The following is a 44,886-nucleotide window of genomic DNA, read 5'->3' on the forward strand; positions in this document are numbered from 1 at the left end:
GCCCAGACGAGCTTCGGCTCGACCATGGCGGCGCCCTGGAGCGTGGCGAGCAGGATCGGGAACACCGCGTCGGCGACCACGAGGGCGATCTTCGAGGCGTCGGCGAAGCCCAGCGTCAGGATGAAGGCCGGGTAGAGCGCGACCTTCGGCACCGGGGCGAGCACCCGCACGAGCGGGCGCACCACCGCCAGCACCCCGGGGCTCGCGGCGGCCAGGATCCCGATCCCGACCCCGAGCACCAGGGCGGCGAGGAAGCCGACGGCGAGCCGGGACAGCGTCGCGCCCGCGTGGCCCAGGAACTCGGGGTTGGCGAATTGCGCGAGGCAGCGCGCGAGCACCGTGCCGGGCGCCGGCAGCAGCGCCGGCGGGGCGAGGCCGAGGCTCACGACCGCCTGCCAGATCCCGACCAGCCCGAGGATCGGCAGGAGCCCGAGGGCGCCCTCGCGCAGCCGCGCGCTCACGCGGATGCGCTCACGCGGATCGCTCACGCGGATGCCGGGGCGAGGGCGGGGGGCGGGCCCGCCCAGCCGACGAGGCGGGCGCGGGCGCCCTCGAACAGCACGTCGAGCCCGACCCCGAGGGCACCGATCACCAGGATGATGGCGTAGACGGTCTCGTACTGCGCGAGGTCGAGCGCGTTGAACAGCACCGCGCCGATGCCGGATTGCCGGGCGATCATCTCGCTCGTCGCCATGGTGATGAGCGCCAGCACGATGCCGGTGCGGCAGCCGACCAGGATCTCCGGCAGGGCGGCCGGCAGCACGACGCGGGCGGCCCGGGCCGGGCCCGACAGGCCCATGGCGGCGGCCGACCACAGCATCTTCTCCTCGACCGCCCGGGCGCCCTGGTAGGCGTGGTAGAGCACCGGCAGGCTCACGCCGAGCACGATCACCAGGGTCTTGGCGAGGTCCCCGACCCCGAGCCACAGCATGATGAGCGGCATCAGGGCCGCCTTCGGGACGGGGTAGACCATCATGGTCAGGGGATTGAGGAGCGCCGCGACGGTGCGGCTGCGCCCCATGGCGAGGCCCGCCGGCAGGGCGAGGGCGAGGGCGAGGCAGAACCCCGTCGCCATGCGCCGGAGCGAGGCCAGGAGGTTGCGGGCGAAGTCCGGGTCGGCGACGAGGTCGGGCAGGGCCGCGAGGGTGGCCGGGACCGAGGGCAGGCCGTCGAGGGCGAGGAACCGGCTCGCCACCTCCCAGGCGGCGAGCAGGCCCGCGAGCGCGAGGAGCGGCGGCAGGCCCGCCGGCAGGCGCCTCACGGGCGCCCTCCCGGGCGCGGGCCGTCGCCGTCCTCCAGCATGCCCTCGAGGGCGATGACGTGACGCTGGTAGCGCGGGTTCAGGAGCAGCTCCGCCCGGTGGCGCGGGCGCGGCAGGTCGATGTCGACCACCGCCCGGATGCGGCCGGGCGAGCGGGTCATCACCACGACCCGGTCGGAGAGGAACACCGCCTCGTCGACGCCGTGGGTGACGAACAGCACCGTCTTGCGGTCGCGCTCCCAGAGCGCCAGGAGGTCGTTCTGGAGCCGCGTCCGGGTGTGGGCATCGAGGGCCCCGAAGGGCTCGTCCATCAGCAGGATGGCGGGGTCGTACGCGAGGGTGCGGGCGAGGGCCACCCGCTGCTTCATGCCGCCGGAGAGCTCCTTGGGGTAGAACGCCTCGAACCCCGAGAGGCCGACCTGCGCGACGAGGGCGCGGGCCCGCGCCTCGGCCTCCCGGCGCGGCACGCCCTGCGCGCGCAGGCCGTACGCGACGTTGCCGAGGACGGTCTTCCACGGGAAGAGGGCGAATTCCTGGAACACCGGGCCCCGGTCCGGCCCGGGGCCGGTCACGGGCGCCCCGCCGACCCGCACGGCGCCGGCGGAGGGGGCGACGAAGCCGCCGACGATGTAGAGCAGGGTGGACTTGCCGCAGCCGGACGGCCCCAGGATCGAGACGAACTCCCCCTCCGCCACATCGAGGGCGATCTCCGAGAGGGCGGCGTGGAGCGTGCCGTCGCGGCGGCGGAACGCCTTCGAGAGCCCCTCGATCGCGATCTGGGGCGCCGCCGCCGGGGCGCCGGCGGCCCGGGGGACGGCGAGGGCGCTCACTCGATCGGCGCCGTCACGGCGGGGTCGTGGAACTCCTCGGCGTCGAGCCGGCGCGGCAGGAGGCCGGTCTCCGCGTAGGTGTCGTACATGCGCTGGATCGCCGCGAAGTCCGGCCGGGCGCCGGGATCGCGCGCGAAGTCGTTGTCCTTGAGGAGGTAGGTGTCGAGGACCGCCACCGGGGCCTTCATCACCTCGGAGACCACCTTCAGGGTCTCGGGCCGGTCGGCGAGCGCCATCCTCATGCCGGCGGTGAGGGCCCGCACGTAGGTCCGCACGAGGTTCGGGTTGCGGGCGACGAAGTCCTTCCGACACGCCTCCAGGATGTGGACGATGTCGGGCTGCTGCTCGGACAGCGCGAACAGCCGGCGGATGTCGCCGCGGGCCTCGGCCCGGGCCGCGAAGGGCTGGTTCATCACCGCCGCGTCGACCCGGCCGGAGCGGATCGCGTCCTCGGAGAGCGGGAAGGCGATCTCGACGAGCTTGATGTCCCGGGACGCGTCGAGGCCGCTGCGGCGCAGGAGCAGCGCCATCGGGCCGTAGATGCCCGACCCCAGGGTGTTGATGCCGACCGTCTTGCCCTTGAGGTCGGCGGGGGTCCGGATCGGCGAATCCTTCCGCACCGCCCAGTAGACCGAGAAGCTCCCGGGCTTCTCCGAGACGTGCTGGGCCACGATGTCGGCCTTCAGCCCGCCCTCGACGGCGCCCTGCGCCAGGGCCAGGGGCGACTGGGTGGCGCAGTCGAGGGCGCCGGCGGCCAGCGCCTGGGTCATCGGCGCCGTGCCCTGGAACTGCACCCACTCGATCGTGTAGCGCGTGCCGAGGCCCGGGAAGGCGGCCGGCCGGCGCATCATCCAGTACTTCGCCTCCTCGGCCGGGATGGTCCAGCCGACCCGCAGGGTCGTGGCCTCCTCGGCCCGGGCCGTCGAGAGGCCGGGCACAGGCACCGCTCCGGTGATCAGCACCATTCCGGTGAGGGCCGCCAGGATCGGTCTCACGCGCGCATCCCCCTCGTCTCGACCGGGGCCCCGGCCCCGGGGCCGGACGCTAGCACAAGGGCGCCGCCCCGGGGCCGGACGCCAGCACAAGGGCCCCGCCCCGGGGCCGGACGCTAGCACAGGCGCGCGGGCGGCCAAGCAGGTATTTTATGCATGAAATGTCTGCCGCGTGGGCGGGGACCGCCTCACACCATCACGGGCAGCGCCCGCTGGGCGCCGACCCCGAACACGCGCTTGTAGCGCTCCACCTCCTCCTCCGGCCCGAGCGCCTTCGTGGGGTTGTCGGAGAGCTTCACGGTCGGCCGGCCGTTGGCCGAGATCACCTTGCAGACGATGGAGATCGGGTCGAGGCGGCCGTCCGGCACGAGGCCCCGGAAGTCGTTGGTGAGCAGCGTACCCCAGCCGTAGCCGATGCGCAGGCGGCCGTGGAAGTGGCCGTGAACCCGCTCGATCACGTCGACGTCGAGGCCGTCGGAGAAGATCGCGAGCTTCTCGCGCGGGTTGCAGCCGTTGGCGGTCCACCACGCGATCGCCTCCTCGCCCCCGGCGATCGGCTCCTTCGAGTCGATGCGGATGCCGGTCCAGCCGGCCATCCAGGCGGGTCCCCGCTTCAGGAACCCGGTGGTGCCGTAGGTGTCGGGCAGGATCACCAGGAGGTTGCCGGCGTAGTCCTGCTGCCAGTCGGCGAGCACCGCGTAGGGGGCGGCGGCGAGCTCCGCCTCGGTGTCGGCGAGCGCCGCGTAGACCATGGGCAGCTCGTGCGCGTTGGTGCCCACCGCCTCGATGTCGTGGCGCAGGGCGATGAGGCAGTTCGAGGTGCCGAGGAAGCCGGCGCCCATGCCCTCGATCATCGCCTCGACGCACCAGTCCTGCCACAGGAAGCCGTGCCGGCGCCGGGTGCCGAAATCCGCGATGGAGAGCCCCGGCAGCCTCTTCAGGCGCTCGATCTTCTCCCAGACCCGCGTCATGGCGCGGGCGTAGAGCACCTGCAGCTCGAACTTGCCCATGCCCTTGAGGACGCCGCGGGAGCGCAGCTCGTTGAGGATCGCGAGCGCCGGCACCTCCCACATCGTGGTCTCGATCCAGGGACCGTGGAAGGTGAGGACGTACTGCCCGTCCTGCTTCTCCAGGAGGTAGTCGGGGAAGCGGAAGTTCTCGAGCCAGTCCATGAAGTCCGGCGAGAACATCTGCCGCTGGCCGTAGAAGGTGTTGCCGCGCAGCCAGGTCGACTCGCCGCGCGTGAGCGAGAGCGAGCGGCAATGGTCGAGCTGCTCGCGCAGCTCGCCCGGGTCGATCAGCTCGGCGAGGCGGACGCGCCGCGTGCGGTTCTGGATCCCGAAGGTGACCGAGACGTCCCGGTGGCGGCGAAAGATCGTCTGCGCCATCAGGAGCTTGTAGAAGTCCGTGTCGAGCACGGAGCGGATGATCGGGTCGATCTTCCAGGTGTGGTTGTAGACCCTGGTCGCGAGATCGAGCATCGCCCCTGCCTGACGCGCCGCCGCCCGTCCCGGGCGGCTCACCGGGGCGAGACCCGCACGGTTCCCGGCCCGAAGTCAAGCACGCGGTCGGGGGAGCGGAGGAGCGCCCGGACGGCCGGGCGACGGCGCGCCGGCCGGGGCCGGCCGGGCCCCCCGCGTCCCCGGCCGGGCCGCGAGCGCGGCGCGCCCGCCCGGCGCCGCCCGCCTACCGGGCCCCGAGGTCGACGGCCTTCTTCTCGGTCTTCGGCGACTCGCCCGTCACGGCGGCCTTCACGTAGCCGTAGAGGTGCAGCATGGTCGAGTTCGGGCTGTCCCAGTACTCGCCCTTCTCCGGGTGCACCCGGATCAGCGCCACCTGCGGGTCGTCCTTGCCGCCCGGGAACCAGGTCTTGAGGCTCTCGCTCCACTTGGCGTCGATCTGCGCCTTGTCGCGCACGATCTCGGCGCGGCCGGAGACCGAGACGTAGTTCTGGCTCGACGGATCGGAGTAGGCGAGGTTGACCTGGTTGTCGCGGCTGATCTCGCTCGTCACCGGCGCGTCGGTCTTGACGAAGAACCAGAGGTCGCCGCTCTCGTCCGCCTCCTGGTTCCACATCGGGCGGCTGCGGAGCTGGCCGTCGGAATCGGCCGTGGTCATCATGGCGATCTTCACGTCCTTGATCATCGCGAAGAGCTTCTGCGCGCCCTCGTGGTCGCGGTGGCTGCCCTGGTGCATCGTCGTCGATCTCCCTTGCGGTCCCCCGGACCCTCTCGGTCCTGCGGAAGGCCGGGCGGGCGCCGGGATCGCCCTTCGCGCCGCGGAAAGCTCCGCTCCGCCCGAAACTGCACGACAACGGACGATGCCCGCATTGGTTTCGAGGTCCGGGTTTCGAGGCTCGACGGCTCGCCGGGGCGGCGCCGGCGGCCTATGTGCTGCTGGCGGCGGACCCCGAGCCGCCCCGGGCGGCCCGGGGGCCGCGCCCTGGACGAGGATCCCGGCATGAAGATCAGCGCGCGCAACCAGCTCGACGGCCGGGTCGTGGAGGTCGTGAAGGGCGCCACGACGGCCCATGTCCGCGTCGAGCTCGCGGGCGGGCAGGTCGTGACCGCGTCCATCACGAACGAGGCGGCGGACGAGCTCCAGCTCGCCCCCGGCCGGGCCGTGAAGGCCGTGATCAAGTCGAGCGACGTGATGATCGCGACGGAGTGATCGTCCGGTGCGACCCGACCGGCGCGCCCTGCTCCTCGGCCTCGCGGCCTCCCTCGGCGGGCGCGCCGCCGGCGCCGCGGAGGCGCTGAGCGACGATGCCGGGCGCGCCCTCGGGCCCCTGCCCGGCCGGGTCGCCCGGGTCTTCCCGGCCGGCCCCCCGGCCGCGATCCTGCTCTACACCCTGGCCCCCGACCTGCTGCTCGGCTGGCCGCGGGCGATCCGCCCGGCGGAGCGGCCCTACCTGCTGCCCGGCGCGGCCGACCTCCCGGAGGTCGGGCGCCTGACCGGGCGCGGCAACACCGCCAACCTCGAGGCGGTGCTGGCGCTCAAGCCCGACCTGATCCTCGACGTCGGCGGCACGGGCGAGACCTACCGGTCCCTCGCCGACCGGGTGCAGGCCCAGACCGGCATCCCGTACGCCCTCCTCGACGGGCGCCTCGCGGCGGCGCCCGCGGCCTACCGCAGCCTCGGGCGCATCCTCGGCCGCCCCGACGCCGGCGCGGCCCTCGCGGCCTTCAGCGAGGCGACCCTGGCGACCATCCGCGAGCGCGTGGCGGCGCCCCCGGCGGGCGGGCGCCCCCGGGTCTACCTCGCCCGCGGCCCGCGCGGCCTCGAGACCGCCCGGGAGGGCGCGATCAACGTCGAGACCCTGGCGCTCCTCGGCGCCGTCGACGTGGCGGGGCCGGGCGGGAGCCTGGCGCAGGTCTCGCCCGAGGACGTGGTCGCCTGGGCGCCGGAGGTGATCGTCGCCCTCGATCCGGCCTTCGTGCGGGCGGCCCGGGCGGACCCGCTCTGGCAGGCGGTGCCGGCCGTGCGCGACGGGCGCCTGCACCTGAGCCCCGCCCTGCCCTTCGGCTGGGTCGACGCCCCGCCCTCGGTCAACCGGCTCGCGGGCCTGTGGTGGCTCGGCAAGATCCTGTACCCGGCGCGCTTCCCCGAGGACGTGCGGGCGCTCGCCCGGGACCTGTACGCCCGCCTCTACCACGTGACCCCGGACGAGGCCGGCCTCGACCGCGTGCTCGCGGGGGGCCCGTGAGCGAGGCCGCCGCCGCGGCACCGGCCCGGGCGCGCCGCGGCGGAGCCCTCGGGCCCTGGCTCGCCCTCGCGGCCCTCGGCCTCGCGGTCGCGGTGGCGTTCGGGGTCGGGCGCTACCCGGTCTCGCTCGCGGACGTGGTGCGGGTGCTCGCGGCGCGCCTCACCGCCTCCACGGCGGACGTGGCGCCCGCCGTGGAGGCGGTGGTGCTGCAGGTCCGGGGCCCCCGCATCGCCGCCGCGATCCTGATCGGGGCCGCCCTCTCGGTCGCCGGCACCGCCTTCCAGGGCCTGTTCCGCAACCCCCTGGTCTCGCCCGACATCCTGGGCGCCTCGTCGGGCGCGGCCCTCGGCGCCGTCCTGGGAATCTGGCTCGCCCTCGGGGTGCTGGCCATCGAGGCTCTCGCCTTCGCGGGCGGGCTCGCGGCGGTGGCCTGCGTCTACGCGCTGGGCGCCGCCCTCGCCGGGCGCGACCCGGTGCTGGTGCTGGTGCTCGCCGGCGTGGTGATCGGCTCCCTCCTGGGGGCCGGGGTCGGCCTGATCAAGTACCTGGCCGACCCCTACAACCAGCTCCCCGCCATGACGTTCTGGCTCCTCGGCAGCCTCTCGGCGACGCATCCGGCCGACCTCCTGCCCCTGCTCGGGCCGGTGCTCGCCGGGACCGTCCTGCTCCTCCTGCTGCGCTGGCGCCTCGACGCCCTGTCGCTGCCGGACGAGGAGGCCCGCTCGCTCGGCCTCGCCACGGGCCGGCTCCGCATCGCCGTCGTCGCCGCCGCGACCCTCGTCACCGCGGCGAGCGTGGCGGCGGCCGGCATCGTCGGCTGGGTCGGGCTGGTGGTGCCCCACCTCGCCCGCTTCCTCGTCGGGCCGGGCTTCGGCCGGCTGATCCCGACGGCCGCGCTCCTCGGGGCCGGCACGCTCCTCGTCATCGACACCCTGGCCCGCACCATCGCCCCCGTGGAGGTGCCGCTCGGCATCCTCACCGCCGTCTTCGGCACGCCGGTCTTCCTCTGGCTCCTCGCCCGGGCCGAGCGGGACTGGCAATGACCCTGCTCTCGGCCCGCGGCCTCGCCTTCGGGTATCCGGGCCGGGAGATCGGCCGCGGGGTCGACCTCGACCTCGCGGCCGGCGAGGCCCTGGCCCTGCTCGGACCGAACGGCGGCGGCAAGACCACGCTCCTCAAGACCCTGCTCGGCCTGCTGCCGGCCCGCGCCGGGACGATCCGGGTCGAGGGCCGGCCCCTCGCGGCGCTCTCCGCCCGGGCCCGGGCCCGGGCCATGGCCTACGTGCCCCAGGCCGCCGCCAGCGCCTTCGCGTTCAGCGCCCGGGCCGTGGTGCTGATGGGGCGCACCAGCCGGGCGGGCCTGTTCGCGCCGCCCGGGCGCGCCGACCACGCGGCCGCCGAGGCGGCCCTCGCCCGGATGGGCATCGGGCACCTCGCCGAGCGGCCGGTGACCCGCCTGTCGGGCGGCGAGCGGCAGCTCGTGCTGGTGGCCCGCGCCCTCGCGCAGGAGCCCCGGGTCGTGGTGCTCGACGAGCCGACCGCGAGCCTCGACTTCGGGAACCAGGGCCGGGTGATGCGGGAGATCCTGCGCCTGCGCGCCGACGGGCTCGGCCTCCTGTTCACCACCCACGACCCGAACCAGGCCGCCCGCTACGCCGACCGGGCCCTGCTGCTGCGCGGGGGCACACCCCTGGCCGAGGGGCCGGTGGCCCGCACCCTCGACGCCGCCGCCCTCAGCCGCCTCTACGGCGTGCCGGTCGAGGAGGTGCGCGATCCCGCGAGCGGGGCCCGGGCCTTCCTGCCGGGGTGAGCGCTCCCGCCCCGGCCCGGCCCGCGGCGCGCCCGGGGCGCGCCGTGTGCCTCAGCGCGGATCGGGCGCGAGGGACGAGGCGGTCTTTGCCGCCCGCACGAGCTGGACGAACTCGCCGCGATAGCCGAACGGGTCCTCGCCGCGCGCCGCCGCGGCGATCCGCGCCACGTCGTCGAGGCCGAAGCGCCCGGTGTGGACGCCCCCGCGCAGGATCTCCCCGAAGGCCGCGACCGCGGTCGCGAACCGGGCCTCCTGCGGCGCGTCGGCGAAGCGGGGCACCTCGCGGGAGGCGTCGATCACGGTGTCCATCAGCGTGCTGGCCTCGGCATCCGGCCGCTTGTACCGGAGGGCGACGTGGGCGTAGTCGCGCGAGGTCTCGGCCGGCCCGGCGGATGCGGCCGGCCCGGCGGAGGCCGGCGGCGCCGCGCCGTAGCGCAGGTCGGGGAGCATCCGGGGTCCTCCCGCCGGCACCACCTCGTAGAGCGCCGTCACGGTCTGGCCCGAACCGACCTCGCCCGCGTCGACCTTGTCGTTGACGAAGTCGTCGGGCCGCAGGGCCCGGGTCTCGTAGCCGATCAGCCGGTACTCGGCGACCGTCGCGGGGTTGAACTCGACCTGGATCTTCACGTCCTTGGCGATCGGGATCAGGGTCGAGGTCGCCTCCTCGACCAGCACCTTGCGGGCCTCGCCCAGGGTGTCGATGTAGGCCGCCGCCCCGTTGCCGTTCTGCGCCAGCGCCTGCATCAGCGCGTCGTTGTAGTTGCCCATCCCGAAGCCGAGCACCGACAGGAACACGCCCTTCTCGCGCTCGCGGGCGACGAAGCCCTGGAGCGCGTCGCGGCCCGTGACGCCGAGGTTGAAGTCCCCGTCGGTGGCGAGCACCACGCGGTTGACGGCGTCCCGGTCGAAGCCCTGCTGGGCGAGCGCGTAGGCCTGCCGCAGGCCCTCGCCGCCGGCGGTGCCGCCCCCGGCCGCGAGCCCCTCGATGGCCCCGAGGATCTTCCCGCGCTCGCTGCCCGGCGTCGGCTCGAGCACGGTGCCGGCCCGGCCCGCGTAGGCCACGATGGCGACGCGGTCGCGGGCGTCGAGCTGCGTGAGCAGCATCGCCAGGGACTGCTTGACGAGGGGCAGACGGTTCGGGGCGTCCATGGAGCCCGACGTGTCGACCAGGAAGACGAGGTTCGCCTTCGGCCGCGTCGCGGGCGCGAGGGCGAAGCCCCTGATGCCGATCTGGACGATCTTGCGCCCCTCCGCCCAGGGGCTCGGGAACACCGCGGCGGTGACCCGGAACGGCTCGGCCGCGCTCGCCGGCCCCGGGTAGGCGTACGGGAAGTAGTTGATCAGCTCCTCGGTGCGCACCGCGCCCCGGGGCGGCAGCACGTTGCGGTTGAGGGCGGCGCGCACGACCGCGTAGGAGGCGGTGTCGGCGTCGATCGAGAAGGTCGAGACCGGGGCCTCCCGCACGGCCCGGAAGCCCTGCGGCGCGGCCTCCGGGAAGCGGTCGCGGCCCGTGGGCTCGGGCCGGGCGGGCTCGGCCAGGAGCAGGGGCCGCATGGGCAGGGGCTCGGGCCCCCGCGCCCGCCGGGACGGCGCCACCTCGGCGGCGGAGCGGGCGGCGCTGGGCGCCCGCGCGCCCGAGGACGGCACCGGGACGGGGAGCGGCGCGGGCGCGACGGCGGACGCCCCCTCCGGCGCGGCCGGGGCCGCAGGCTCTGGCGAGGGCGGGGCCTCGGCCGTCGGGCCCGGGGGCGCGCGCTTCGGCGCGGGCTCCGGCGCGGGTGACGTCGGCTCCGGCGTGGGCAGGGTCGGGGCCGGGCGGGCGGCCTCCCGCTCCTGGGTGATCCTCCAGGCGACGGGGGCGACGACGACCGCGAGGGCGGCCGCCGCGAGGGCGAGGCGGGTGCGAGCCATGCTGGGCGTTCTCCGGGACGCGTCGCGGGGAGCGACGCTGCCTGTCCTGGGACGCGGGGCGGGCGCGAAACCTTGGGCGCCGGCCTGCGCGGCGTCGAACCGGGCGAGGGCGGCCGCGAGCGCGCGGGCGCGGGCCTCCTCGGACGGCTCCGGGCCGGCGGGCAGGGGCGGGTGCGGGTCAGGCGCCATGGCGCTCCTCCGGATCGGTCGCGAGGCGGCGGCGCGCCTCGTGCAGGCGCCACGACACCGTGGTCTCGGCCACGCCGAGGGCCTGGCCGGCCTCCGCGTGGGTCAGGCCCTCCCCGACGACGAGCACGACCGTCTCGCGCAGGGCCGGGTCGAGGCGCGCGAGCGCGCTCGCGAGCCAGGTGCGGCGGAACAGGTCGCGCCCGTCCGGCGCCGGCCCGAGCCGGGCCAGAACGGCGAGGCCCTCCTTCAGCCGGGCCAGGGTGGTGCGCCGGCGGTGCAGGTCGCGGCAGGCGTTGAGCACGATGCCGACGAGCCAGGTCGAGACCCTGGCCTCGCCCTTGAAGCTGCCGATCCGCCCGACGAGGGCGCAGCAGACCTCCTGCACCACGTCCTCGGCGTCGTGGCGCGAGCCGGTCATGCGCCAGGCGACGCGGTGCATCCGGTCGTAGTGCCGGCGCAGGAGTGCCTCGAAGGCCGCGCGCTCGCCTGACGCGGCGCGCCGCGCGAGGTCGCCGTCGGGGTCGGGGTCGGTCGCGCGCGCGACCGCACGCGCGGCCGCGGCGGCGGGCGCGGGACCGGCCGGCGGGGGCGGGATCGACCCGGGCGGGTCGCGTGGCGAGGCGCGTGGCGGCATTCCTGTCCCGCATCCGGATCGTCACGGAGCGGCCGTCCGGCCGCCCCTGACCTGAGACGCCGGCGGCGTCGCGATCCTTGGTGGAGGAATCTGGCGGAATCCGCGCCGCCCGCCTGTGCGGAATGATCCGCCGGGCGCGGGGCCGGCGCGCAATCCGGCGCCGCGGGGCCGGCGCGACGCCGCGGGCCGGCGCAACCCTGTGCCGCGTTCCCGGCGGCGGGCGCGGCCCGCCCTGGCGTTTCCCCCGGCGCCGGCTACATGTGGGACAGGCCGGCGGCGCCCGGCTGCGAGGAGTGTAGGGACGTGGCGATCACCCGGGACGACGTGCTGAGGGCGCTGGCGGGCGTCACGGTCGGTGCCGAGGGCACGGCCCTGCCGGCCTCCGGGCGCCTGTCGGAGATCGTGGTCGACCCCTCGGGCCGGGTGATGTTCTCGATCGGCATCGATCCGGCCGAGGCCGCGGCGTTCGAGGCCGTGCGGCAGGCGGCCGAGATCGCGGTCCTGAAGCTGCCCGGCGTCAAGGCCGCCCTCGCCAGCCTCACGGCGGAGCGCGGGCCCGGGCCCGCCCCGGTCCGCCCCCCCGGGCCGGCGGCCGGGGCCCGCCCGGCCGGCCCGCCCGGGGGCGCCCCCCGGCCCGGCCCTGCCCTGCCGGGCGTGCGCCACATCGTGGCGGTGGCGTCCGGCAAGGGCGGCGTCGGCAAGTCGACCACGGCCTGCAACCTCGCCCTCGCCCTGCGCGCGCAGGGCCTGAAGGTCGGCCTCCTCGACGCGGACATCTACGGTCCCTCGGTGCCCAAGCTGTTCGGCCTCGACCAGAAGCCCGAGACCGTCAGCACGCCGCAGGGCCAGCGCATCGTGCCCCTGAACGGCTACGGCCTCGCGGTGATGTCGATCGGCTTCCTGATCGCCGCCGACACCGCCATGATCTGGCGCGGCCCGATGGTGCAGTCGGCCCTGACCCAGCTCCTGCGCGAGGTGGTGTGGGGCGAGCTCGACGTGCTGGTCGTCGACATGCCCCCCGGCACCGGCGACGCGCAGCTCACCCTGGCCCAGGCGACGCCCCTCGCCGGGGCGGTCATCGTCTCGACGCCCCAGGACCTCGCCCTGATCGACGCGCGGCGCGCCGTCACGATGTTCCGGCGGGTCGAGGTGCCGATCCTCGGCGTGGTCGAGAACATGGCGACCTTCGTGTGCCCGCATTGCGGCGGCGCCTCGCACATCTTCGGCCACGGCGGCGCCCGGGCCGAGGCGCAGGCCCTCGGGGTGCCGTTCCTCGGCGAGGTGCCCCTCACCATGGCGATCCGCGAATCCTCCGACGCCGGGCGCCCGGTGGTGGCGACCGACCCGGACGGCCCGCAGGCCGCCGCCTACCGGGCCATCGCGGCCGGGCTCTGGGCGAACCTGACCGGCGCGCCGGCGGGCCGGCAGCCGCCCCGGATCGTGATCGAGTGAGCGCGCCGCCGACCCTCGGGGTGATCCTGGCCGGCGGGCTCTCGCGGCGGATGGGCGGGGGCGACAAGCCGCTCCTGCGCCTGGGCGGCCGCACGCTGCTGGAGCGGGTGGTGGACCGGCTGGGCCCGCAATGCAGCGCCGGCCTGATCCTCAACGCCAACGGCGATCCCGGGCGCTTCAGGGCCTTCACGGGCTTCGTGGTGCCGGACCCGGTGGCGGGCGCGCCGGGGCCCCTCGCGGGGGTGCTGGCGGCCCTCGACTTCTGCGCCGCGCACCACCCGGACGTGCCCTACGTGGCGAGCGCGGCCGGCGACACGCCGTTCCTGCCCGAGGATTTCGTCGCGCGCCTCCACGCGGCGCGCCTGCGCGACGGCGTCGACCTCGCGGTGGCGGCCTCCGGGGGGCAGCTGCACTTCGTCAACGGCCTCTGGTCGGTCGCCCTGCGACACGATTTGCGCGAGGCCCTGGTGGAGCGGGGCCTGCGCCGGGTCGGCATGTGGATCGCCCGCCACCAGGCCGCGGAGGCGGCGTGGGAGACGGTGCCGGTCGACCCGTTCCTGAACCTCAACACGCCCGACGAGTTCTTCGCCGCCGAGCGGCTCGTGGCGGAGGGCGGGCCGGGCCGGCCCATGGCGTGAGCGCCAGGGCCGGGCCCCGCGGGCCGTGCTTCGGCCCGCGGGGGAGATTCAGGCCAAGTTGCAGTTCAGGCCAGATGGCGGCGGCTCGGGCCGCGTGGCGGCGGTTCGGGCCGCGCGGCGGCGGTTCAGGCCGCGGCCACCCGCATGGACACGATGGTGTCGGGATCGCGCACGGGCTCGCCGCGCTTGATCGTGTCGATCACATCCATGCCCTCGGTGACCTTGCCCCAGACGGTGTACTGCTTGTCGAGGAAGCGGGCGTCGCCGAAGCAGATGAAGAACTGCGAGTTCGCCGAGTGCGGGAAGTTGGTGCGGGCCATCGAGCAGGTGCCGCGCACGTGCGGCTCGGCGTTGAACTCGGCCTTCAGGTCCGGCAGGTCGGAGCCGCCGGTGCCGGTGCCGGTCGGGTCGCCGGTCTGGGCCATGAAGCCGTCGATCACGCGGTGGAACGGCACGCCGTCGTAGAAGCCGCGCTCGGAGAGGGTCTTGATGCGCTCGACGTGGCCGGGCGCGAGGTCGGGCCTGAGCGCGATGACCACGCGGCCCTTGCTCGTCTCCATCACGAGGGTGTTGCTGTCGCTCATGGTCGGACTCCTTGGGTCTGTCCGGTGAAGAGGAATCGCAGGGCGATGGGCCGCCCCGCAAGGGCGCCGCCGAGGCCCCCCGTCAGCCGCGCCGGCGTGCAGCGGGCGACGGCGTCGAGGGTCGCGGCGACGAGGCCGGCGCGCTGCCCGGCCGGCACCCGCACGAAGGTGATGCGCGGCGTGCCCTCGAGGCTCCCGTCCCGGCGCAGGCCGAAGCGGGCCGTGATCGCGGCGCCGCGGGCGAGCCCCGCCGGCGGGCGCCAGCAGGCAGCGAGGGCGGGATAGAGCGCCGCCAGGGTGTCGGCCGGCCCGGCCGGCACGTCCCGCACCGGCACCCGCACGGTCGCCCTCAGGGTCGTCGGCAGCGAGAGCACCGAGGGGTTGTCGAAGACGTCGAACTGCGCGGCGGCCGGCGACGCCGCGAGGGCGGCAGGAAGGGCGGCCGCGAGGACCGCCCCGCGGGCGGCCGTGAGGACCGCCGCCCCGCGGGCGGCGGCGCGGGGCCTACTGGCCATCCTGGGCGAGCGTCATCCTGACGACCTTGTCGGGGGCCTGGACCTGGCCGTTCTGGGCGCTCGACCCCTTCTTGATCTTGTCGACCACGTCCATGCCGGAGGTCACCTCGCCCACCACCGTGTACTGGTTGTTGAGGAACGAGGCGTCGCCGAAGCAGATGAAGAACTGCGAGTTCGCCGAGTTCGGGTCCGACGAGCGGGCCATGCCGACGGTGCCGCGCCGGAACGGCGCCTTGGAGAACTCCGCCGGGATGTTCGGCAGGTCGGACTTTCCGGTGCCGGTGCCGGTCGGGTCGCCGGTCTGGGCCATGAAGCCGTCGATCACCCGGTGGAAGACCACCCCGTTGTAGAAGCCGCGCTTCGTCAGCGCCTTGATCTGCTGGACGTGCTTGGGGGCGAGGTCGGGGCGAAGCTGGATGGTGACCCGGCCGTCCTTGGTGTCGAGGTAGACGGTGTTCTGGTCGGGCGCGGCGCCCGCCGGGGCGGCGAAGCCGAACGCCGCGACGGACAGCGCCAGGGCTGCGAGCCAACGGATCATGGATGTCTCCCGAACGAGGACGTGAGGATACGAGGCCGCGTCAGGCGGACGCGGCGGCGAAGCGGGCCGCGAGGCGGTCGGCCACCGCCTCGGGCACGAAGGGCCGCACGTCGCCGCCCATGGCGGCGATCTGCCGGACCAGGGTGGCGGTGATCGGGCGCACGCCCGTGGAGGCCGGCAGGAAGACCGTCTGCACCTCGGGCGCCATGGCGCCGTTCATGCCGGCGAGCTGCATCTCGTAGTCGAGGTCGGTGCCGTCGCGCAGGCCCCGGATGAACAGGCTGGCGCCGTGGCGGCGGGCGGCCGAGACCGCGAGGTCGGCGAAGGTCGCGACCTCGAGGGCGGTGCCGGCCGCGGCCGCGAGCGGGCCGCAGGTGGCGAGGATCAGCTCGGCCCGCTCCTCGGCGGAGAAGAGCGGCGTCTTGCCCGGGTGGACCCCGATGGCGACGACGAGCCGGCCGACGAGGCGACAGGCCTGGCGCACCACGTCGAGGTGGCCGTTGGTCACCGGGTCGAAGGACCCGGCATAGAGCGCGGTGCGGTTCATCGCGGCCCCCCGTAGAGCATTTCGGGCCGGAACGGAACCGGGGCGTCAGCGCGGCACGGCGCCGACCAGGGGCCCGAGGGGGCGGCTGAGGTCCTGGCGGCCGAGGGCCGGCGCGTAGAGGCTCGACACGCTGCCGTCGAGGAACAGGGCGTTCGGGCACGCGAGGCCGTCGCGGAACAGCCGCGCGAAGGCCCCGAAGCTCACCGGCGCCTCAGAGATCGCGAACACCGCCACGTGGCCGTCCGGCCGCACGCCGACGCCGTTGCGGATCTTCTGCGAGGGGCCGTCCTCGGAGATCTTGGGGTGGATGCGGCCGCCGATCACCAGCATCGGGCCCGACTGGGTCGCGAAGTCGGGCCGCGGATGGACCTTGAGGTAGCGGCCCGTGTCCATGACCCCGGCCCGCTCGCCCGCGACGTAGAACACGCCGTTCGGCTTCAGGTGGAAGTTGCCCGGCCCGTTGGCGGTGTTGGCGGATTTCAGCTCGCGGCCGTCCTCGACGTAGAGCCCCACCGGCGCCAGGCCGGCATCGTACATGCCGGCGTTCATCGCGAAGGTCAGGCCGGTGCCCTGCTGGCTCGCGAGGCGCGACAGCGAGCCGTAGGGCAGGCCGTCGGGGCCGCGCCAGAACAGCTTGATCCGGGCGCGCCGCAGGTCGACCGTGCAGGCGACGTAGCGCTCCCCCTCGTGGACGACCGGCCGGCACGGGCCGTTGGCCGCCGGCGCCGCCGCTCCGGCACGACCCCCGGCGAGCAGGAGGGCCGCGCCCAGGACGCCGCCGCGCAGGAACGCCCGGCGCAGGAACGCCCGGCGCAGGAGGCCGCGGCGCAAGAGACCCGCCTGCAAGAGACCCGCCTGCAAGAGACCCCCGCGCAGGAGGCTCCCCCGCAGGAAGCTCCCCCGCAGGAGAGCCGCACCCGGGCCCCGTCCCATCCCCATCATGGTCGATCCCCCGTCCGCCGCCGCCTCGTACTGGTCCGGGGACGCGGTATAATCCGATCGTGACGTTTTGCAGCACGAACCGAACGGAAGGTTCGGGCGTTCTCGTCGCCTGGGGGATCTCTAGTCTCTGCCAGGGAGATCGAACATGAAACGGGTGGTGTTCGCGTCCGCGGCGCTCGCCGGGGCGCTGATGGTGCTGCCGGCGACGGCCGAGGCGCGGGGCGGGTTCGGCGGCGGTGGGTTCCGGGGCGGCGGCTTCGGCGGCTTCCACGGCGGCGGCTTCCGCGGCGGCTTCGGCGGCGGCGGCTTTGGCGGCGGCTTCCGTGGCGGCGCACTCGGCTACCGGGGCGGCTTCGGCGGCTTCCGCTCGGCCGGCTTCGGCGGCTGGCGCGGCGGCTACGGCGGCTGGCGCGGGGGATACGGCTACGGCCGCGGTTTCGGCTACGGCGCGGCCGGGCTGGGGCTCGGCCTCGGGCTCGGCCTCGCGGCGGCCTCGACCTACCCCTATTACGGCGGCTACGGCGGCTATTACGGCGGCTACGCCCCGGTCGGCTACTACGGCGGCGGCTACGGTTACGGCGGCGGCTACGGCTACGGCGACGGCGGCTGCTACGAGGTCCCGCGGGTGCGCTGGACGCCCTACGGCTACCGCCGCGTCCTCGTGACCCGCTGCTACTGAGGATTGGGCCGCGAGGCCAGGCAAGGGGCCGCCGGCGACGGCGGCCCTTTTTTCGTGCCCGGGCCCTCGCGGCCGGCGCGCCGCGGGCGGGGTGGCGTCAGGGCCGGCGGCGCCCGGCCTCCTCCCGCCGCATCGGCATCGCGTCGATGGTGGAGAGGAGCCGCCCGGCGGTGAGCGGCTCGGCGGAGACGAGCTTCGCGCCCCCGTCCTTGCCCACCAGCACGGCCCGGAAGCCCGCGGGCGGCAGGCCGAGCCGGCGGCGCAGGGCGGCGGCCTCCGCCCCCGCCCCGACCGCCTCCAGCACCACGAGGTCGCGCTCCCGGGCCTCGGCCCGCGCGGCCGCGAGGATGCGGCGCTGCGCGGCGAGGTGCGGGTCGTCGGGCGCCGCCGCCACCACCAGCACCCGCGCGCTCCAGCGGTAGCGGTCGAGGCGCGATTCCGCGCCGGCCGGCAGCGCCGGCCCGGCGGCGGCGAGCAGGGCGGCGGCCATCAGCGTCGGCAGGGGCATGGCTGCGTGTCTCCGTGGGCGCGGGGTGTCGGGGCGCGGGGTATCGGGGCCCGGGGTGTCGTGCCTGGGGCGCGGGCCGCCTCGTCCGGCTCCGGGACGGCAGGCATCTGGGGCGGGCCGCGGCGAGATCCACCGCGGCGTTGACGGATGCAGCGTCGCGGCCCAAGTCGGTGGGGCCGGAGCCGGTCGCGGGCTCCGCCCGGCCGGCGCGCGTCCAGGCGGGCATGAAGCCCGTCAGGCGGGCACGGGCCCGTCCCGGCCGGCACCGCCCGCCACCGTCTCACAGGGAGATCCCCGCATGTCCGACGTGAACCGCCGCATCGTCCTGGCGTCCCGCCCGCATGGGGAGCCCACGCCGGGACATTTCCGGGTCGAGCGCGGGGCGGTGCCGGTGCCGCGCGACGGCGAGGTGCTGCTGCGCAACCGCTACCTCTCCCTCGATCCCTACATGCGCGGGCGCATGAGCGCGGCGAAGTCCTACGCCAAGCCCGTCGAGATCAACGACGTCATGGTCGGCGCCACGGTCGCCGAGGTGGCGGCGTCCCGCAACCCGGACTTCGCCGTCGGCGACACGGTCCTGGCCTACGGCGGCTGGCAGGACTTCTCGGTCTCGAACGGCCAGGGCCTGCGCAGGCTCGATCCCGCCGCCGCGCCCGTCACGACGTCGCTCGGCGTGCTCGGCATGCCCGGCATGACGGCGTATACGGGCCTCCTGACCATCGGGGCGCCCAAGCCCGGCGAGACCGTGGTGGTGGCCGCCGCCACGGGGCCGGTGGGCTCCCTCGTCGGCCAGATCGCGAAGCTCAAGGGCGCCCGCGCGGTCGGCATCGCGGGCGGGGCCGACAAGTGCCGCTTCCTCACCGAGGAGCTCGGCTTCGACGCGGCGGTCGACCACCGGAGCGCCGACCTGCCGGCGGCGCTCGCCGCCGCCTGCCCGGACGGCATCGACGTCTATTTCGAGAACGTCGGCGGCGCGGTGTTCGACGCGGTGCTGCCCCTCCTCAACGACTTCGCCCGCGTGCCCGTCTGCGGCCTCGTCGCTCACTACAACATGACGGAGCTGCCCCCCGGCCCCGACCGCATCCCGGCCCTGATGCGCGCCACCCTGAGCCGGCGCCTGACCCTGCGGGGCTTCATCGTCTGGGACTTCGCCGAGCAGGAGCCCGCCTTCCTGCGCGACGTCTCGGGCTGGCTGCGCGAGGGCCGCATCCGCTACCGCGAGGACGTGGTCGAGGGCCTGGAGAGCGCGCCCGAGGCCTTCATCGGCCTGCTCAAGGGCCGCAACTTCGGCAAGCTCGTGGTGAAGCTCTGAGAGCCGCGGGCCGCCCGTCGGCGCCGCGCCCCTACCGGCGCCGCGCCCGCGCGGCCCGGGCGCCGGCCGTGAGCCCCGGGACGCCGGAGCGCCGCCGCCGCCGCCTTGCGCCCGGCTACGAACAAATGTAGAACATCATCGGACCCGCTCCGGCTTGTGTTTAGCGGGCACAGGCGGCCCCGAAGCCTTGCCGGTGCGGGTCGGTTCGGCCCATCTCGTCCGTGACCCAGCGTCGGTCCGTGGCGTGGGCCGGGCGAGCGCCCGAGTGAGATGGCATCGAGAGGAGAGCGTGATGGCGGGCAGCGTGAACAAGGTGATCCTGGTGGGCAATCTCGGGCGCGACCCCGAGACCCGCCGGCTGGCCTCCGGCGACCCCGTGGTGAACCTGAGGCTCGCGACCTCCGAGTCCTGGAAGGACAAGGCGTCCGGCGAGCGCAAGGAGAAGACCGAGTGGCACTCGGTCGTGATCTACAACGAGAACCTGGCGCGGGTGGCCGAGCAGTATCTGCGCAAGGGCTCGAAGGTCTACATCGAGGGCCAGCTCCAGACCCGCAAGTGGCAGGACCAGTCGGGCCAGGACAAGTACACGACCGAGATCGTGCTCCAGCGCTTCCGCGGCGAATTGACCATCCTGGACGGGCGGGGCGGCGGCGAGGGTGGAACGCCCGAGATGGGCGGCGACGAGATGGGCGGCGGCCAGATCAGCCGCGGCGGCGATGTCGCCCGCGGCGGCGGCCGCTCCTCCGAGGGCCGCTCCTCCGAGGGGCGGTCCTCGGGCGGCGAGCGCCGCCCGGCCCCGGCGGGCGGCGGCCAGAAGCGCTACGACGACCTCGACGACGACATCCCGTTCTAGGGACCGCCCCCGACGACGGGGGAGAACGGGTGCGGCGCCGGGGCCCGGCGACGCCGCCCTCCGGCGCCCGCGCCCGTCTCGAGCGGCGCGGGCGCCGCGGGGTCCGCGCCCGGCTCCCGGACGGGGCGCCGGGATGCGGGGGCAGAGTCGTTTCCGCGGGGCATGAGGATCGTCCAGCCTTGCCGGCGATGCGCGGCGGCCCGCCCCCGGCGCGAGGCCCGCCCCGATGCCGCCGTCCGGCGTCACGGTCCCGACCCGGTTCTTATCCGGCGTCTCGCCTGCTCGCCGTCGCCCCGGCGGTGCGCGGCGTGGCGCTGGCCCCGATGCAGGCCCTCGCCGTGCCGGTCGACCAGAGGCGGGCGCAGGTCCGCGCGATCGCCGGGAGGCATCGGGGTCGGTCGTGAGGCCGGTGGTCGCCCGGGCCACGGACGCGATCACGGGCCGGATCGCCTGGAGCATTGTCCGGCGAAGTGGACACCGGTTCGCCGCAGAACATGCGGCAGAATCAAAAACCTGGAGCAGCGGCAGATGGCAGCGTGATCGGATGCGGCTCTAGGTCCAGGCCGCGCCGAGGTGACGCCGCGGCGGTGTTGCACGGCATCGGAGACACCCTCGAGCAGGTGCACGAGACCGCCACCTCGATCGCGGCAGCCGTGGAGGAGCAGCGGGGCGCCATGCAGGAGATCGCCCGCAACGTGGTGGAGGCGGCCTGCGGCACCGACGCGGTGACCCGCAGCATCCGCGAGGTGCAGGCGGGCGCGAGCCGCACCGGCGGCGCCTCGGCCGAGGTCCCCGATCAGGCCTCCGCCCTGGCGCGAGGCGCCGACGCGCCGAGGCGCGAGGTCGCGGCCCTCCTCGCCGGCATCCGGGCGGCCTGACCGGCCGCCCGGGGCCCCGCCGCGGGCGGTCCGCCCCCGGGAGCGGCCGTCCGGGCCTTCTCGACTCGGTAACCACCCGGGCGGCACAATCGCCGCGCCCGCAACCGGACCGGCGCGCGCCCGCCGGGCCGCGCCGGCCGGTTGCGGGAGGGGCCTCGCGACCCCATCTAAGATCCTGATTTGCCTCGCGCTTCCGAGCCCCTCGCGGGCGGTGGCGGCAGGCCCGCAAATCGGCTATTCGGACCGCTTGCGTTCCGTGCGGCCGCGACGAGAGACAGACCTTGGCAGAGAACGACACGACCGGCGCGCCGCCGCCCGCAACCGACATCAAGCCCGTCTCGATCACCGACGAGATGCGCCGCTCCTACCTCGACTACGCCATGAGCGTGATCGTCGCCAGGGCGCTGCCGGACGCGCGCGACGGCCTCAAGCCGGTGCACCGCCGCATCATGTACTCCATGTACGAGAACGGCTACCTGCCGGACCGCAAGTACGTGAAGTCGGCCCGCATCGTGGGCGACGTGATGGGCCAGTACCATCCCCACGGCGACCAGTCGATCTACGACGCCCTGGTGCGCATGGCCCAGGACTTCGCCATGCGGCTCATGCTGGTGGACGGCCAGGGCAATTTCGGCTCGGTCGACGGCGACCCGCCGGCGGCCATGCGCTACACCGAGTCGCGCCTCGCCAAGCCCGCCATGGCGCTGCTCGAGGACATCGACAAGAACACCGTCGACTTCAACCCGAACTACGACGAGTCGAAGGACGAGCCGGCGGTCCTGCCCGCCCGCTTCCCGAACCTCCTCGTCAACGGCGCCGGCGGCATCGCGGTCGGCATGGCGACGAACATCCCGCCCCACAACCTCGGCGAGGTGATCGACGGCTGCATCGCGCTCATCGACGATCCGGGGCTCACGGTCGAGGCCTTGAACGAGATCATCCCGGGCCCCGACTTCCCGACCGGGGGCGCCATCCTGGGCCGGGCCGGCACCCGCGCGGCCTACGCCACGGGCCGCGGCTCGGTGATCATGCGGGCGAAGTCCCACATCGAGGAGCTGCGCAAGGAGCGCGAGGCGCTGATCTTCACCCAGATCCCCTACCAGGTGAACAAGGCCTCCCTGGTGGAGAAGATCGCCGAACTCGTGCGCGACAAGCGCATCGAGGGCATCGCGGACCTGCGCGACGAATCCGACCGCGACGGCATGCGGGTCGTGGTCGAGCTGAAGCGCGACGCGGTCTCGGACGTGGTCTTGAACCAGCTCTACCGCTACACGCCCCTGCAGACGAGCTTCGGCTGCAACATGGTGGCGCTCAACGGCGGCCGGCCGGAGCTCCTCAACCTCAAGGACCTGATCCAGGCCTTCATCGACTTCCGCGAGGAGGTCGTCTCCCGGCGCACCAAGTTCCTGCTCAACAAGGCCCGGGAGCGCGCCCACGTCCTGTGCGGCCTCGCTATCGCGGTCGCCAACATCGACGAGGTGATCCGGCTGATCCGGACCTCGCCGGATCCCAACACCGCCCGCGAGGCCCTGATGGCCCGCGACTGGCCGGCCGAGGACATTGCCCCCCTGATCGCCCTCGTGGACGATCCCCGCCACCGGATGCGGGAGGACGGCACCTACCGCCTCTCCGAGGTGCAGGCCCGCGCCATCCTCGACCTGCGGCTCCAGCGCCTGACCGCCCTCGGGCGCGACGAGATCGGCGACGAGCTGAAGCGCCTCGCCGACGAGATCGCCGACTACCTCGACATCCTGCGCTCCCGCGCCCGCATCATGGGCATCGTCAAGCACGAGCTCGCGGAGGTGAGGGCCGAGTACGCCACGCCGCGGCGGACCGAGATCCTGGACTGGGATTCGAGCGTCGAGGACGAGGACCTGATCCAGCGCGAGGACATGGTCGTGACCGTGTCCCACGCCGGCTACATCAAGCGGGTGCCGCTCTCGACCTACCGGGCCCAGCGCCGCGGCGGCAAGGGCCGCTCCGGCATGTCGACCCGCGACGAGGACTTCGTCACGCGGCTGTTCGTGGCCAACACCCACACGCCGGTGCTGTTCTTCTCCTCCCAGGGCCAGGCCTACAAGGAGAAGGTCTGGCGGCTGCCCCTCGCGGCCCCGAACGCCCGCGGCAAGGCGCTCGTCAACATCCTGCCCCTCGACCAGGGGGGCGAGCGCATCACCACGATCATGCCGCTGCCGGAGGACGAGGCCTCCTGGGACACGCTCGACGTGATGTTCGCGACCGCCAGCGGCAACGTGCGGCGCAACAAGCTCTCCGACTTCGTGCAGGTGAACCGCAACGGCAAGATCGCCATGAAGCTCGACGAGGGCGACCACATCGTCCACGTCGAGATCTGCACGGAAGCCGACGACGTCCTGCTCACCACGGCGGCGGGCCAGTGCATCCGCTTCTCCACCACCGACGTGCGGGTGTTCAAGGGGCGCGATTCCACGGGCGTGCGCGGGATCAACCTCGGCAAGGGCGACCACGTCATCTCGATGACGATCCTGCGCCACTTCGAGGCCTCGCCCGAGGAGCGGCAGGCCTACATCCGGCGCGCCAACGCCGACCGGCGCGCCACCGGCGAGGCCATCGAGCTGCCGGCGGCGCCGGAGGCCGACGGCGAGGAGGCCGCGGCCGCGATCGACCTGGACCAGGACCGCTACATCGCCATGGGGGCGGCCGAGCAGTTCGTGCTCACGCTCTCCGAGCGCGGCTTCGGCAAGCGGACCTCGTCGTTCGAGTACCGGATCTCGGGCCGCGGCGGGAAGGGCATCAAGGCCATGGAGGTGAACGCCCGCAACGGCAGCCTCATCGCCTCCTTCCCGGTGGAGCCGAGCGACCAGATCATGCTGGTGACGAACGGCGGCCAGCTCATCCGGGTGCCGGTCGACGACATCCGCATCGTCGGCCGCGCCTCGCAGGGCGTGACGGTGTTCAACACCGACAAGACCGAGCGCGTCGTCTCGGTGGAGCACATCGAGGGCGAGGGCGACGGCGACGAGGAGGCCGAGGGGAACTGACCGGCCCCCGGCGCGGCGCGCAGGCCCCGCCCCCCGCGGGGCCGGCCCCGGACGGCGCCGGGAGCGGCACCGCGCGGGACGCGAGTGCGTTGCGCCTCAGCGCTGGCCGAACGCGGTGTCCCGGAACAGGTCCTTGTACTCGCGGGGCTGGGAGCGCCAGTACTGCTTGGGCGCGCGCACCCGGGCGCCCAGCTCGGCGGCGGCGTGCCAGGGCCAGCGGGGGTCGTACAGCATGGCCCGCGCGAGGGAGATCGCGTCGGCCTTGCCGGCCTCGAGGATCTCCTCCGCCTGGCGCGGCTCGGTGATGAGGCCGACCGCGATGGTGACGAGGTCGGTCGCGGCCCGGACGCGCTCGGCGAAGGGCACCTGGTAGCCCGGCTCGAGGGCGATCTTCTGCTTGGGCGAGACGCCGCCGGTCGAGACGTGGATCGCGGCCGCGCCCCGGGCCTTGAGGGCCTGCGCGAAGGCCACGGTCTGCTCGACCTCCCAGCCCTCCTCGACCCAGTCGGTGGCCGACACCCGGGCCCAGACCGGCTGCCCGCTCGGGAACACCTCGCGCACCGCGTCGAAGACCTCGAGGGGGAAGCGCATCCGGTTCTCCAGGCTGCCGCCGTAGGCGTCGGTGCGCCGGTTCGCGAGCGGCGAGAGGAACTGGTGCAGCAGGTAGCCGTGGGCGGCGTGGATCTCGGCCGCCTCGATGCCGAGGCGCACGGCCCGCCGCGCCGTGGCGGCGAAGTCGTCGCGGATGCGCTTCAGGTCGGCCCGGTCGAGGGCGCGGGGCGCCACCTCGCCCTCCTGGTGCGCGAGGGCCGAGGGCGCCTCCGTGAGCCAGCCCCGGGCCGCGTCCGGCGGGACCTGCTGCCCGCCGAGCCACGGCGGCTGGCTCGAGGCCTTGCGGCCCGCATGCGCGATCTGGATGCAGACCGGGACCGGGGCGTAGTCCCGGATCGCGTCCAGCACCCCCGCGAGCGCCCGCTCGCAGCCGTCGTCGTAGAGGCCGAGGTCGCCGTCCGTGATGCGCGCCTCGGGCGAGACCGCGGTCGCCTCCAGGGTCAGCAGGCCGGCGCCCGACATGGCGAGCTGGCCGAGATGCATCATGTGCCAGTCGGTGGCCGCCCCGTCGCGGGCCGAGTACTGGCACATCGGCGCGATCAGAATGCGGTTCTCCAGCGCGAGGCCGTCGAGGCGCAGGGGCTGGAACAGGCGGGGCGTGCTCATGCGGCGGGCTCCGGTCAGGATCCGGCCTATGTGGCGCACGCCGCGCGATCCTGCCACCGCGCCGGATGCAGGGCGCGCGCGCGGTGGCGACGGGGCCGGGGCCTGGCCCGGGCCGCCCGGGTCCGGGCCGGGAGGCGCGCGCGCGCCTACGCGAGCCCGCGCTCCCGCAGGGAGGCCTCGATCTCCTCCAGCACGGCCGCGTCGTCGATGGTCGGCGGCACGGTCCAGGGCTCGCGGTCGGCGATCTTCTTCATGGTGCCGCGCAGGATCTTGCCCGAGCGCGTCTTCGGCAGGCGGCCGACCGTGAGCGCCAGCTTGAAGGCCGCCACCGGCCCGATGCGCTCGCGCACCAGCGCCACCAGCTCGCGCTCGATCTCGCCGGGCCCGCGCTCGACCCCGGCCTTGAGCACCACGAAGCCGCAGGGCGCCTCGCCCTTGAGGGCGTCCCTGATGCCGATCACCGCGCACTCGGCGACGCCGGGATGGGAGGCCAGCACCTCCTCCATGCCCCCGGTGGAGAGGCGGTGGCCGGCGACGTTGATGATGTCGTCGGTGCGGCCCATGACGTAGACGTAGCCGTCGCGGTCGAGGAAGCCGGCATCCGAGGTGTTGTAGTAGCCCGGATAGGTGGCGAGGTAGCTCTCGCGGAAGCGCGCATCCTGCCGCCAGAGGGTCGGCAGGGCGCCCGGGGGCAGGGGCAGGCGGACCGCGAGGGTGCCCATCCGGTCGGGCCCGAGGGGCTTGCCGGCCTCGTCGAGCACCTGCACGTCCCAGCCCGGCATCGGCACGGTCGGGCTGCCGTGCTTCACCGGCAGGGCGCCGAGCCCGACGGGATTGGCGGCGATGGGCCAGCCGGTCTCGGTCTGCCACCAATGGTCGATGACGGGCACGCCCAGGACGGCTTCAGCCCACGCGACGGTGTCGGGGTCGGCCCGCTCGCCGGCGAGGAACAGGCTGCGGAAGGCCGAGAGGTCGTGGCCCCGCATCAGCCTCGCCTCCGGGTCCTCCTTCCTCACCGCCCGCAGCGCCGTCGGCGCGGTGAACAGCGTGACGGCGCCGGTCTCGGCGATCACGCGCCAGAAGGCGCCGGCGTCGGGCGTGCCGACCGGCTTGCCCTCGTACAGGACCGTGGTGCAGCCGTGCAGGAGCGGCCCGTACACGATGTAGGAGTGGCCCACGACCCAGCCGACGTCGGAGGCGCACCAGTAGGTCTCGCCGGGCGCGACGCCGTAGAGGTTCGGCATCGACCAGGCGAGGGCCACGAGGTAGCCGCCGGTGTCGCGCACCACGCCCTTGGGCTTGCCGGTGGTGCCCGACGTGTAGAGCACGTAGAGCGGATCGGTGGCGGAGACCGGCACGCACGGCGCCGCGCGGCCCGCCGCCCGGGCGGTCGCGACCGCCTCCGCCCAGTCCCGGTCGCGGCCCTCGACGAGGCTCGCGGGAGCTTGCGGGCGCTGGAGGATCAGGCAGGCGTCGGGCCGGTGGGCCGAGAGGCGGCAGGCCTCGTCGAGGAGCGGCTTGTAGGCGATCGTGCGGCCCGGCTCGATGCCGCAGGAGGCGGCGAGCACGACCTTCGGGGCGGCATCCTCGATCCGGGCCGCGAGCTCCTTGGCGGCGAAGCCCCCGAACACCACGGAGTGCACGGCGCCGATCCGGGCGCAGGCCAGCATGCCGGTGATCGCCTCCGGCACCATCGGCATGTAGAGCACGACCCGGTCGCCGCGCCCGACGCCGAGATCCTGGAGCACGGCCGCGAGGGCCGCGACCTCGTCCCTCAGCGCGGCGTAGGTGATCCGGCGCCGGCTGCCGGTGACGGGCGACTCGTACAGGATCGCCGCCTGGTCGCCCCGGCCGCCGGCGACGTGGCGGTCCACGGCGTTGTGGCAGGCATTGACCTCGCCGCCGACGAACCAGCGGCCGTAGACGCCGGCCCCGGGGTCGAACACCGTCCGGGCCGGCCGGACCCAGTCGATCGCCCGCGCGGCCTCGGCCCAGAACGTCTCGGGGTCCCGCGTCCAGGCGGCGTAGGCTTCGGGGTAGCGGCTCGCGGCCGGCATGGCGTGTCCTCCCGGGCGTCGTCCTGGCCGCGACGGCCGGGCGGGATCTTCCGGGAATCCGGCCGCCGCGGCAAGGCGCCCGGCGCCGGCGCGGGGGGATGCGGGACGCCGCCGGGGCCGGTCGGCGGCGTCGCGGCCGGAGGGCCGGGTCGGCGGCGTCGGCCCGGGCGCCGAGGAGCCGAAGGGCGCCGCGCCGGCTCCTCGGCGCCTCACGAGGCCCCCGGGAGGCTCCCGTCGCGGTGTCCCGCCGCCCCGGCGGGCCCGGGCGCGCTTCCGGCGGGCGGGACCGCCGGACCGGCCGGATCCCCGTCCGGCGGGCCGTCGTCCGGCGGGCCGTCGTCCGGGGAGACCGGCGCGCCGTCCGCCGCAAGCCGCGGGCGGAGCTGATCGACCGCGAACTTCACGACCGGGTAGCCGACGAGGTCCGCGAGGGCGAGGCCGAGGATCAGGCCCTTGACCCGCGCGTCGATGCCGGCGGCGCGCAGCTGGTCGATCTGCTGGTGGAGCTGCTCCACGGCGCCCGCCGGCACCGTCCGGCAGAGGGCGAAGCAGAGCGGGGGGAGCGAGGTCGCCGCTGTCTCGAAATCGAGGTTCTCCAGCAGCGCCGCGCTCCTGGTCGCGTCCTGCTCCTCCAGGGCAGGGTCGTCGCCGATGAAACCCTTCAGGTCCGTCACGGCCTGGCGCAGCACGCCCGTGCCGACGACGTTCATCAGGGCGAGACCGAGGTTGAGGGCGCGGATGCGCGGCTTCATCTCGACCGCCGCGAGGTCCTTCACCTGCTCGGCCAGGTCCTTCTGCTCCTGGGGCGGCACGTTCTGCATCAGGGCGAAGCAGTAGGCCGGGAGCGGGATCCGGGCCCGGTCGAAGGAGACGCCGCTCATGATCGCCGCCACGGCGACGCCGCGCGGGGCCGCGATGTCGCGGTCGATGGCACGGTCGGACGCGAAGAGGAGCGTGTCGAGGATGATCGACGGACCGATCCCCAGGTCCCCGTCGACCGTCTTGATCTTGAACAGCGAGGAGCGGAACAGCGCGACAGCGCCGAACCCGGCGGCCAGGACGAGAAAGAGCTTCTGCTTCCCGGGCGTCGTCGCCAGGTCCTTGAACAGCCAGTCCGGCTCGATCAGCCGCAGGCAGGCCAGCATCGTGAGGCCGATGAGGACGTTGATCGCGATGTAGAGGAGGGCCGGCCCGCTGCGGACCGCGCGCCAGGGATCGTCCCGGTAGCGCGCGATGATCTCCACCGTCCCGACCAGGAGGCCGATCAGGCCGACCCAGACCCACGAGGGGGGTTCCGACAGCGGGGCGAGCCCGGCGATCAGCACGGCGACAGCTTGATCGCAGACCGCCATGCCCGCCCATCGCTTCAATGCCGGCAAGCTTAGGTCCTGGCCGGGACGCCGGTCTACGATCTCCCGATTGCAAAAATCGCGCGGGTTGCGGCGCGCCGGCGCCGCTCCGCGCGGCTCAGGCCATCTGCCGGCCGAGCGGCGTCAGCCGGAACGCCCGCGCGCCGTCGCGGGCGCGGTCCGTGGGCTCGAGCAGGCCGGTCTCGACGCCACGGTGGAGCGTCGTCGCCAGGGCGTCGAGGGCGAGGCGCGTGTGCCCGGCGAGCTCGACGATCGTCGCCGGCTCGCCGGCGGCGCCGACCGACCTCACCACCGCCGCGAGGGCGTCGGGCACCGGCCGCGCCGCGGCCCGCGCCCCGAAGGCGAGGCTCGCGCCGAGGGCCGGATTGGTCGCCGCCAGGGCGGCGCCGCGCCGGCGGGGCTGGTCCTGGACGGCATTGAGGAAGGCGCCGAAGATGTCGGCGGAAGGCTTGCCGGACACGGTCTGCGCCTCCAGGGGATCCGAAGCGTCCCTTGCGTCAGGATAGGCGCGCGCGGGCCGCCCGGCAAGGGTGGTCTTGAATCGCCGCCCGGTCCCGGGCGGTCCCGGCTCCAACTTTCCGCATCGTTTTTCCCGCCGGGCCTGCCACATTCCGCGGAACGATGCTTAGGGTCGTTCCGGGAGGTGATGCCCATGCCCAGCGCGATGTACGATCACGGCCTCGACCGGAACCCGGCGAACCACCAGCCCCTCACGCCCCTGAGCTTCCTGGAGCGGGCGGCCTCGGTGTTTCCCGACCACGTCGCGGTCGTCCACGGCCCCCTGCGGCGCAGCTACCGCGAGCTCTACGCCCGCTGCCGGCGGCTCGCCTCGGCGCTCGCGGCCCGCGGCATTGGCCGGGGCGACACCGTGGCGGTGATGCTCGCCAACGCGCCCGCGATGATCGAGTGCCATTACGGCGTGCCGATGACCGGGGCGGTGCTGAACACGCTCAACACCCGGCTCGACCCCGCGATCCTGGCCTTCTGCCTCGACCACGGCGAGGCCAAGGTGGTAATCACCGACCGGGAGTTTTCCCGCACGATGGGGCCGGCGCTCGCCCGGGCCGGGGCGCACCCGCTGGTGATCGACTACGACGACCCGGAATACGCCGGCGAGGGCGAGCGCCTCGGCACGATCGAGTACGAGGACTTCCTCGCGGGGGGCGACCCGGAGCACGCCTGGGTCATGCCGGGCGACGAGTGGGACGCGATCGCCCTGAACTACACGTCCGGCACCACGGGCGACCCGAAGGGGGTGGTCTACCACCACCGGGGCGCGGCCCTGCTCGCCGTCGGCAACGTGGTCACGGGGACGCTCGGCCGGCATCCGGTCTACCTCTGGACGCTGCCGATGTTCCACTGCAACGGCTGGTGCTTTCCCTGGACCCTCTCGGTGGTGGCCGGCACCCATGTCTGCCTGCGCCAGGTGCGCGCGAAGGCGATGTACGACGCCATCGCGGATCACGGCGTCACGCACCTGTGCGGGGCGCCCATCGTGATGTCGCTCCTCATCAACGCGCCGGAGGCCGAGCGCCGCCCCCTGCCCCGCCGGGTCGCGTTCTTCACGGCCGCGGCGCCGCCGCCCGAATCCGTGCTCTCCGGCATGGCGGAGGCGGGGTTCGACGTCACCCACCTGTACGGCCTCACCGAGACCTACGGCCCGGCGGTGGTGAACGAGTGGCACGCGGAGTGGGACGCCCTGACGGCGCCCGAGCAGGCCGCCCGCAAGGCCCGCCAGGGCGTGCGCTACCCGCCCCTCGAGGCCCTCGCGGTGCTCGATCCCGACACGATGGCGCCGGTGCCGGCGGACGGCGAGACGCTCGGGGAGGTGATGTTCCGCGGCAACGTGGTGATGCGCGGCTACCTCAAGAACCCGGCCGCCACGCAGGCGGCGTTCCAGGGCGGCTGGTTCCATTCCGGCGACCTCGGGGTGAGGCACCCGGACGGCTACGTCCAGCTCAAGGACCGCTCGAAGGACATCATCATCTCGGGGGGCGAGAACATCTCGTCCATCGAGGTCGAGGAGGCTCTGTTCAAGCACCCGGCGGTGGCCGCGGCCGCGGTCGTGGCCAAGCCCGACGACAGGTGGGGCGAGACGCCCTGCGCCTTCGTGGAGCTGAAGGGCTCGGAGATGGTCTCGGCGGAGGAGCTGATCGGCTGGTGCCGCGGATCGCTCGCCGGCTACAAGGTGCCCCGGCACATCGTGTTCACGGAGCTTCCCAAGACCTCGACCGGCAAGGTCCAGAAGTTCGTGCTGCGGGAGATGGCGAAGGCGATCTGAGGGCGGATCCGGTCAGGCCGGGGCGGACGGGCCGCCGCGTCGAACGCGGGCGCGGCGGCACAGAGGTGCCTCGCGCGGCTAGTGCACCACGCGGCTGGAGGTGGTGCGCAGGCGATTGATCTCGTCCTTGAGGTGGAGCTTGCGTCGCTTGAGCTCTACGATCCGGAGATCATCCGTGGACGGATGGGTGATCGCGTCCTGGATCTCGCGCTCCAAGGCTTCGTGCTTGCGCTCGAGTTCGGACAGATGCGTGTGCAGCGACATCAGCCAGTGCCTCCTGTCATGTGAGTGACACGCGCGAGCCTGCCACAGGCGGCGGGCCGTGTCGAAGGCATTCGATGCTGCACTGCGTGACGGCTCGGCCGTACCCCCCGCGGTCCCGCCGCGGGAAGCCCCCGGGGCCCCTCCGGCGGGACCCCGCAGGGCCTCCGGGGGCGCCCCGCGCCGGCCTTGCTGGATCCCGGGGGCTGGTACATGTTTCGCCGCGGAGCTTCCGGGATGGGACGTCAATGTCGTTCGAGTTGAGTGCGGAATCGGCGGCCGAGTACGAGACCGAGCTGGCGCGGCTGCGGGAGGAGCACCGCGACCTCGACGACGCGATCGAGGCCCTGGCCCGCATGGTCGCCGGGGACCGGATCCAGCTTCAACGCCTCAAGAAGCGCAAGCTCGCCCTGCGCGACCGGATCAGCTTCCTGGAGGACCAGCTCACCCCGGACATCATCGCCTGACGGGCCGGCCCGGGGCCCGGCCGGCCTCCGCGGGCCGGCCGGGCCCCGGGGACGGAGCGGCTTGCGGCCGCGTGGGCGCGCCGCTACTGCGGGAGGATCGGCGTTCGTCCGGGCGCCGCCCGGTTGCGGGAGGAAGTTGCGTGACGATGGCGGCACCGCCCCCCGTGGCGGTCATCATGGGCAGCCAGTCCGACTGGGCCACGATGCGGCACGCGGCCGAGACCCTCGACGCGCTCGGCATCGCGTACGACGCCCGCATCGTCTCGGCCCACCGGACCCCCGACCGGCTCGTGGCCTTCGCCAAGGGCGCCAAGGCGGCGGGCTTTCGCGTCGTGATCGCCGGCGCCGGCGGGGCGGCCCACCTGCCCGGCATGGCCGCCGCGATGACGCCGCTGCCGGTCTTCGGCGTGCCCGTGGAATCGAAGGCGCTCTCCGGGCAGGACAGCCTCCTGTCGATCGTGCAGATGCCCGCCGGCATCCCGGTCGGCACCCTGGCGATCGGGCGGGCCGGCGCCGTCAACGCGGCCCTGCTCGCCGCCGCGGTGCTGGCGCTCGCGGATGACGGGCTCGCGGCCCGCCTCGAGGCCTGGCGGACGCGCCAGAGCGAGGCCGTGGCCGAGCGGCCCGACCCGGGCGCGCCATGACGGGCCCGACGCCCCCCCGTGCCGCCGCCATCGCGCCCGGCGCCACGATCGGCATCGTCGGCGGCGGCCAGCTCGGGCGCATGATCGCCATCGCGGCCGCGCAGTACGGCCTCAGGGCGCACGTCTACGCGCCCGATCCCGACAGCCCGGCCTTCGAGGTCTCGGGCGCCCGCACGGTGGCGGCCTACGACGACGCGGAGGCGCTCGCCGCCTTCGCCCGGGCGGTGGACGTGGTCACCTACGAGTTCGAGAACATTCCCCGGCGCACGGCCGAGATCCTGGCCGGGCACCGGCCCCTGCACCCGAGCGCCCACGCCCTCGCGACCACGCAGGACCGCCTGGCGGAGAAGACCTTCGTGGCCGGGCTCGGGATCGCCACGGCGCCGTTCCGGGCCGTCGACGACGCGGCCGCGCTCGCCGGTGCGGTCGCGGAGATCGGCCGCCCGGCGGTGCTCAAGACCCGGCGCTTCGGCTACGACGGCAAGGGCCAGCGCATGCTGCGCCCGGACGAGGCCCTCGATCCCGCCGCCGTGATGGCGTCCCTGCGCGGCCAGCCCTGCATCCTCGAGGGCTTCGTGCCCTTCGACCGCGAGATCTCGGTGGTGGCGGCCCGCACGGCGGACGGCGCCTTCTCGGCCTACGACCCCTGCGCCAACGAGCACCGCCACCACATCCTGGCCCGCACCGTGGTGCCCGCCCCCGGGATGGCGCCCGAGACCGCCGCCGAGGCGGTGGCGGTGGCGCGCACGATCGCGGACGCCCTCGGCTACGTCGGCGTGCTCGCGGTCGAGATGTTCCTGGTGCGGGAGGCCGGCGGCCGGTCCCGGGTGGTCGTCAACGAGATCGCCCCGCGGGTGCACAATTCCGGGCACTGGACCATCGAGGGCGCCCTGACCTCGCAATTCGCCCAGCACGTCCGGGCCATCTGCGGCTGGCCGCTCGGCGGCACCGCCCGCCTCGGCGCCGGGGTCGAGATGCTGAACCTCGTCGGCGACGAGGCCGAGAGCTGGGCCGCGCTCCTCGCCGAGCCGGACAGCCACCTCCACCTCTACGGCAAGGGCGAGGCCCGCCCGGGCCGCAAGATGGGCCACGTCACCCGGGTGAAGCCCGGCCCGGGGGAAACCCGGCCCGGGTGACGCCTAGCCCGGGTGGAGCCCGGCCCGGGTGGAGCCCGGCCGGGTGAGGCCCGAGGGCCACACCGGGACGGCGCCGGGGCCCGTCCGGGGGCCTGCGCCCGCGCCAGCCACACCTTCGCCACATCGGCCCGCACAAGCGTCGAGGCGCGCGCCGCTTAAGCCGGCGTTCATCCCGATCCGGAATGGTCGTCCGGCACCGGGGCGGATGCGGGCGCGGCGTGTGGATGCACCACGAGGGCGCGCGACGCCCCGTAGGGTGCCGGATCGATGCGATGGTGCGCGGCGCTCGACCAGGCGGCGCCGCCCCGGGGGAACGGGCGATGAACTCTGTGATCGTGCTGACTTGCGTCAAGCCGGCGGCCCGGGTGCTCGGGGCGACGATGCTGACGGCGCTGCTGCTCGGCGGCTGCGACACCGTCAGCCGCGCCACCTCGGCCCGGCAATTCGCCGTGCTGGAGACCGACAAGACGGGCGCGACCGAGGTCAACATCGCGTCGCTCTCCGACGTGATCCAGCGCAACCCGAGCGACGCGGCGGCCTACAACACCCGCGGGGCGGCCTACGCCCGCGCCGGCAATTACGGCGAGGCCGTCACGGACTTCACCAAGGCGATCCAGCTCGACCCGAACTCGGCCTCCGCGTACGGCAACCGGGCCCTGGCCTACCGGCAATCCGGGCGCAACGACGCCGCGCTCCAGGATTTCTCGAAGGCCATCGCGGCCGACCCGAACTACACGGCGGCCTATATCGGCCGCGCCAACCTCCAGCGGGCCCAGGGCAACTACGAGGCGGCCTACGCCGACCTGAGCCAGGCGATCCGCCTGACGCCGGAATCGGCCGAGGCCTACCACGCCCGCGGCCTCGTGCGGCAGGCCCAGGGGCAGCACCGGGCGGCGATCGGCGACTTCGACGCCGCCATCGACCGCAACCCCTTCGTCAGCGCGCCCTACGCCGCCCGCGGCCAGAGCCTGATCGCCACGAACCAGTACGACAAGGCGATCGAGGACTACAACGCGGCGCTGAACGTCAACAACAAGGACGCGGATTCCTGGGCCTATCGCGGCGTCGCCTACGAGAAGTCGGGCCGCCGCCAGGAGGCGCTGGAGAGCTACCAGCGCGCCACCGCCATCGACCAGGCGAACCCGGTGGCCCGCCAGGGCCTCGGCCGGGTGCAGGGCGGGATGGCGTCCCTGTTCCGGTGATCGACGTCGCCGGCCCGGTGACGGCGTCGCCGGCCCGGTGAGGGCGTCGCCGGCCCGGTGAGGGCCGGCCGCGTGCCGGCCGATCCGGCCGCGCGCCGCGTTCCGCCCCCGGAAGCGGGCGGGCGCACGGCCGGGGCGAGCTCTCCCGGTGCCCCTGCCCTCGCCAGCGCCGCAATCCTGTGCTCAAAGGGCGCGACCTCACGCCAGCCGGGCTTCTCCGATCGATGATCCGCCGCCTCTACGAGTGGATACTCGCGCTCGCCGCACGACCGTCCGCGCCCTGGGCGCTCGGCCTCGTGTCGTTCGCGGAGAGTTCCTTCTTCCCGATCCCGCCGGACGTGATGCTGGTGCCGATGGTGGTGAGCCGGCCCGACCGGGCCTGGACCTACGCGCTGATCGCGACGCTCGCCTCCGTGGCCGGCGGGCTCGCCGGCTACGCCATCGGGGCCCTGCTCTACGATTCGCTCGGCGCCTGGCTGTTCCACCTCTACGGCCTCGACAAGGGCGCGGAGGCGTTCCGGGAGGCCTACGCGCAGCACGGCCACTGGGTCATCCTGCTCAAGGGCCTGACCCCGATCCCCTACAAGCTCGTCACCATCACGTCGGGCTTCGCGCGCTACGACCTGTTCTGGTTCCTCGTCCTGTCGCTGATCACCCGGGGGCTGCGCTTCTTCATCCTGGCGGGCCTCGTGGGCCGCTACGGCGGCAGCATCCGCACGGTCCTCGACCGCCACCTCAACGCGGTCGCGGCGGTGTTCATGGCGGTCTGCGTGCTCGGCTTCGTGGGGTTCCGCTACCTGTTCTGAGGCTCACCCGATGACATCCGCCCTCGCGGAGCGGCTCACCGCCCGGCGGCCGGCCGCCCTCCTGATCCTCGCCGGTGCGGCCGCCACGGTCGGGGGCGCGCTGCTCTTCCAGCACGGCTTCGGCTACGTGCCCTGCAAGCTCTGCCTCACCGAGCGGCAGCCCTACTACCTGGCCCTGCCGCTGGCCGCCGCGGCCCTGCTGCTGCCGCGCCGCGCCGCCGCGCTGGCGCTGGCGGCGGTGGCGCTGATCTTCCTCGTCGGCGCCGGGCTCGGCACCTACCATGCCGGCGCCGAGTGGGGCTTCTGGCCGGGGCCGAGCGATTGCGGCGGCGGCGCGGGGCCGGCCCCCGCCGGGATCAACGACTTCCTGAGGAACCTGGAGGCGACCCGCCCGGTGGACTGCACCCAGGCGGCGTGGCGCTTCCTCGGCCTGTCGCTGGCCGGCTGGAACGCCCTGATCTCCCTCGCCCTCGCGGCGCTCGCCGGGATTGCGGCCGGGCGGGCCGGGCGGGCCTGAGGCGCCGGCTCAGTTGCGGTCGTCGGGAAGCGGCGGCAGCGGCTGGACGGCGATGCCCTCATCGAGGAGGGAGCGCGCCTCGTTGAGCGTCGCCTCGCCGTAGATCGCCCGCGGCTCGACCTCGCCGTAATGCATCCGGCGCGCCTCCGCGGCGAAGGTCTCGCCGACGTGGTCGGCGGTGCGCGCGACGTGCTCGTGCAGGGCCCGCAGCATCGCGCGCACCTGGCGCTCGGGCTCCGCGGTCAGGCGCACGGGCGCCTCGGCGCGGGGCTCCGGGGCGGTCCCGGGCGCCGGCGGGGCGGCCGGGGCCGCGCGGCCGAGGGCCGGCGCCATCAACTGCTTGGCGACCTTGGCGCTGTTGCAGAACGGGCAGGTCACGAGCCCCTGCTCCGCCTGCGCGTCGTAGGACGCGCTCGACGGAAACCAGCTCTCGAATTGGTGGCCGGTGTCGCAGGCCAGGGCGTAGCGGATCATGCTCCCGATATCGGTGCGCGGGCGCGGCATTGCGAGGCCGTCCCGTGCACCCGGGCGCCGGCCGGTGCAGGAATTCCGGTCGCCGCGCCGGCGTCGGGGCGGCGCGGGGCCGGTCTCACCCCCGCGCCGCCTCGACGGTGAACGGCCGGGCATGGCGCAGGGCCGGGATGCGGGCGCGGGCGTCGGCCACGAGGGCGAGGTCGATGTCGGCCACGATCACGCCGGGCTCCGCCCCGTCGGCCTCGGCGAGAACCCGGCCCCAGGGATCGACGATCAGGGAGTGGCCGTAGGTCTCGCGCCCGTCCTCGTGCCGGCCCCCCTGCGCGGCCGAGATCATGAACGACCCGGTCTCGATCGCCCGCGCCCGCTGGAGCACGTGCCAGTGCGCCTCCCCGGTCTGGCGGGTGAAGGCGGCCGGCGCCGACAGGATCTCGGCGCCGGCCTCCGCGAGCGCCCGGTACAGGGCCGGGAAGCGCACGTCGTAGCAGATGGCGATCCCGAGCCGGCCCCAGGGCAGGTCGGCCACCACGGCGCGCCCGCCCCCCGTGTAGGTGGCGGATTCGCGCCAGCTCTCGCCGTTGGGCAGGTCGACGTCGTAGAGGTGGAGCTTGTCGTAGGTCGCCGCGACCGCGCCCTCGCGGTCGATCAGGAAGGCCCGGTTGGCGACCTTGTCGCCGTTGCGGATCGCGAGGGAGCCGACATGCACGACGACGCCGCGCTCCCGCGCCACGTCGCGCAGGGCGCCCAGGGTGGAATCGTCCTCCTCGCGCCGGATCTTGTCGAACAGGCTCTCGCGGCTGCGCTCCAGGAGCGAGGTCATCTCGGGGGTCTGCACGTACTGCGCGCCGCGCTCCGCGGCCTCGCGGATGCCCGCCACGGCCGCGTCGCGGTTGGCGGCCGGATTTCGGCTCGAGCGCATCTGCACGCAGGCGGCGACGAAGCGGGGTGCGGTCATGGGGCGGGCCTCTCGCGGGTCGGATGCCCGCGAGCTTACGGCAGATCCCGGCCGGGCAGAAGCGCCGGCGGCTCAGCCCGCGAGGAGCGGCGCGAGGCGGCCGGCGCGGTCGAGGGCGTAGAGGTCGTCGCAGCCGCCGACATGGGTCGGGCCGACGAAGATCTGCGGCACGCTGGTGCGGCCGCCGGCCCGGTCGATCATCTCGCGCCGGGCGCCGGCCTTGGCCTCGACGTCGATCTCCGTGAAGGTCGCGCCCTTCTCCTGCAGCAGCGACTTCGCCGCCGCGCAGTAGGGGCACCAGCTCGTGGTGTAGATCGTGACCGGCTGCATCCGTCCGCTCGCGCGCGTTTCCGTAGCGCCCCGATATAGGGTGGCGCCGCCTACGCTACCACCGCGGCGGAGTGGGGAGGCACAGTCCGGTCGGGCGCGCGGCCCCGTCGGGCGCGCGGCCTGGTCAGGCGCGCGGCCCCGTCAGGCCGCCATCAGCTTCTCGACCTCGGTGACGAGCTCGCGCAGATGGAAGGGCTTCGACAGGACCTTGGCGTCCTTCGGGGCCTTGGAATCGGGGTTGAGCGCCACGGCGGCGAAGCCCGTGATGAACATCACCTTGATGTCGGGATCGAGCTCGGTCGCGCGGCGCGCCAGCTCGATGCCGTCCATCTCGGGCATCACGATGTCGGTGAGCAGCAGCTCGAACGGCTCCTCGCGCAGCCGGTTGTAGGCGGACAGGCCGTTGTCGAACGAGGCCACGTCGTAGCCCGCGTTCTGGAGCGCCTTGGCGAGGAAGCGACGCATGTCGTTGTCGTCTTCCGCGAGGAGGATCTTCATCGAGCGGGTCCCGGATGGCGATTCGAGCGTTCATTCCATAAAGCGGCGCCTTGGTAAACAGAGTGTTGATCCCGGGCCCGGTCGCCGAGGCGGCGCCCGCCCACGCGGTCGCGGGGCGCAGTGGACAGGTCAGGACCGGGAGGCCAGATTAGCCGGATGCCGCTGCGACCAGCGCCCCGCCCCGTGATTGCCGCCCGAGTGACTGCCGACGTGACTGCCCGAGCGCCAGGCCGACAGCCCCGCCGAGGGTCCCGTCACGAGCCCCGCCGAGGGTCCCAAGTGCCCCGCCACGAGCCCCGGGCGACCGGATGAGCCACCCTGCCCCCGCGACCCTGTTCGCTCCTCCCTTCGTGGTCGAGGAGCCGGAGCGGCACGCGCTGCCGTTCGTGTTCAACACGGGGCATTCGGGCGCCGTCTACCCGCCCTCCTTCGTGGCGGCCTCCCGGCTCGACGCTGTCGCCCTGCGCCGGTCGGAGGACGCCTTCGTCGACCGGCTCTACGCCCCGGTGGTGGGCCTCGGCGCGCCGCTGATGCGGGCCTGCTTCCCGCGGGCCTACCTCGACGTCAACCGCGAGCCCTACGAGCTCGACCCGCGCATGTTCGACGGGCGCCTGCCGGCCTTCGTCAACGTCCGCTCGATGCGGGTCGCCGGCGGCCTCGGCACCGTGCCGCGGGTGGTGGCCGACGGGCAGGAGATCTATCGCGGCCGCCTCCCCGTCGACGAGGCCATGGCGCGCATCGACGGGCTCTACAAGCCCTACCACCGCACCCTCAAGGAGCTGGTCGCCCGCACCGCGAAGGCCTTCGGGCACGCGGTGCTGATCGATTGCCACTCGATGCCCTCGACGAGCCTGGCGCGCGACGAGGGCCCGCCCGTGGACGTGGTGCTGGGCGACCGCTTCGGGACCGCCTGCGCGCCCGACCTCACGGCCTGCGTGGAGGAGGCCTTCCGCCGGCACGGCTTCCGGGTGGTGCGCAACAAGCCCTACGCCGGCGGGTTCATCACCGAGCATTACGGCGAGCCGTCCCTCGGCCGGCACGCGCTCCAGATCGAGATCAACCGCGCGCTCTACATGGACGAGCGCGGCCTGCGGCCGATCCCGGGCTTCGACGCCCTCGTGGGCACGCTCGCAGCGGTGATCGCCGACGTCGCGGACGCGGCCCTCGACCTCGCCCCGCAGCGGATCGCCGCCGAGTAGGCCCCCGGCGGATCATGGCCCGCCGCGCCGGCCGTGGGTCCCGGGTCCGCCCGGACGGCCCCGGTCGCGTCGCGGAGGCTGGCATCCGCGGGACGATCGGGTAAGGGTCCGGCCTGCCGAAATCGAGGGGACCCCGCCATGACCGACCTCCGCCTGCGCCGCAGCGTGCTCTACATGCCCGGCTCCAACCCGCGCGCCCTCGAGAAGGCGCGGTCGCTGCCCGCCGACGCGCTCATCCTCGACCTCGAGGACGCGGTCGCGCCCGACGCCAAGGAGGTCGCCCGCGAGCAGGTCTGCGCCGCCGTGCGCGAGGGCGGCTACGGCGAGCGCGAGCTGATCATCCGGGTCAACGCCCCCCAGACGCCCTGGGGCGAGGCCGACCTCAAGGCCGCGATCGAGGCCGGGCCCGACGCGATCCTGATGCCCAAGGTCTCGTCCCCGGCCGTGCTCGAGAGCATCGCCGACCGCCTGGAGGCGCTCGACGCCCCCGCCCGCATCCGGGTCTGGGCGATGATCGAGACGCCGGCCGCGATCCTCAACATCCAGGCCATCGCGGCGGCGCAGCGCAACCCGGGCACCCGGCTCGCCTGCCTCGTGCTCGGCACCAACGACCTCGCCAAGGACACCTGGACCCAGATCGTGCCGGGCCGTGCCCCGATGATGCCCTGGCTGATGACGGCCCTCGCGGCGGCCCGGGCGGAGGGGCTCGCCATCCTGGACGGGGTCTACAACGACTTCGCGGACGTCGAGGGCTGCCGCGAGGAGTGCCGGCAGGCGCGCATCCTCGGCTTCGACGGCAAGACCCTGATCCACCCGACCCAGGTCGAGCCCGCCAACACGGCCTTCGCGCCCACCGACGCCGAGGTCGAGACCGCCCGGAGCGTCATCGCGGCCTTCGAGCGCCCGGAGAACGCCCGGCGCGGCGCGATCCAGATCAACGGGCGGATGTTCGAGCGCCAGCACATCGGCATGGCCCGCCGCGCCGTCGCCTGGTCCGACGCCATCGCGGCGCGCCGCCTCTGACGGGCGCGGGGCGCCCCACCCCGCCCGGCGCGCCCGCTTCCACGGCGGTGATTCTGTCGCGACGCGACCCCGCTTGACCCCGCCGATCCTGCATCGCACAAATCGTGAAGGAACCGTTAAGTCGGGGCCTGCGGGCTCGGGCCGGCAGAGGGGTGTCATCATGCGATGCGAACCGCCCGCCTTCGAGACCGTCTTCCGCATCCCCGGCACGCACCGGCTCGAGAGCGCCGGCGTGCTCGGCCGCGGCGGCCGCGTCTTCGGCGTGTGCTGGTTCCACCGCGAGTACGACCGGCGCGACAGGCTGGTCGCCCGCTACGAGACCTACGACGAGGTCGGCGCCGACGGCGAGGCCCGCTGCGGCTGGCGGCGCTACGACGGGGAGGGCCGCCTGACCCAGACCCACGAGGTCGGCATGCGCTGGTCGACCCTGGTCGAGAGCCTGGCCTGCCACCGCGCCGCCGCGGCGGCGCTCCAGCACCCCCGGGCCGGCGCCGTCATGCGCCGGGCCGCGCAGCTCGCATCCACGGCCTGAGGCCGGGCCCGCGCCCGGTTCGGCGCGCCGGCCTACCGCCCGCGCCGGTCTACCGCCCGCGTCGGACGTCGCCCTGGCGCCGCGCACCCGCCAGGTGGGCCGCCTGCGCGCCCATCTCGTAGACGAGCTCCTTCACGGCCCGGAAGGGGTGCGGCACCGGCGCCGTGACCGGCAGCGGCAGGTCGTCCTCGGCGAGGGTGCCGGCGATCAGCTCGGCCAGCACCCGGCCGAAGGCGGTGCCGGGGGCGATGCCGCGGCCGTTGTAGCCCGAGAAGCCCACGACGTTCGGGGCGAGGCGGTGGAAGCGCGGCAGGGCGTCCGCCGTCATGCCGATCTGCCCGTACCACTCGGCCTCGAACGGCACCTCGCCGACCTGCGGGAACAGCGTCCTGAGGGTGCGCCGCGCCCAGGCCCGGTGCACGGGGCCGCCGGTGCCGCGCAGGGCCCCGACGCTGCCGACGACGAGGCGGCCGGCCCCGTCGAGGCGGAACGAGGTCAGCACCGGGCGGGTGTCCCAGGCCCCCTGGCCCTCGGGCAGGATGGAGCGCCGCAGGTTGTCGCCGAGGGGCGCGGTCGCGATGTTGAAGTAGGGCAGGTGCGCGATCTCGGCCCGCACCTCGGGCCAGGGCGCCCGCGTGTAGGCGTTGGTGGCGACCACGATCCAGGCGGCCTCGACCGTGCCGCCGGGCGTCGCCACCCGCCAGCCCGCCCCGTCGCGCTCCGTGCCCGTGACCGGGCTGCCGGTGAAGATCTGCGCGCCCGCCGCCAGCGCGGCCGCCGCGAGGCCGCGGGCGTAGGCGAGGGGCTGGATCGTGCCGGCGCGGGCATCGAGGAGCGCGCCCGCGTAGGCCTGCGAGCCCACCAGGCGGGCGGTCTCGGCCGCGTCGAGCAGGCGCACGGGGGCGCCCCGGTCCTGCCACTGGCGCGCCCGCTCCCGCAGCTCGGCGAGGCCGCCGGCGCCGACCGCGCAGTGCAGCGTGCCGCGGGTCTCGGCCTCGCAGGCGATGCCGTGGGCCGCCACGAGGTCGAAGACGAGGCGCGGCGCCGCGCCGAGCAGGGCGAGCAGGCGCTCGCCGCGCTCGGGCCCGAGCGCCGCCGGCACCGCCTCGGGCCTGACCCAGAGGCCGGCATTGACGAGGCCGACATTGCGGCCCGAGCCGCCGAAGCCGATCGCCTCGCCCTCCAGGACGGCGACCCGGGCGCCGCCCTGCGCGAGGTGCAGCGCCGCCGAGAGCCCGGTGTAGCCGGCGCCGATCACCGCGACGTCGGCCGCGACGCGGCCGGCGAGGGCCCGGGTGGCGGGGGCCGCCGGGGCGGTCAGCTCCCAGAGGCCGTGCGAGCGCGGGTCGTGGTTCACGAGGTGCCGAATCGTCTGCGCGAGGAGGACGCGCGACCATGCCCGATCGCGCACCGGCGATCCACCGTCCGGGGCGGCCCCGGCCCGCCTCCCTGGCGGCCCCGCCCGCCTTCCGGGGCGGCCCCGGCCCGCCTCCCTGGGCGGCCCCGGCCCGCCTCCCTGGGGGACTGGCCTGCCTCCCGGGGGCGGCGCTGGCCCGCGCCCTGGGGCTTCGGGCATAAGGCTTGCGGCCCACCCCGGAGACGCGGATGCCCCAGACGAACCGGCCCGAGACGAAGCGGCCCGACACCCCCCCGCCCGAGACGCCGCGACAGGCCGTCGACGAGGCGATCACCAGCCGGCGCAGCATCCGGGGCTTCCTCGACGTCCCGGTGCCGGACGCGACGGTGCGCGACCTCCTCGCCCTCGCGAGCCGGGCGCCGAGCGGCAGCAACATCCAGCCCTGGAAGGCCCACGCGGTCACGGGCGCCGCTTTGCGCCGCCTCACCGACGACCTCGCGGCGGCGCATTCCGCCGGCGAGGCCGAGGCGCGGGACTACCACTACTACCCGGTCAACTGGCGCTCGCCCTACCTCGAGCGGCGGCGCAAGGTCGGCTGGCAGCTCTACGGCCTGACGGGCGTGCCGCGGGGCGACCACGCGGCCGCGGCGCGCCAGCGCGGGCGCAACTTCGTGTTCTTCGGCGCGCCGGTCGGGCTGGTGTTCACCATCGACCGCGACATGGAGCTGGGGAGCTGGCTCGATTACGGCATGTTCCTCCAGACCCTGATGATCGCCGCCCGGGGCCGGGGCCTCGACACCTGCCCGCAGGCGGCGATCGCCAGCTACCCGGGAATCGTGCGCCGGCATCTCGGGATCCCGGATTCCGAGATGGTGGTGTGCGGCATGGCCCTCGGCGTCGCCGACCCGGCCGAGCCGGCCAACGCCCTCGTGTCCGAGCGCGAGCCGGTGGAGGCCTTCACGCGGTTCCACGACGCGTGAGACGCCGTCCGGGACGCGCCGGGCGGCGCCCTCCCCCGGGCGCGGCCGCGCCCGCGGGCGGGGCCCCGCCCCGCCGCGGACCCGGGGAGGCCTCGCCTCAGGCCTCGGCCAGGATGCGGGCGTTCTGGCGGATCGCGGCCTCGCTCACCCGGATGCCGAGGCCCGGCCCGTCCGGCACCACCACGGCGCCGTCCCGGACGGGCACGGGCGCCTCCAGCACGTCCTCGGTCAGGACGTGATGCGGCATGTAGAACTCGCAGCCGAGCGTGATGCCGGGGGTCGCCGCGATCATCTGGGTGCCGGCGGCCAGCGCGATGCCGCCCTCCCAGAGCGTGCCGCCGTAGCCCGGCAGGCCGGCGGTGTCGGCGATGGCCATCAGGGCCTGGGCCCGCAGCATGCCGCCGCACTTCATCAGCTTGACGGAGACCGCGTCCGCCGCCTGCCGGCGCACCACCTCCATCACGTCGGCGGCATCGAAGCAGCTCTCGTCGGCGAGGATGGGCGTGTCGAGGGCGGCCGTCAGGGCCGCGAGCGCGTCGAGGTGGCGGCGGGGCACCGGCTGCTCGATGAAGGTCGGCCGGAAGGCCTCCACGTCGCGCAGGCGGGCGAGCGCCCCGAAGGGGGCGAGCGCCTGGTTGTAGTCGACGCGCAGGTCGACCCCGTCGCCGAACTCCGAGCGGATCGCCGCGAGGTGCGCCACGTCCTCGGCGTGCGGCCTCACCCCGGTCTTGACCTTGAACAGGCGGTGGCCCTGCGCCGTCATGGCCCGCATGCGCGCGAGGTCGGCGTCGAAATCCGGGTCGGCGATCGAGAACGAGAGCGGGATCGCGTCCCGCACCCGGCCGCCGAGCAGGTCGGCCACGGGCAGGCCGGCGGCGTGGCCGACGATGTCGAACAGCGCCATCTCGACCGCCGCCTTGGCGTCGGTGTGGCCGACGAGGGCCCGGTCGAGGCCGGCCGCCAGCGCCCGGATCCGCCGCGCCGGATGGCCGAGGATCAGCGGCCGCAAGGTGCGGTCGAGGGCCGCGAAGGCGCCCTCGGCGGTGCCGGTGAAGACCTCCCAGGGCGCCGCCTCGCCCCAGCCAACCACGCCCTCCCGGGTGGTGAGCCGCAGGAGCACGCGCTTGACCGTGCCCCCGACGTCGCCGACGCCCTGGCGGCGCGCCATCCGGATCGGGCTCTCGATCAGCACGACCCGCAGGTGCTCGATGATCAGGTCTCGGCTCACGTGAGCCCTCCGTCGACGTGGATCACCTGGCCGGTGACGTAGGAGGCGGCCGGCGAGGCCAGGAAGGCGATCACCGCGGCGATCTCGGCGGGGTCGGCCCGGCGCCCGAGGGGGATCGCGGCCTCGAGCCGGGCGATGCCCTCGGGCGACAGCGCGCCCGCGCCGGGATCGTCCTTGCGGGTCAGGCCGGGCGCGACGGCGTTGACGGTGATGCCCTCCGGCGCGAGGTCGCGGGCGAGCGTGCGCACCACCGCCTCCAGGGCCGCGCGCCCCGCCGCCGAGGCCGCGAACAGGCCGAGGTCGGCCCGGAACACGTGGGCGACGTAGGACGACACGGCGACGAGCCGCGGGGCGTCGCCGGCCCGCAGGAGCGGCAGCGCCGCCTGCGCCAGGCGCAGGAAGGAGGCGGCGGAGAGCTGGGCCGCCGCCCCCAGGGTCGCCGGCGCGAGCCCGAGCGCGTCGCCGGCCTGCGCCTTGCCGGCCGCCGCCACGATCACGTCGAGGCGGGCGAAGCGCGCGGAGGCGAGGGCGACGCCCCGCGGCGCGGTGGCC

At 74.8% G+C, this 44,886-nt stretch carries 48 protein-coding genes (1 of these 48 cut by a window edge); 22 read left to right on the top strand and 26 right to left on the bottom strand.

Annotation, left to right across the window (positions count from 1 at the left end; all coding sequences use genetic code 11):
• The 6 genes from DT057_RS06840 to DT057_RS06865 form a co-directional block, all read right to left on the bottom strand.
• Positions 1-461 carry the 5' portion of an ABC transporter permease gene (locus DT057_RS06840; RefSeq protein ID WP_128561373.1) on the bottom strand. It extends 304 nt beyond the left edge of the window, so only the first 461 of its 765 coding nucleotides appear in the window; it begins with the start codon at positions 459-461; its stop codon lies off the left edge, out of view.
• A gap of 23 nt (positions 462-484) precedes the next feature.
• Positions 485-1,261: an ABC transporter permease gene (locus DT057_RS06845; protein ID WP_128561330.1), complete on the bottom strand. Its 777-nt coding sequence runs from the start codon at positions 1,259-1,261 to the stop codon at positions 485-487.
• On the bottom strand, positions 1,258-2,091 hold the full coding sequence (locus DT057_RS06850) for an ABC transporter ATP-binding protein (protein ID WP_128561331.1): 834 nt from the start codon (positions 2,089-2,091) through the stop codon (positions 1,258-1,260). The genes DT057_RS06845 and DT057_RS06850 overlap by 4 nt, the downstream gene beginning before the upstream one ends.
• Positions 2,088-3,056: an ABC transporter substrate-binding protein gene (locus DT057_RS06855; RefSeq protein WP_128561374.1), complete on the bottom strand. Its 969-nt coding sequence runs from the start codon at positions 3,054-3,056 to the stop codon at positions 2,088-2,090. The genes DT057_RS06850 and DT057_RS06855 overlap by 4 nt, the downstream gene beginning before the upstream one ends.
• Before the next feature lie 215 nt (positions 3,057-3,271).
• Positions 3,272-4,564, bottom strand: a complete 1,293-nt coding sequence (locus tag DT057_RS06860; protein ID WP_128561332.1) for a nicotinate phosphoribosyltransferase — start codon at positions 4,562-4,564, stop codon at positions 3,272-3,274.
• 205 nt (positions 4,565-4,769) lie between these two features.
• Positions 4,770-5,279: a pyridoxamine 5'-phosphate oxidase family protein gene (locus DT057_RS06865; protein WP_128561333.1), complete on the bottom strand. Its 510-nt coding sequence runs from the start codon at positions 5,277-5,279 to the stop codon at positions 4,770-4,772.
• Positions 5,280-5,543: 264 nt separating this feature from the next.
• Between DT057_RS06865 and DT057_RS06870 the strand changes: the two genes are divergently transcribed.
• The 4 genes from DT057_RS06870 to DT057_RS06885 are packed head-to-tail and all read left to right on the top strand — an operon-like array spanning position 5,544 to position 8,599.
• Entirely contained in the window at positions 5,544-5,753 is a 210-nt protein-coding gene (locus tag DT057_RS06870; RefSeq protein WP_128561334.1) for a TOBE domain-containing protein, read from the top strand.
• A 7-nt stretch (positions 5,754-5,760) separates the two neighbouring features.
• The gene (locus DT057_RS06875) at positions 5,761-6,789 is read left to right on the top strand and encodes an iron ABC transporter substrate-binding protein (protein WP_128561335.1); all 1,029 of its coding nucleotides are present in this window, start codon (positions 5,761-5,763) and stop codon (positions 6,787-6,789) included.
• Positions 6,786-7,832, top strand: coding sequence for a FecCD family ABC transporter permease (locus tag DT057_RS06880; protein WP_128561336.1), 1,047 nt, complete (start codon positions 6,786-6,788; stop codon positions 7,830-7,832). Before DT057_RS06875 ends, DT057_RS06880 begins: the two co-directional genes overlap by 4 nt.
• Entirely contained in the window at positions 7,829-8,599 is a 771-nt protein-coding gene (locus DT057_RS06885; protein WP_128561337.1) for an ABC transporter ATP-binding protein, read from the top strand. Before DT057_RS06880 ends, DT057_RS06885 begins: the two co-directional genes overlap by 4 nt.
• 51 nt (positions 8,600-8,650) lie before the next feature.
• Here the strand turns inward: DT057_RS06885 and DT057_RS06890 are convergent, their stop codons facing one another.
• Together DT057_RS06890 and DT057_RS06895 are read right to left on the bottom strand one after the other, a co-directional pair.
• A complete protein-coding gene (locus DT057_RS06890; RefSeq protein ID WP_128561338.1) occupies positions 8,651-10,510 on the bottom strand; it encodes a vWA domain-containing protein in 1,860 nt (619 codons plus the stop codon).
• A 178-nt stretch (positions 10,511-10,688) separates the two neighbouring features.
• Entirely contained in the window at positions 10,689-11,333 is a 645-nt protein-coding gene (locus DT057_RS06895; RefSeq protein WP_128561339.1) for an RNA polymerase sigma factor, read from the bottom strand.
• 303 nt (positions 11,334-11,636) lie between these two features.
• On the opposite strand from DT057_RS06895, the gene DT057_RS06900 reads away from it, so the two are divergent.
• Positions 11,637-12,785, top strand: a complete 1,149-nt coding sequence (locus DT057_RS06900) for an Mrp/NBP35 family ATP-binding protein (protein ID WP_128561340.1) — start codon at positions 11,637-11,639, stop codon at positions 12,783-12,785.
• Positions 12,782-13,423 (top strand): molybdenum cofactor guanylyltransferase MobA, encoded by a 642-nt coding sequence (gene mobA / locus DT057_RS06905; RefSeq protein WP_128561341.1) that lies wholly within the window; start codon positions 12,782-12,784, stop codon positions 13,421-13,423. The genes DT057_RS06900 and mobA overlap by 4 nt, the downstream gene beginning before the upstream one ends.
• Positions 13,424-13,548: 125 nt before the next feature.
• Here the strand turns inward: mobA and DT057_RS06910 are convergent, their stop codons facing one another.
• From DT057_RS06910 to DT057_RS06930, 5 genes are read right to left on the bottom strand one after another with little or no spacing between them, the layout of a single operon-like run.
• Complete coding sequence (locus tag DT057_RS06910) at positions 13,549-14,007, bottom strand: peptidylprolyl isomerase (protein WP_128561342.1); 459 nt, start codon at positions 14,005-14,007, stop codon at positions 13,549-13,551.
• A complete protein-coding gene (locus tag DT057_RS06915) occupies positions 14,004-14,522 on the bottom strand; it encodes a hypothetical protein (RefSeq protein ID WP_238313745.1) in 519 nt (172 codons plus the stop codon). Before DT057_RS06915 ends, DT057_RS06910 begins: the two co-directional genes overlap by 4 nt.
• A complete protein-coding gene (locus DT057_RS06920) occupies positions 14,512-15,060 on the bottom strand; it encodes a peptidylprolyl isomerase (protein WP_128561343.1) in 549 nt (182 codons plus the stop codon). Before DT057_RS06920 ends, DT057_RS06915 begins: the two co-directional genes overlap by 11 nt.
• 40 nt (positions 15,061-15,100) lie before the next feature.
• Complete coding sequence (gene coaD / locus DT057_RS06925; protein ID WP_128561344.1) at positions 15,101-15,607, bottom strand: pantetheine-phosphate adenylyltransferase; 507 nt, start codon at positions 15,605-15,607, stop codon at positions 15,101-15,103.
• 45 nt (positions 15,608-15,652) lie between these two features.
• Positions 15,653-16,393 (bottom strand): phosphodiester glycosidase family protein, encoded by a 741-nt coding sequence (locus tag DT057_RS06930; protein WP_128561376.1) that lies wholly within the window; start codon positions 16,391-16,393, stop codon positions 15,653-15,655.
• Positions 16,394-16,694: 301 nt separating this feature from the next.
• Here DT057_RS06930 and DT057_RS06935 point away from each other — a divergent pair, with 301 nt between their 5' ends.
• Positions 16,695-17,228 carry a hypothetical protein gene (locus tag DT057_RS06935; protein WP_128561345.1) on the top strand — a complete coding sequence of 178 codons (534 nt, stop codon included), beginning with the start codon at positions 16,695-16,697 and terminating at the stop codon, positions 17,226-17,228.
• Between the two features lie 97 nt (positions 17,229-17,325).
• On the opposite strand, the gene DT057_RS06940 is transcribed toward DT057_RS06935, so the two are convergent.
• On the bottom strand, positions 17,326-17,736 hold the full coding sequence (locus DT057_RS06940) for a DUF4174 domain-containing protein (protein WP_128561346.1): 411 nt from the start codon (positions 17,734-17,736) through the stop codon (positions 17,326-17,328).
• Between the two features lie 298 nt (positions 17,737-18,034).
• Between DT057_RS06940 and DT057_RS06945 the strand changes: the two genes are divergently transcribed.
• The 4 genes from DT057_RS06945 (at position 18,035) to gyrA (ending at position 23,799) form a co-directional block, all read left to right on the top strand.
• The gene (locus tag DT057_RS06945) at positions 18,035-19,048 is read left to right on the top strand and encodes an NADP-dependent oxidoreductase (protein ID WP_128561347.1); all 1,014 of its coding nucleotides are present in this window, start codon (positions 18,035-18,037) and stop codon (positions 19,046-19,048) included.
• A gap of 292 nt (positions 19,049-19,340) precedes the next feature.
• Positions 19,341-19,901 (top strand): single-stranded DNA-binding protein, encoded by a 561-nt coding sequence (gene ssb, locus DT057_RS06950; protein ID WP_128561348.1) that lies wholly within the window; start codon positions 19,341-19,343, stop codon positions 19,899-19,901.
• Positions 19,902-20,488: 587 nt separating this feature from the next.
• The gene (locus tag DT057_RS06955; RefSeq protein ID WP_128561349.1) at positions 20,489-20,779 is read left to right on the top strand and encodes a hypothetical protein; all 291 of its coding nucleotides are present in this window, start codon (positions 20,489-20,491) and stop codon (positions 20,777-20,779) included.
• 281 nt (positions 20,780-21,060) lie between these two features.
• Complete coding sequence (gene gyrA, locus DT057_RS06960; RefSeq protein WP_128561350.1) at positions 21,061-23,799, top strand: DNA gyrase subunit A; 2,739 nt, start codon at positions 21,061-21,063, stop codon at positions 23,797-23,799.
• A 96-nt stretch (positions 23,800-23,895) separates the two neighbouring features.
• Here the strand turns inward: gyrA and DT057_RS06965 are convergent, their stop codons facing one another.
• The 4 genes from DT057_RS06965 to DT057_RS06980 all read right to left on the bottom strand — a co-directional run bounded on the left by DT057_RS06965 (position 23,896) and on the right by DT057_RS06980 (position 28,904).
• Entirely contained in the window at positions 23,896-25,017 is a 1,122-nt protein-coding gene (locus DT057_RS06965) for an NADH:flavin oxidoreductase/NADH oxidase (RefSeq protein WP_128561351.1), read from the bottom strand.
• A 146-nt stretch (positions 25,018-25,163) separates the two neighbouring features.
• The gene (locus DT057_RS06970) at positions 25,164-27,074 is read right to left on the bottom strand and encodes a propionyl-CoA synthetase (protein WP_128561352.1); all 1,911 of its coding nucleotides are present in this window, start codon (positions 27,072-27,074) and stop codon (positions 25,164-25,166) included.
• A gap of 209 nt (positions 27,075-27,283) precedes the next feature.
• Positions 27,284-28,426 (bottom strand): hypothetical protein, encoded by a 1,143-nt coding sequence (locus tag DT057_RS06975; RefSeq protein WP_128561353.1) that lies wholly within the window; start codon positions 28,424-28,426, stop codon positions 27,284-27,286.
• Between the two features lie 115 nt (positions 28,427-28,541).
• On the bottom strand, positions 28,542-28,904 hold the full coding sequence (locus DT057_RS06980; protein ID WP_128561354.1) for a hypothetical protein: 363 nt from the start codon (positions 28,902-28,904) through the stop codon (positions 28,542-28,544).
• Between the two features lie 192 nt (positions 28,905-29,096).
• On the opposite strand from DT057_RS06980, the gene DT057_RS06985 reads away from it, so the two are divergent.
• The gene (locus DT057_RS06985) at positions 29,097-30,725 is read left to right on the top strand and encodes an acyl-CoA synthetase (protein ID WP_128561355.1); all 1,629 of its coding nucleotides are present in this window, start codon (positions 29,097-29,099) and stop codon (positions 30,723-30,725) included.
• Between the two features lie 78 nt (positions 30,726-30,803).
• Here the strand turns inward: DT057_RS06985 and DT057_RS06990 are convergent, their stop codons facing one another.
• Positions 30,804-30,989, bottom strand: coding sequence for a YdcH family protein (locus DT057_RS06990; protein WP_128561356.1), 186 nt, complete (start codon positions 30,987-30,989; stop codon positions 30,804-30,806).
• A gap of 245 nt (positions 30,990-31,234) precedes the next feature.
• Here DT057_RS06990 and DT057_RS06995 point away from each other — a divergent pair, with 245 nt between their 5' ends.
• The 6 genes from DT057_RS06995 to DT057_RS07020 all read left to right on the top strand — a co-directional run bounded on the left by DT057_RS06995 (position 31,235) and on the right by DT057_RS07020 (position 35,758).
• Entirely contained in the window at positions 31,235-31,453 is a 219-nt protein-coding gene (locus DT057_RS06995; protein ID WP_128561357.1) for a YdcH family protein, read from the top strand.
• Positions 31,454-31,599: 146 nt separating this feature from the next.
• Positions 31,600-32,097, top strand: coding sequence for a 5-(carboxyamino)imidazole ribonucleotide mutase (gene purE, locus DT057_RS07000; protein WP_128561358.1), 498 nt, complete (start codon positions 31,600-31,602; stop codon positions 32,095-32,097).
• Positions 32,094-33,233 carry a 5-(carboxyamino)imidazole ribonucleotide synthase gene (locus DT057_RS07005; protein ID WP_128561359.1) on the top strand — a complete coding sequence of 380 codons (1,140 nt, stop codon included), beginning with the start codon at positions 32,094-32,096 and terminating at the stop codon, positions 33,231-33,233. The genes purE and DT057_RS07005 overlap by 4 nt, the downstream gene beginning before the upstream one ends.
• 320 nt (positions 33,234-33,553) lie before the next feature.
• The gene (locus DT057_RS07010) at positions 33,554-34,435 is read left to right on the top strand and encodes a tetratricopeptide repeat protein (RefSeq protein ID WP_128561360.1); all 882 of its coding nucleotides are present in this window, start codon (positions 33,554-33,556) and stop codon (positions 34,433-34,435) included.
• A 224-nt stretch (positions 34,436-34,659) separates the two neighbouring features.
• Entirely contained in the window at positions 34,660-35,241 is a 582-nt protein-coding gene (locus DT057_RS07015) for a YqaA family protein (RefSeq protein WP_128561361.1), read from the top strand.
• Between the two features lie 10 nt (positions 35,242-35,251).
• Entirely contained in the window at positions 35,252-35,758 is a 507-nt protein-coding gene (locus tag DT057_RS07020; protein WP_128561362.1) for a disulfide bond formation protein B, read from the top strand.
• A 9-nt stretch (positions 35,759-35,767) separates the two neighbouring features.
• Here DT057_RS07020 and DT057_RS07025 read toward each other — a convergent pair whose 3' ends face one another.
• The 4 genes from DT057_RS07025 to cpdR all read right to left on the bottom strand — a co-directional run bounded on the left by DT057_RS07025 (position 35,768) and on the right by cpdR (position 38,015).
• The gene (locus DT057_RS07025; RefSeq protein WP_128561363.1) at positions 35,768-36,232 is read right to left on the bottom strand and encodes a DUF1178 family protein; all 465 of its coding nucleotides are present in this window, start codon (positions 36,230-36,232) and stop codon (positions 35,768-35,770) included.
• Positions 36,233-36,347: 115 nt separating this feature from the next.
• On the bottom strand, positions 36,348-37,187 hold the full coding sequence (locus tag DT057_RS07030; RefSeq protein WP_128561364.1) for a carbon-nitrogen hydrolase family protein: 840 nt from the start codon (positions 37,185-37,187) through the stop codon (positions 36,348-36,350).
• Positions 37,188-37,259: 72 nt separating this feature from the next.
• The gene (gene grxC / locus DT057_RS07035) at positions 37,260-37,517 is read right to left on the bottom strand and encodes a glutaredoxin 3 (RefSeq protein ID WP_128561365.1); all 258 of its coding nucleotides are present in this window, start codon (positions 37,515-37,517) and stop codon (positions 37,260-37,262) included.
• A 141-nt stretch (positions 37,518-37,658) separates the two neighbouring features.
• Positions 37,659-38,015 carry a cell cycle two-component system response regulator CpdR gene (cpdR, locus tag DT057_RS07040; RefSeq protein ID WP_048427828.1) on the bottom strand — a complete coding sequence of 119 codons (357 nt, stop codon included), beginning with the start codon at positions 38,013-38,015 and terminating at the stop codon, positions 37,659-37,661.
• A 308-nt stretch (positions 38,016-38,323) separates the two neighbouring features.
• On the opposite strand from cpdR, the gene DT057_RS07045 reads away from it, so the two are divergent.
• The 3 genes from DT057_RS07045 (at position 38,324) to DT057_RS07055 (ending at position 40,769) form a co-directional block, all read left to right on the top strand.
• Positions 38,324-39,214 carry an N-formylglutamate amidohydrolase gene (locus DT057_RS07045; RefSeq protein ID WP_128561366.1) on the top strand — a complete coding sequence of 297 codons (891 nt, stop codon included), beginning with the start codon at positions 38,324-38,326 and terminating at the stop codon, positions 39,212-39,214.
• A 138-nt stretch (positions 39,215-39,352) separates the two neighbouring features.
• Positions 39,353-40,237 carry an HpcH/HpaI aldolase/citrate lyase family protein gene (locus DT057_RS07050; protein ID WP_128561367.1) on the top strand — a complete coding sequence of 295 codons (885 nt, stop codon included), beginning with the start codon at positions 39,353-39,355 and terminating at the stop codon, positions 40,235-40,237.
• Positions 40,238-40,397: 160 nt separating this feature from the next.
• Positions 40,398-40,769 (top strand): hypothetical protein, encoded by a 372-nt coding sequence (locus DT057_RS07055; protein WP_128561368.1) that lies wholly within the window; start codon positions 40,398-40,400, stop codon positions 40,767-40,769.
• Positions 40,770-40,818: 49 nt separating this feature from the next.
• On the opposite strand, the gene DT057_RS07060 is transcribed toward DT057_RS07055, so the two are convergent.
• A complete protein-coding gene (locus DT057_RS07060; RefSeq protein ID WP_128561377.1) occupies positions 40,819-42,126 on the bottom strand; it encodes an NAD(P)/FAD-dependent oxidoreductase in 1,308 nt (435 codons plus the stop codon).
• 248 nt (positions 42,127-42,374) lie between these two features.
• Here DT057_RS07060 and DT057_RS07065 point away from each other — a divergent pair, with 248 nt between their 5' ends.
• On the top strand, positions 42,375-43,106 hold the full coding sequence (locus tag DT057_RS07065; protein ID WP_128561369.1) for a nitroreductase: 732 nt from the start codon (positions 42,375-42,377) through the stop codon (positions 43,104-43,106).
• Positions 43,107-43,203: 97 nt separating this feature from the next.
• On the opposite strand, the gene DT057_RS07075 is transcribed toward DT057_RS07065, so the two are convergent.
• Positions 43,204-44,274, bottom strand: a complete 1,071-nt coding sequence (locus DT057_RS07075; protein WP_128561378.1) for an enolase C-terminal domain-like protein — start codon at positions 44,272-44,274, stop codon at positions 43,204-43,206.
• A 56-nt stretch (positions 44,275-44,330) separates the two neighbouring features.
• A partial coding sequence (locus DT057_RS07080; RefSeq protein WP_128561370.1) for an SDR family oxidoreductase occupies positions 44,331-44,886 on the bottom strand: 556 nt, incomplete at its 5' end.

It is taken from the genome of Methylobacterium crusticola (genome assembly GCF_003574465.1).
Taxonomy (GTDB): domain Bacteria; phylum Pseudomonadota; class Alphaproteobacteria; order Rhizobiales; family Beijerinckiaceae; genus Methylobacterium; species Methylobacterium crusticola.

Excerpts from the sequence above, each read along its gene's own strand:
- DT057_RS06855 (WP_128561374.1), bottom strand. The coding sequence starts at position 3,056 with ATGGTGCTGATCACCGGAGCGGTGCCTGTGCCCGGCCTCTCGACGGCC.
- DT057_RS06940 (WP_128561346.1), bottom strand. The coding sequence starts at position 17,736 with ATGCCCCTGCCGACGCTGATGGCCGCCGCCCTGCTCGCCGCCGCCGGG.
- DT057_RS07010 (WP_128561360.1), top strand. The coding sequence starts at position 33,554 with ATGAACTCTGTGATCGTGCTGACTTGCGTCAAGCCGGCGGCCCGGGTG.
- DT057_RS06985 (WP_128561355.1), top strand. The coding sequence starts at position 29,097 with ATGCCCAGCGCGATGTACGATCACGGCCTCGACCGGAACCCGGCGAAC.
- DT057_RS06860 (WP_128561332.1), bottom strand. The coding sequence starts at position 4,564 with ATGCTCGATCTCGCGACCAGGGTCTACAACCACACCTGGAAGATCGAC.
- DT057_RS07055 (WP_128561368.1), top strand. The coding sequence starts at position 40,398 with ATGCGATGCGAACCGCCCGCCTTCGAGACCGTCTTCCGCATCCCCGGC.
- DT057_RS07050 (WP_128561367.1), top strand. The coding sequence starts at position 39,353 with ATGACCGACCTCCGCCTGCGCCGCAGCGTGCTCTACATGCCCGGCTCC.
- DT057_RS06910 (WP_128561342.1), bottom strand. The coding sequence starts at position 14,007 with ATGAGCGACAGCAACACCCTCGTGATGGAGACGAGCAAGGGCCGCGTG.
- DT057_RS07075 (WP_128561378.1), bottom strand. The coding sequence starts at position 44,274 with ATGGCGCGCCGCCAGGGCGTCGGCGACGTCGGGGGCACGGTCAAGCGC.
- DT057_RS07065 (WP_128561369.1), top strand. The coding sequence starts at position 42,375 with ATGCCCCAGACGAACCGGCCCGAGACGAAGCGGCCCGACACCCCCCCG.
- purE (WP_128561358.1), top strand. The coding sequence starts at position 31,600 with ATGGCGGCACCGCCCCCCGTGGCGGTCATCATGGGCAGCCAGTCCGAC.
- DT057_RS06965 (WP_128561351.1), bottom strand. The coding sequence starts at position 25,017 with ATGAGCACGCCCCGCCTGTTCCAGCCCCTGCGCCTCGACGGCCTCGCG.
- DT057_RS06885 (WP_128561337.1), top strand. The coding sequence starts at position 7,829 with ATGACCCTGCTCTCGGCCCGCGGCCTCGCCTTCGGGTATCCGGGCCGG.
- DT057_RS06975 (WP_128561353.1), bottom strand. The coding sequence starts at position 28,426 with ATGGCGGTCTGCGATCAAGCTGTCGCCGTGCTGATCGCCGGGCTCGCC.
- DT057_RS06990 (WP_128561356.1), bottom strand. The coding sequence starts at position 30,989 with ATGTCGCTGCACACGCATCTGTCCGAACTCGAGCGCAAGCACGAAGCC.
- DT057_RS06890 (WP_128561338.1), bottom strand. The coding sequence starts at position 10,510 with ATGGCTCGCACCCGCCTCGCCCTCGCGGCGGCCGCCCTCGCGGTCGTC.
- grxC (WP_128561365.1), bottom strand. The coding sequence starts at position 37,517 with ATGCAGCCGGTCACGATCTACACCACGAGCTGGTGCCCCTACTGCGCG.
- DT057_RS07025 (WP_128561363.1), bottom strand. The coding sequence starts at position 36,232 with ATGATCCGCTACGCCCTGGCCTGCGACACCGGCCACCAATTCGAGAGC.
- DT057_RS07005 (WP_128561359.1), top strand. The coding sequence starts at position 32,094 with ATGACGGGCCCGACGCCCCCCCGTGCCGCCGCCATCGCGCCCGGCGCC.
- DT057_RS06870 (WP_128561334.1), top strand. The coding sequence starts at position 5,544 with ATGAAGATCAGCGCGCGCAACCAGCTCGACGGCCGGGTCGTGGAGGTC.
- DT057_RS07045 (WP_128561366.1), top strand. The coding sequence starts at position 38,324 with ATGAGCCACCCTGCCCCCGCGACCCTGTTCGCTCCTCCCTTCGTGGTC.
- DT057_RS07015 (WP_128561361.1), top strand. The coding sequence starts at position 34,660 with ATGATCCGCCGCCTCTACGAGTGGATACTCGCGCTCGCCGCACGACCG.
- DT057_RS07030 (WP_128561364.1), bottom strand. The coding sequence starts at position 37,187 with ATGACCGCACCCCGCTTCGTCGCCGCCTGCGTGCAGATGCGCTCGAGC.
- coaD (WP_128561344.1), bottom strand. The coding sequence starts at position 15,607 with ATGAACCGCACCGCGCTCTATGCCGGGTCCTTCGACCCGGTGACCAAC.
- DT057_RS06915 (WP_238313745.1), bottom strand. The coding sequence starts at position 14,522 with ATGGCCAGTAGGCCCCGCGCCGCCGCCCGCGGGGCGGCGGTCCTCACG.
- DT057_RS06945 (WP_128561347.1), top strand. The coding sequence starts at position 18,035 with ATGTCCGACGTGAACCGCCGCATCGTCCTGGCGTCCCGCCCGCATGGG.
- DT057_RS07020 (WP_128561362.1), top strand. The coding sequence starts at position 35,252 with ATGACATCCGCCCTCGCGGAGCGGCTCACCGCCCGGCGGCCGGCCGCC.
- DT057_RS06895 (WP_128561339.1), bottom strand. The coding sequence starts at position 11,333 with ATGCCGCCACGCGCCTCGCCACGCGACCCGCCCGGGTCGATCCCGCCC.
- cpdR (WP_048427828.1), bottom strand. The coding sequence starts at position 38,015 with ATGAAGATCCTCCTCGCGGAAGACGACAACGACATGCGTCGCTTCCTC.
- DT057_RS06920 (WP_128561343.1), bottom strand. The coding sequence starts at position 15,060 with ATGATCCGTTGGCTCGCAGCCCTGGCGCTGTCCGTCGCGGCGTTCGGC.
- DT057_RS06865 (WP_128561333.1), bottom strand. The coding sequence starts at position 5,279 with ATGCACCAGGGCAGCCACCGCGACCACGAGGGCGCGCAGAAGCTCTTC.
- DT057_RS06995 (WP_128561357.1), top strand. The coding sequence starts at position 31,235 with ATGTCGTTCGAGTTGAGTGCGGAATCGGCGGCCGAGTACGAGACCGAG.
- DT057_RS06935 (WP_128561345.1), top strand. The coding sequence starts at position 16,695 with ATGAAACGGGTGGTGTTCGCGTCCGCGGCGCTCGCCGGGGCGCTGATG.
- DT057_RS06970 (WP_128561352.1), bottom strand. The coding sequence starts at position 27,074 with ATGCCGGCCGCGAGCCGCTACCCCGAAGCCTACGCCGCCTGGACGCGG.
- ssb (WP_128561348.1), top strand. The coding sequence starts at position 19,341 with ATGGCGGGCAGCGTGAACAAGGTGATCCTGGTGGGCAATCTCGGGCGC.